Below are 57,007 nucleotides of genomic sequence, written 5' to 3' on the forward strand. Positions count from 1 at the left end.
CGGCCAGGCGCTGTGTGTCATCAGGCGCGGCGCGGCGACGCCCACGACAGCCGCGTACGCCAGCAGGGCGGGGGCCGCGTTCATTCCTTCGCCCGCCGTCCGACATCGCGCAGGGCCTTGCGGAGGGCCTCGATCTCGTCCTCGTCGAGGTTCTCCACGAACTGGGCAAGGGCGGCCGGGCGGTCCTCGCTGGCACCCAGGCCGTCCTCCATGAGCGCCGCCGCGTACGCCTCGCGGGAGGCGGTGGCCCGGTAGTGCCAGACCCGCCCGTCGCGGGTGCGCGTGAGGTGGCCCTTGTGGAAGAGGATGCTCGTGACGGTGGTCACGGTCGTGTAGGCGGCGTCCCGGTGCTCGTTGATGTCGTCGACGACCTCGCGCACGGTCGCGGGGCGATCCCATCTCCAGAAGCGGTCCATGATCTCCGCCTCGAGCTCCCCCAGCCGACGCATGGGCCGTGTCCTCTCCGCCGTTCCCGCACTCGGCTTCATAATAGTCGGGCAGGTCACGGCGGTTTCCGAGCTCACCGCACCGGGCGTCCGCCGCCCGTGCGCGTGCGGGCGTCAGCCGATGCGTACGCCCCACATGAAGGGCATGCCGCTGCGGGCGATCGACTCGTAACGCACCTGCGCGCCCGGCTTGGGTGAGTGGAGGATCTGCCCGTTGCCCGCGTAGAAGCCGACATGGCTCAGGTCGGTGCGCATGATGATCAGGTCGCCGGGCCTGAGCGCGCTCAGGGAGTTGATGCGCGTCCCGACGCCGGCCTGCGCCTGCGACGTACGGGGGATGGACACGTCGGCCTGGCGGAACGCCCACGACGTGAGTCCGGAGCAGTCGAAGGACATCGGCCCGCTCGCGCCCCAGACGTACGGCATGCCGACCCGGCTCTTGGCCGCGGCGAAGGCGGCCGCGGCGCGCTGCGAGGCACTCGCCTCGTTCCCGAGGTCGACCCGCGCGCTCGCCCGGTTCGCTCGCGCCTCTCCTTCCGCGATCCGTGCGCGCTCCTTCGCCGACAGGGTGTTGAGGAGGCGCTGCGCCTCCCGCAGCTTGCCCTGGATCTCGCCCTTGCGCCGGCCCAACTCCCGCTGGACGGAGTCGAGGTCGCCCAGCTTCTCCGCTGCCTCGCCGCGCTGCTGCCGGAGCGCGCGCTGCTGGGACAGGAACTGCTGCAGGGTGGCGGTCTGCCGGTCACCGGCCCGGTCGAGGGCCGAGGCCTTCGCCAGGTAGGTGTCGGGGTCCTCGGAGAGGAAGAGCTGGAGCGCCGGGTCCAGTCCGCCCGAGCGGTACTGGCCGGCCGCCACCGTGCCGATCCGGTCGCGGAGTTCGTTGAGTTCGCCCTGCTTGCGGGCGGCGGAGTCCTGGAGGCTCGCCACCTGCTTCTTGAGCGCGTCGGCCTTCTCCTTGATCCCGTTGTACTTCTCGGTCGCCTGGGTCGCCTGCTCGTAGAGCCGGTCGACCTGCGCCTGCACGCCCTTCTTGGTGGGGTCGGGGAGGGGATCGGCGGAGGCCGACTGGGTGGAGAGGGCGACAGCCGCCGCGGCCGTCGCGGTGAGGACCGCGGTGGAGCGCGGGTTGGTCTGCTTCGGGCGGCGGTGGGAAGCCACGGGGGAGCTCCTTCTTGCTCGACCGCCGACAGGGCTGTGCGCACAGCGGACACGGCGGCGCCTCCGCCGCCGCCCCGGGTGGGCGATCGGCTGTGCGAAGGCTCCGCGAATACTAATCTTCTAAGATGCTTAGTCTCAATGAGGGGGGTCGAGCGCGGCCGGTGCGAACGGCCCGGCGCGGTTCAGTCGGTGGCGGAGAGCGTGCAGCCGTGGGTCTTCGCCGAGCGTTCGGCGAAGGCCGACAGGGCGGTGCGGAGGCCCTGGTGGTCGAGAGCGAGGCCGGAGGTGCGGCCGAGTCCGCCGCCCACGGGCGCGACGACGTACGCGGCCCGGTCCGCCGCGCCGCGGCAGTCGGCCCACAGCACGTAGCGGCCGTCCGGGGCGTCGCCCGCCCGCCGGTCGGCCAGCTCTTCGAGGCGGTTCCGCGCGTTCCATTCCAGCGCGGGGCCGTACGACGCGGTGAACGTGTACAGCGGCGCGCCCCGCAGGCCGCCCAGCGTGCAGCCCTCGACCGGCTTCGGTCCCGGCGCGGTCTCCACGGCCGTCCGAACGCCCCAGCGGGCGGCGGTCCGCGGGTCCACGATGCCGGCGCAGCTGCCCGCCACCGAGGTGAAGGGCTTGTAGTCCCAGGCGTTCACGGAGGTGTCGACCTTCCGCACCGGTTCGCCCTCCGTGACCGTGCACCCCTCCTGCCGGGCGTAGGCGGTCGCCGTGCGGATCAGTACGGCGGTGAGCTCCGTACGGGCCTCCGGGCGACCGAAGTCGGCGCGGTCGATCCTGGCGCGCGCCTCGGCGACCCTTCCGCCGCCCTGTGCGCCGCCGCAGTCGAGCAGCACACCGACGGTCGCCTCGCCCCGGCGCTCCCGGTCCGGATCGAACGCGAAGCCGCCGGTCCAGCCGTGGCCCAGAGGTGCGTCGGTCGCTGCCGCCTCCAGGGCGGCGAAGTGGTCCCGCGCGTCACTCACCGTCACGCGCAGGTCGACCCGGCCGTCCTCCTCGTACTCCTCGTCGGCTTCGCTCACCCGGCACTGCCAGAAGTCCCTGCCCGTCCTCGTCTCCGCCGTCACGTCGGCCCCGCCCACCAACTCCCGTACGGAATCGGCCGCCAGCGTCCCCTCGCACGCCGAGTCCAGGGCGCGGTCGTGGAGCCAGGACTGCAGACCGCCGGACAGCCAGAACAGGCCGCCCGCCAGCACGGTCGCGCCGGCCGTCAGGCCCGCCACGAGCCGGATCCGCCGGCGGCGTCGGAGCCGGTCGAACTCGTGGTCGGCTGTCTCCGCGGGCTCGGTGGCGCCCGTGGTCTCCGCGCTCTTCATGCGCTCCCCGCTCATCCCCACACCTTCCCGAGCACCTTCGTGTCACCGCAGTCGCCCGACGCGTCGAGATAGCGTGCGAGGAGCGAATCGGCGCGGGCGGCGAGCAGTTCGCGATCCGTCCCCTCCAGGCCGAGACGGTGCAGGGTCCGTCCGCCGGCGCAGCGGCCCTCGGCCCAGACGGCGAGTTCGTACGCCTTCTTCGTCGTCCCGGCGGCCGGCTGTCCGCCGCGCCCGGCCAGGGCGAGCTCACGCCCGTACTCGGTGCGCACCTCCGGCAGCGCCTCGCCCCACCAACTCGCGGAGCTGACCACCGCGCCGCCCGCCGCTCCCGGCTTCGTGACGGTCGTGGAACAGGCCCTGGCCCAGGCGTGGGTGGCCCCGTGGGCCGACTGCTCGGCGCCCTTCAGGGCGGAACCGAGCAGCGCCGGGCGGAACCAGGCGCACTCCGCGGGAGGCGAGTCCGGCGAGTCGTCCTGCGGGGCCGGAGTCACCGGTCGTACGTCGGTGTCCCGCACGGGATCACCGCCGCAGCGACCGTCGGCGCGTACGTCCTCGGCGACGGCCGCGACGAGCGTGCCGAGCCATTCGCTCGCCGGGCTGTCCGTCGCGGCGTGCACGCGGAAGGATGTGACCGGGCGGGCGTACCCCGGCAGGCCGTTCGGGCAGGGGACCGTGACGAGCTGGTCCGCCCGCTCGTGCTCCCTGGCCCAGTCGGGCTCGTCCTCGTACGCGGTGCGGCCGATGACGTGCTCCACCCGGACGCCCTTCAGCGGCGCGGCCAGTACCGGCTCCGCCGTCACGGTGAACCACGGGTCACCCTCGCCGTCCCCGCCGACGGTGCACGACACAAGGCCGCGCGGCCCAGGACCGGTCCGCAGGGTCCACCAGGCGTCGTCGGCCAGCAGCTTCGCCGCGTCCGTCTGAGGCAGCGCCCCGCCGCAGGCCCGGGCCAGCGCGTCCTCGTTGTGCCGGTCGCGCTGCTCGGCACGTACGAGCACGAAGCCCGCCGTCAGTGCCACGAGCAGCAGGGTGAGCGTCGCCTGCGAAAGCCACCGGTGCCGTCGGAACCGGGCCCATGCCGAATCGCTCATCCCCGCCCCAGTTCCTGCCCTCGCGTGCGGGCATTGCGCCCGCGAATCCGTCACCGCACGCTATCTCACCGGTCCCACCCGCCCTTTGCTGGACAGCCGTATCGACCCGGCATAGTCTCCGGTGCACCTATTCAATTCATTGAGTAAGCGACTATGTGAGGAGAGGTCATGCACCCGTTCCGCAAGGCGGTGGAGGACCGTGATCCGGACGCCCTGGAAGCGCTGCTCGCCGAGGACGTCGTCTTCACCAGCCCCGTCGCCTTCGCGCCGTACCCCGGCCGTGCGATGACCGCCGCGATCCTCCGCGGCGTGATGCGCGTCTTCGAGGACTTCACGTACGTACGGGAGATCGCGAACCCCGACGGCCGCGACCACGCCCTCGTCTTCACCGCGACGGTCGCCGGGAAGCAGATCCAGGGCTGTGACTTCCTGCACTTCGACGAGGACGGGAAGATCGACGACCTGACCGTCATGGTCCGCCCCCTGTCGGCGGCCCGGGCGCTCTCCGAGGCCATGGGCGCCCAGTTCGACCGGATCGCCCGCGAGGCGGCCGGCGGCTGAGGCGTTCACCGGCGCGCCCTGCCGCGCGGGCGCCTGGGGCCGTCGCCGCCTCCGGGGCTGCCGTCCTCGACTCGCCGCGGAAGGTGCGCCGGTAGGCGAGCGGGGTGACGCCGATGGCGAAAGGGCCGGCCCGGCGCACAGTGCGCCGGGCCGGCCCTTTCGTCGGTGTGAGGTGGGGCGGACGGTCAGTCCGTGCCCATCTCCATCGCCGCGCGGTCCAGCATCTCGTCGTCGCCGGAGACCTCGCCGCGGGAGGCGATCGCCTCGGCGCCGCCCTCCGGCAGCTCCGTCAGGGTGCCGATCAGACCGGTCGCGGCCGCCTGGGCGGCGCCGATGGCGGGGCTGCCCGTGCCGATCAGGCCGAGAGTGGCGTACTGCTCCAGCTTGGCGCGGGAGTCGGCGATGTCGAGGTTCCGCATGGTGAGCTGGCCGATCCGGTCCACCGGGCCGAACGCCGAGTCCTCGGTCCGCTCCATGGAGAGCTTGTCCGGGTGGTAGCTGAAGGCCGGGCCCGTGGTGTCGAGGATCGAGTAGTCCTCGCCGCGCCGCAGCCGCAGGGTCACCTCGCCGGTGACGGCCGCGCCGACCCAGCGCTGGAGCGACTCGCGGACCATCAGGGCCTGCGGGTCCAGCCACCGGCCCTCGTACATGAGACGGCCGAGACGCCGGCCCTCGTTGTGGTACTGGGCGAGGGTGTCCTCGTTGTGGATCGCGTTGACGAGCCGCTCGTAGGCCGCGTGCAGCAGGGCCATGCCGGGCGCCTCGTAGATACCGCGGCTCTTGGCCTCGATGATCCGGTTCTCGATCTGGTCGGACATGCCCATGCCGTGGCGGCCGCCGATGGCGTTGGCCTCCATCACCAGGTCGACGGCGGAGTGGAACTCCTTGCCGTTGATGGTCACGGGGCGGCCCTGGTCGAAGCCGATCGTGACGTCCTCGGTGGCGATCTCGACCGAGGGGTCCCAGAACCGGACGCCCATGATGGGCTCCACCGTCTCCACGCCGGTGTTCAGGTGCTCCAGGGTCTTCGCCTCGTGCGTGGCGCCCCAGATGTTGGCGTCGGTGGAGTACGCCTTCTCCGCGCTGTCCCGGTAGGGGAGGTCGTGGGCGAGGAGCCACTCCGACATCTCCTTGCGGCCGCCGAGCTCGGTCACGAAGTCCGCGTCGAGCCACGGCTTGTAGATCCGCAGGTGCGGGTTGGCCAGCAGGCCGTACCGGTAGAACCGCTCGATGTCGTTGCCCTTGAACGTCGAGCCGTCGCCCCAGATCTGGACGTCGTCCTCGAGCATCGCCCGGACCAGCAGCGTGCCGGTGACGGCGCGGCCGAGCGGCGTGGTGTTGAAGTAGGCACGCCCGCCCGAGCGGATGTGGAACGCGCCGCAGGTGAGCGCGGCCAGGCCTTCCTCGACCAGCGCGGCGCGGCAGTCGACCAGACGGGCGATCTCGGCGCCGTACGTCTTCGCGCGGCCGGGCACCGAGGCGATGTCGGGCTCGTCGTACTGGCCGATGTCGGCGGTGTACGTGCACGGGACGGCGCCCTTGTCGCGCATCCACGCGACCGCGACCGAGGTGTCGAGGCCGCCCGAGAAGGCGATGCCGACGCGCTCGCCGGCGGGGAGGGAGGTGAGGACCTTAGACATAGGAAGAGTATGCATCATCCTGCATGGTCATGCAACGTCGGTCCGTGGGGAGGTCGGTGCCGGGTGGGCTTACCCCTGGTACGGTCCCTCACCGACCGATGCTCCGTCCAGGAGCGACGGCGTCCGGGGAGGGGTGGAGAAGGTGCAGCTCACGAGCGGGGTTCTTCCCGAGGATCTGGCCGAGGCGATACGGGGGACCGCCCGGGACATCGCCGAGATACTCGCTGGCAGTGGTGATGGCGGCGGTAGCGGTCGTGGTGGCGCCGCCGGGCATCGGGGCGGCCTGCCCGTTCCCCGGTCCGTCTGGACCGTCGGCGAGGCCGCGGCGCACCTGGCCCAGGCCAACGCCCTCATGGCCGACCTCGCCGCCGGCCGGGAACGCCCCTACGGCGACGGCACCCCCGGCAGCCTGGCCGAGGCCAACGAGCGCGCCCTCGCCGCATTCGCGGAGCGCGACCCCGCGACCCTCGCCGACATGATCACGGCGCAGGCCGAGGCCTTCCTCGCCGCCGTCGAGCGCCGCGACCTGGCCGAGGTGCTCACCACCCCGCTCGGCACCATGAGCCCGGCCGTCCTCGGCTCGTACCTGCTGACCCACATGCTCGGCCACGGCTACGACCTGGCCCTCGCCCTGGGCCGCCCCCACATGCTCGACGCCCGCAGGGTCGCCCTCACCCTCCCGTTCATGATCACCGCGATGCCGCGGGTCGCCGACCCGGCCGCCGTCGCCGGTCTGACCGCCCGCTTCGCGGTACGGCTCCGGGGCGGCCCGGGCTTCGGTGTCACCGTGACGGACGGCGAGGTCCAGGTCGCGCACGAGCCGCCGGCCCGTCCCGACTGCACGATCCTGACGGAGCCGGTCGCCTTCCTGCTCCTCGCGCTCGGCCGGCTCGACCCGTGGCCCGTGATCGCCCGGGGCAAGGCGCTCGGCTGGGGGCGCAAGCCCTGGCTCGCGCCCCGCTTCCCCACCCTCTTCCGCGCGCCCTGAGGCCCGTGCCGGTGGATCCTTGTAGTAACCGGGCGAACGGCCGCCGGGAGCCACCGAGCGGACGGATCCCGGTAGCGACGTGCGAGGAGGCAGACCATGACACGTACCCAGGAGTGGACGGTCGGCCTGGAACTGGTCGAGGACAGCGGCAGGACCGAGGCCGAGGCGCGGCTGAGCACCGGCACCTCGACCATCACGGGCCACGGAACCGCTCGCTGCAACCCGTCGGACGTGGACGTCCCGGCGATCGGCGACGAGCTCGCCGCGAGCCGGGCGATGAAGGACCTGGCCGGCAAGCTGATGCGGGAGGCCAACCGGGAGATGGAGGCGGTGGGAGCGGGGACCGTACCCAAGCACACCGGACCCGGATACGGCTGGCCGGAGGCGGTCTCCTGACCCTCGGGGTCTTGTGACCCTCGGGGTCTCCCGACCCTCGGGGTCTTCTGACCCTCGGATCGTCCTGAGCCTCGGGACCTCCTGAGCCTCGGAGTCGTCCGGGCTTCGCGATCTCCTGAGCCTTGGGGGCTTCCGGGGGAGCCGCCACCCGCCCCCAGGGGCCCGGCCCGGCGTCATCGCCCGGCCGGACCCCTCCCGCACCGATGCTCCGCCTACGCGGTGCCGTCCGCGTCGCTGTCCCCGTGCGCGAGCCGGTCCACGACCTCCACCACCCCGTCCACCGTCTCGCACAGCCGGACCAGGACCGGCCTGACGCCCGGGTCGGGCAGGTCGCCGCTGAGCGTCACCACACCCTCGTCGACGTCGATGTGCACGGCGGCGGGGGAGAGGCGCAGGATGCGGACGACGACGTCCTCCCGGATCTCCTCCTGGATCGACCGGTCCCGCCGCAGGAACAGCTGGAGGAGGTCGCTCCGGCTCAGCACGCCGATGAGCCGGCCGTCCGAGTCCACCACCGGCAGTCGCTTCACTCGGTGCCGCTCCATCAGCCGGGCCGCCTCGACCGCCGTCCACGAAGGGCGGGCCGTCACGACCGGGCTCGACATCATGGCCTCGGCGGTGCTCGGGCCGTCCTTCGTGGTGTGCCGTCGCAGGAGGTCCGCCTCGGAGACGACGCCCACGGGCCGGTTCTCGTCGTCGACGACGGGGACAGCTGTGATGCCGTACTCGTCGAGGAGCCGCGCGATCTCCTTGAATGACGTCCCCCGCTGCACCGCGACCGCGGCCGGCGTCATCAGGTCCGCGACACTGCGGTTCCTCATCGTCCGTTCCGTCCCTTCTGCGTTCCGGACTCCATGGTCCCGCACCGGAGGTAGTCCCGGTGTGAGGGGGTGGCGAACGTGGGTGCGACGAGGGCTTGCCGGATATGACATGTACATGGTTACTTCGGGTAAGTCGCGGTTCCGAGACGGAAGAAGGACCTCTCATGTCATCCCCTCGCACCCTCCACCGCCGCCGTTTCGGCGGCGCTCTCGCGCTGGCCCTCGCGATGCTCGCGACGACCGGTGCCACCGGAACGGCCGCCCCGGGAAGGGCCGCTCCGGAGGCGGCCGCCCCGGGAGCGGCCGCTGCCGGACCGGTCGCGGACGGCGTCCGCTCCGGGCTGCGGGAGGTGATGTTCGTCGGCAACAACTGGGACGGCACGGCCGACGTCATCGAGTCCCGGGGCGACTTCCGCCGCATCGCGCGCCTGAACGTCGTCCCCGACAAGGAGGAGCGGCTGCGGGAGATCTATCTGAACCCCGTCAAGCTCGCCTTCTTCCTCGGCGTCCGCAGCGGGCCGGGCGAGGGGCACGACCAGTTCGTCGACGACATGTACGCGACCCCCGACGGTTCGGCCATGGTCGTCTCCCGCCCCAGCTTCGCGGACGTCGTCTCCCTCGACCTGCGCACCGGCCGTATCAACTGGCGCTTCCCGGTGGCCGGTTACCGCGCCGACCACATGGCCGTCTCGCCCGACGGCACGCGGGTCGCGGTCTCCGCCTCCACGGCGAACACGGTGCACGTCCTCGACATCGCCACCGGCCGTCAACTCGGCTCGTTCAAGACCGGCGACAAGCCGCACGAGAACGTCTTCACCTCCGACGGCCGCCTGTGGAACATGTCCATCGGCGAGGTGACCACCGCCCTCGACGCGCCCTGGCTCGACTGGACCAAGGGAGACCGTCGCATCACCGTCGTCGACGCCCGCACCTTCGAGACCGTCCGGGTGATCGACATGCGCGACCGCCTCGACGCCTTCGGTCGCGACGACCTCTCCGACGCCGTACGGCCGCTCGTCTTCACCCCGGACGAGAAGACCCTGTACTTCCAGGTCTCGTTCCTCAGCGGCTTCCTGGAGTACGACCTCGCCACCGACCGGATCACCCGGGCCAAGTACCTCCCCGGCAGTCCGTCCACCGATCCCGACCGTACGAAGTGGGTCAACGACTCGCGTCACCACGGCCTTTCGATCAGCCTCGACGGCGCCAAGCTGTGCGTCGCCGGAACGATGGACGACTACGCCACCGTCGTCGACCGGGCGACCCTCCGGCAGGGCCCGCTCGTCGAGGTGTCCAAGCCCTACTGGGCGACCGTGAGCGGCGACGGACGGTCCTGCGTCGTCTCGGAGAGCGGCGCCGACCGGGTGACCGCGATCGACTTCGAGACCGGCCGGCGGGTGGCCACCGTCGAGGTCGGCGACCACCCCCAGCGCGTCCGGCTCGCCCGGGTGCCCGCCGACTGGACGGGCACCACAGGGAGTTGATCCGGAACGGCGGCAGGCGTCAGGTGCGGTGCACCGCGACCTCGTGGAGCGAGTAGCCCCACTGGGTCGCGCGCCGCACCCCCTGGATCCGTACGTACCGCGCGGGCTGCGAGTCGAACTCGGCCGTGTCGTAGCCGCCGTCGCCGGCGGTCGTGGACCACGCCGTCCGCCAGTCCGTGCCGTTCTCCGACAGCTCGATGCGGTACTCCTGTGCGTAGGCCCGCTCCCAGTCCAGGGTCACCTTGCCGACCCGGTGCACGGCCCCGAGGTCCATCCGGAGCCACTGGTCGTCCGACCAGTCACTGGCCCAGCGGGTGCCCGCGTCACCGTCGACGGCGCGACCCGGCGCGTAGCTGGTGAACGGGTGCCACTCCGAGGAGCTCGCCGAAGTCGCCGCGCCGGTGGCGAGGTTGATCCCCGGCTCGTGCTTCTCGGTCGACTTCCACGTGGTCAGGTACGACTCCGCCCCGTCGGCCAGCTCGTCCACGACCCCCTGGCCGCCGCTGAGCCGGATCTGCTCGATCCAGTCCGGGACCAGGCCGTTGTGCGCGGCGCCGTCGGTGTTGAGGTCCCAGGTGCGCTCGCCCGTGACCTGGCGGTCGATCATCGCGCCGCCGTCGGCGCTGCGGAAGGGGTACTTGACGGCGTTCGGGGCGTCCGGGCCGACCGGGCCCGGCCAGCCGCCGACGCCGTTCATGTCCGTGCCGTAGCCGAGGCCGACCCCGTACTTCTCGCGGAGGTCCGCCTTCTGGCCCGCCTCGCCGATGAAGCCCTCGGCGCCGTGCATGTACTGGGCGACGAAGCCGCCGAGGCGGTAGAGGCGCTCGGTCCAGTCGAGGTCCATCCAGCTGTGGGTGGACAGGACGCCGGGGTACTCCTCGGCCTCCAGGATGTCGAGCGCCCGCCCGGCGGCCTTGACGCTCATGTGGTCGAGCTCCAGCATCATGCCCCGGTCGATCATGCCCCGCAGGGCGTGCTCGCCCAGCCTGGTGAGGCCCCGGGTGTTGCACTTGGCGTCCGAGGCGTACGAGGGCACGCTGACCCCGGCCGGCAGCTTCGACGCCATCACGGGCGCGGCGGCCAGGCCGATCGGGTTGTCGTGCTGCGGGCCGGTGCACCGCTCGGTCGCCCAGAAGGTGCCGGTGGAGAGGAACTGGCCGATGTTGACGGCCGTGCCGATGGCCCCCTGGTCGAACCGCACCCCGCACAGCGCGTTGTCGAACTTGTGGCACAGGAACATGCTGCGCACGCCGAGCCCGTACAGCTCGTCGAGGCCGCGGTCGATGTCGGCCTTGTCGCACTGGGCGACGTCGAGGATCTGCTTGCAGCCGAACGGCTCGGAGGTCTCGACGCCGAGGACGACCGCGAGCTTGCCCTGCTCGATCACCGAGCGGGCCTGGGCGGAGTCGGTGACGATCCGGAACCAGCCCTTTCCGGGGCCGCCGTACATGCCGTCGACGTAGTCCTGGAGCTCGTACGTCTTCTTGGCCTGGAGGCGGATCGACTCCATCTCGTCACAGCCGCGGTCCCGGGGCAGGATCGAGCAGATCAGGCCGTTCGTCACCAGGTCGTTGACGAGTACGCGCTGACCGCCGCGCCAGGCCCGCTCGACCCAGGCGTAGTAGTTCTGCTGGTGCGTCAGGGAGTTGTTGGCGGGCCAGTCCTTGAACGAGGGCCAGCCGACCGGGTCGTGGGTGCCGTCGGCGCCGCCGGTGATGTTCTCGAACAGCGCGCCCCGGCCGTCCGGGTAGTGCTCGGGGCAGTCCTTGAGCGCGTCGGCGATGCCGGCCGTGGAGAACGTCTTGCCGCAGATGAGCCGGCCGCCGAACCCTTCGTTGGACATCAGGTGGTTGTGCGCGTCGACGAATCCGCGCACCTTCCCCTGGGTGTCGGTCCCGGTGAACGGCGCACCGGTGACGTTGATCCCGGAGTCCGGTGCGGGCCGGGACGCCGGCTCCCACCATGCTCCGGTCGCGGCTCCGGCGGCGGCCGCCGGAACCGGCCCGGAGCCGAAGAGAAGGGCCGCGAGGGCCAGGAACAGCGCGAGGAGGGCGGATCGGCCGCCGCTCCTTCGCGGTGAGGGTCGAGTCGTCATCGGGCGAGGCCTTCGGTCGATGGGGGTGTGCCGGGCGCCCCGAGAATCCCGGTGTCGAGCCAGTGAGTCAAGAGTCCGGGACAAACGACCTGTTGGCGAAGTGACCGACGGGTAGGCTGCTATCCACCGATCAGTACGGCGAGCTGATCGGCCGTCATATCGAGGTGCGCGTCAGCGACTTGCTCGTCCCTCAGGACCAGGTACTGGAGCGTGAGCCCGTCGATCGCCGCGGCCAGGTACCGCGCGAGCACCTCCACCGGCACCCGCGGCTCCACACCGAGGACGGAGCGCACCTGGTCGATCAGGACGGCCGCCGACGCCACGTACTGCGCGTACTGGGCGCGCGCCAGATGCTCGAACCCCGGCTCACGCAGGGCGTACTGGGTGAGGTCGTACGTCAGCATGTGCTCACCGGGGTGTGCAGTGACGTGGTCCCAGTACGTCTGCAGCCCGGCCCGCACGGTCTCGCGCAGCGTGGCCCTCGGCTCGACCGCCGACTTCACGCGGGCGACGTAGTTCCCGGTGATCGTCTCGATCGCGGCTTCGAGCAGCGCCTGCTTCGAGTCGAAGCAGTAGTGGAAGACGCTCAGTGAGACGCCCGCCTCCGCGCAGATCGACCGTGTGGTCGTCCGCGCGACACCGTCCCTGGTCATCGCCCTGATCGCCGCCTCGACGAGCTGCGTGCGTCGTTCGGCCGACGGCATCCGCGCCATGGTTCCTCCTCGCGTCCGGCGACAGGGTAAGGCGAGAGGAGCGCCGCGCGTAACGGCGTTCCACAAGGCCGGTCACCCGCCGTGCACCTCGTCGACCTGCGTTCCGCGTGGCGTGGGGGGAAGCTGAAGGCAGGGGAACGCTCGGAAGGAGCCGCCGCCATGGGAGGAAGTTCGCGTCGCCCTCATGGACTCGTGCGCCTCGCGACCGTCGCTGTCGCGGTGGTCGCGGGCTCGGCCATGTTGTCCCTGGAGGCACCGGCCGCGCCCAGCCCGTCGCCGGACGACGTGCGCACCCTCAGGCAGGGTCAGACGCTGACGGTCGCGATCTCACCCAACGACCTCTTCGACATCCCGGCGAGCTCGGCCGACGTGACCCTCACCGCCGTGAAGCAGGCGGACCGGCTCCCGCAGGGCGAGTCCTTGGACCCTGAGGTCGCCGAGCGGGGTATGACGTTCGTCTGCCTGGAGTTCAAGGTCAAGAACGTGAGTACCGAGGAGTTCGACACCTCGCACCTGACCAAGGCGCGCTGGAGCGGCAAGGACGGGGAGACGAAGAACGTCGGCCAGGTCATCGGCGCGCACTGCGCCGGGCTCGGCCTCGTCAAGGAGAACCTGCTGACCGAACCGGATCCCCGGCCCGGTGAGTACGTGCGAGGCACCAGCGTGTTCGAGGTGCCCGACGGTCAGGCGGGCGCCCTGGAGTTCGCCGACGTCGCGGACCACCCCCTGTTCAAGGTCGAGACGACGGCCTCCCCCTGAGGAGGCGACCGGGTCTCAGCCCCGGTCCAGGTCCAGGATCTCGCGGAGCGCCGCCACCGCGTGGGCGCGGTGTTCGTCGAGCCAGTGGACGGCGGCGTGTTCGTCGCCGTGGAGCAGTGCCGAGAGCACGGCGCGGTGCTCGTGGACGGCCCGCTCGCGGTGCGCGGTCTCCGTGTAGTAGAGCGAGCGGTACGCGTCGGTGGAGTCCCACAGGGTCGCGATGAGACGGACGAGGCGCGGCATCCCGGACGCCTCGATCAGGGTGAAGTGGAAGCGCCTGTTCGCCGCCGCCATCGCCGGCACGTCACCGTCCTCGGCCGCCCGCTCCACCTCGCGCTGGACGGCTTCGAGCGCGTCGACCGTCCCGTCCGGCATGCGCCGCACGGCCATGCGCACGGCCTCCGTCTCAAGCAGCTCGCGGATCCGGTAGATCTCCTCCAGGTCGGCGAGCGAGAGCTCCGCGACGAAGTACCCGCGGTGTATGTGGTGCACGACCAGGCCCTCGGCCTCCAGGGCCTTGAGCGCCTCGCGGAGCGGGACGCGGCTCACGTCGAACCGCGCCGCCAGCGCGTCCTGCCGGATCTGGTCGCCCGGCTTGAGCTCACCGCTGGTGATGGCGCGCCGCAGTTCCTCCAGGACGAACTGCTGGGCGGTCTGCGGCCGCCGCTTCTGCACCGCGCTGCTCATCGCCTGTGACCTTCCGTTTCCCGATGTCGCCCACCGGCCGCTTCCGGAAGCACGGTGACCACCATCTTCCTATGGATCAGGGCTTCCGCGCGGGGCGTCCCAGCGCCGCGAGCAGCACGTCGGTGTGCTCGCCCAGGCGCGGGGGAGCCCCGCGGTACGAGGGCGGGGTGGCGCCGAGCCGGATCGGGTTGGCGACCTGACCCGGACCGGCCGCGGCCTCGGGGACCCGTGGCGCGAGCCCCAGCCGGTCGGCGAGATCGAAGGCGGCGGCCACGTCGTTGATGGGGCCACAGGGCACCCCGGCGGCCGAGAGCTCCTCGAACCAGCCGTCGGCCGTACGCGTGCCGAGCGGCCCGGACAGCTCCTCGACCAGCTCCTCGCGGTGGGCGACCCGGGCCGTGTTCGTCGCGAAGCGCGGGTCGTCGGCCAGCTCTCGCCGGCCGAGCCGCTCGCACAGCGTGCGGAACTGGCGGTCGGTGCCGACCGCGAGGACCAGCGGCCGGTCCCGGGCCTCGAAGACCTCGTACGGCGCGATGCTCGGGTGGCTGTTGCCCATCGCGCGCGGTACGACCCCCGCCCCGAGGTGGGCGGCGGCCTGGTTGGTGAGCGCCGAGAGGAGCGAGGTGAGCAGGGAGACCTCGACGCGCTGGCCCTCGCCGGTGTGCTCGCGGTGCCTGAGGGCGGCGAGCACACCGAGGCCCGCATGGAGGCCCGTGATGACGTCGACAAGGGCCACCCCCGCCTTCGTACCGGGACCGTCCGGTTCGCCCGTCACGCTCATGAGGCCGCCCATGGCCTGGACGAGCAGGTCGTAGCCGGGCAGCCGGGCGCCTTCGGCGGTGCCGAAGCCGTTCACCGAGCAGTAGACGAGCCCGGGGTTGCTCGCGCGCACGTCCTCGTATCCGAGCCCCAGCTTCTCCATGGTGCCGGGGCGGAAGTTCTCCACCAGGACGTCCGCGCGGTCGACGATGGCGCGCGCCGTCGCCAGGTCCTCGGGGTCCGTCAGGTCGAGCGAGACGGAGCGCTTGTTCCGGTTCACCCCGAGGAAGTACGTGGCCTCTCCGCCGGCGAACGGCGGCCCCCACGCGCGGGTGTCGTCGCCCGAACCCGGCCGCTCGATCTTGATGACGTCCGCGCCCAGGTCGGCGAGGAGCATCGTCATGTACGGCCCCGCGAGCACCCGGCCGAAGTCGGCCACGACGATCCCGTCCAGCGCGCCCTTCGGGGACGCGTCCGGTGTGCCCTCTTGGTCTGCGCGCATTCCGCTTCTCCCTCGCCGGCGACGCCGGCCCTCGGACCCCTCGGATGACCGAGACGCTACGGCTCGGCGATCGGATTTTCCATACTGGATCCAATATCCGATCTGGCGCTACGCTTCGGCTCGCCGAGTTGCACAGTCGCCCGTCACAGGAGGCCGTCCGTGAAGTCGCCGTCCACCCCCGTCCACCCCTTCGACCTGCTCGCCATCGACGGCCTGCTCACCGAGGAGGAGCGCGACATCCGCCGGACCGTCCGCGCCGCCGCCGACCGCGAGCTGCGCCCGCACGTCGCCGGCTGGTTCGAGAAGGGCGAGATCCCGGCCCGCGAGCTCGCCCGCACCCTCGGCGGCCTCGGCGTCCTGGGCATGCACCTGGAGGGGTACGGCTGCGCCGGCACCGGCTCCGTCGCCTACGGCCTCGCCTGCCTGGAGCTGGAGGCCGTGGACTCCGGACTGCGTTCGCTCGTCTCCGTACAGGGCTCCCTCGCCATGTACGCGATCTGGAAGTACGGCTCCGAGGAGCAGAAGCAGCGCTGGCTGCCGAAGATGGCGGCGGGCGAGTACATCGGCTGCTTCGGCCTCACCGAGCCCGACGCGGGCTCCGACCCGGGGGCGATGCGGACCAACGCCAAGCGCGACGGCTCGGACTGGGTGCTCAACGGCACCAAGATGTGGATCACCAACGGCTCCGTGGCCGACGTCGCCGTCGTCTGGGCGCGGACCGAGGACGGTGTCCGCGGCTTCCTCGTCCCGGCGGGCACCCCGGGCTTCAGCGCCCCGGAGATCACGATGAAGCTCTCGCTGCGCGCGAGCGTCACGAGCGAACTGGTCCTGGAGGACGTGCGCCTCCCGGCCGACGCGATGCTCCCCGAGGCCCGCGGCCTCTCCGGCCCGCTCGGCTGTCTCAACGAGGCCCGCTTCGGCATCGTCTTCGGAGCCCTCGGCGCCGCCCGCGACTGCCTGGAGACCGCGATCTCCTACGCCCGCGACCGGACCGTCTTCGCCCGCTCGCTCGCCTCCTACCAGCTGACCCAGCAGAAGCTCGCCGACATGGCCGTCGAGCTCGGCAAGGGCATGCTGCTCGCCCTCCACCTCGGCCGCCTCAAGGACGCGGGCCGGATCACGGCCGAACAGATCAGCGTGGGCAAGCTCAACAACGTCCGGGAGGCCATCGCGATCGCCCGCGAGTGCCGCACGATCCTCGGCGCCAACGGCATCACGCTGGAGTACCCGGTGCTGCGCCACGCCAACAACCTGGAGTCGGTGCTCACTTACGAGGGCACCAGCGAGGTCCACTCCCTGGTCATCGGCAAGGCGCTCACCGGCGAGCAGGCCTTCCGCTGAGTCCCGGTCCCCGGGTGACGGTCAGTCGGCCGTCACCCGGTCGACGAACGCGTCCAGGTTGCCCGTCAGGCGGGCCACCTGCTCGTCGACCGTGAGGGACTCCTCGTGGCGTCCGGCGCGCAGCTTCGGCAGCCGCCTGCCCCGGACGTAGAGGGAGCAGGCGAGGTCGGCGCAGAGATAGATGCCGACCGTGTTCCCCTCCCGGCCGCGGCTCCCGGCGAGCGGTGCCACGAGGAGCGCGACACCGGAGGAGGCGTGCCCGGTCAGGCAGACCTGGCACATGCTGGACTTCACGGCACTGGTCCGACCGGCGGCCGGGACCCGGAGGGTCACCCCGAGCGGTCCGTCCTCACGAGGCAGGACCAGGTGCGCGCGCAGCGGCGCGCCCGGGTCGACCCAGCCGAGGAAGTCCAGGTCCTCCCAGGGGAGTTCGGCGAAGTCGAGCGGCAGCTTGAGGCGCGCTGCCTCGCCCTTGGTGCAGTTCACGAAGGACGAGCGGATCTGTTTGTCGGTCAATGGTTCCACTCGGTGGACCGTACATGGACCGGCGGGGGGCGGGCATCCGAATATGGCCCGCCCCGGCCTGTCGCTCCGGGTCTGTCGCTCCGGGTCTGTCGACCCAAGGGTTGTCGCCCCCGGCCCGCCGTCTCAGGCCACCCAGTCCGGCAGGGCCGGGTCGACGTACCGCCCCGGAGCCCCGTCAAGGGCAGCCGCGAGCCGCTCGGCCGCCGGCTCGTACACGTCCTCCGGCAGCGTGTAGGGGATGCGCAGCCGGTGCTCGTGCGTGCCCGGGTCCACCCCGAACCGCGCGCCGCCCTCCACCCGCACGCCGTGCCGCAGGGCGTGGGCCGAGACGGCGGAGGCGACCGGGCGGCCCAGGTCGATCCACAGGCACATCCCGCCGGGCGGCACCGTCCAGCGCCACTCGGGCACGTGCCGGGCCAGCGCCGTCGTCAGCGCGTCCCGCCGGCGCCGCAGCTCCTCGACGCGCCGCGGCACGATCGTGTCGAGCCGCTCCATCAGCGCGACCGCGACCAGCTGGTCCAGGACGGACCCCGACAGGTCGGCGGTGATGCGGACCCGGGCCAGTTCGGTCACGACCCGGGACGCGGCCCGGACCCAGCCGACCCGCAGCCCGCCCCAGCAGCTCTTGCTGAGCGAGCCGACGGAGACGATCTGCTCGCCGTCGCCCCCACCGGCCGCCGCGGCGAAGGGCGGCGGCGCGGTCACGTCCAGCGCGATGTCGGCGAGCGTCTCGTCCGCGACGAGCCACGTCCCCGTGGCGCGCGCGGACCGCGCCAGCTCCCGGCGCTGCTCCTGCGGCATGAGATGCCCGGTCGGATTGTGGAAGTCGGGGATCAGATAGGCCAGACGGGGCGCGGTCTGCCGCAGCGCGGCATCGACGAGGCCGGTGTCCCAGCCGGTCTCCGTCACCGGCACGGGGGTGATGCGGAGCATACGGCCGCGCATCGCGTCGAGGGCGTTCGTGTACGAGGGGTTCTCGGCGAGCACCCGGTCACCGGCCCGGCCGAGCAGCGTCAGGACCAGCGACAGCGCCTGCTGCGCGCCCGTCGTGACGAGGATCTGCTCGGGCCGTGTCGGCAGGCCGCGGGCCGTGTACCGCTCCGCGATCGCGGAGCGCAGCACGGGCAGCCCGTACGGGTGGTAGCCCTGCGAGCCGGCGTAGCGGGGGAGCTCGGCGGCGGCCGATGCCAGCGCCTCGGCGAGCTCTTCCGGGGCCTGCGGCGCGGCCAGGGCGAGGTCGATGGTGGCCCCGGCGTCGTCCTGGAAGGCGCCGAGCGGGGTCGGTGCCTGGCCGTCCGGCAGCGCGGTCCAGGTGCCGGCGCCGCGGCGGCTGTGCGCGTAACCGCTCTCCCGCAGCAGGTCGTACGCCCCGGTCACCGTCGTCCGGCTCACCGCGAGCACCGTCGCGAGCTCGCGCTCGGCCGGCAGTCGCAGGCGCAGCGCCACCCGCCCGTCGAGCAGCGCCTCGCGGACCGCCCGCGCGAGCTCCCGGTAGCCGAACCGGCCCTCGGGCGGCGGGGTGAGGAGGGACGCGAGCTGGCGGCCCGTCAGGGTCCGGTCCGCTGTGTGGACCACGCGGGCCACTGCCATGCCAATCACTCCTTATTGGCTCTGCTGTCCAGGCCAATAAGACTACAGACTCCTGTCCAGTGGCCTGGTGGGCCATCACCCCACGGGAAAGGAGACGACCGATGTCCGGACACTTCACCGACCGCGACGAGCGGATGTGGCAACAGCGCGCCGAGGAGCGCGCGACCCGGCCCCTGGCGATCGGAGCCTGGCTCCGTGGCCTGCGCGCGGCGATACGCGGCGGCTCGTCGTGAGCGACGCGTCGCACCCGGACGCCGTCGACCGGGCAGCCGTCGACCCGGCCGCTGCCGAGGCCCTGGCCGAGGGGACCGTGCGGCGGGTCGTCGTCGGCGTGAGCGGATCGCTCGCCTCGCTCGCGGCCCTGCGGTACGCGACCGCCCTCGCCCGCCGCGAGTCCGTGCCGCTCCTCGCGGTGCTGGCCTGGGAGCCGCCGGAGGGAGAGGGGCTGTACGCCCGCAGGCCCGACCGGGAGTGGGCGCGCCTGTGGGGGGAGGACGCCCGGGACCGGTTGCGGAGTGCCTTCGCCGACGCCCTCGGGGCGGCTCCCGCGGACCTAGGCCCTGTGGAGCGGCGGATCGTCAGGGACGCCCCGGCGGCGGCCCTCCGCGCGGCGGCCGACCGTCCCGGTGACCTCCTGGTCGTCGGGGCCGCGAGGCGCCGGGGCGTCCTCGCACGGCTGCGCCGGCGCCGGGTCCTGCGCGCGGTCCAGGACCACGCGGACTGCCCGGTGCTGACCGTGCCGGGGCCGGTGCTGCGCCCGGGCGAGGCCCGCGTCCTGCGCAGGAACGCGCGCGTCCCTCCCGTGCTCGCCGGTACGCCGACCCGCCCGTCACGTATCGCGACGGGCGGGTCGGCGGGCGCGTGACGCCCGGATCGGGCGGCGTCAGACGAAGACCGCCGTCTCCGGACCGGGTGTCGGTACGGAGGGCGAGTCCGAGGCCGGCGCCGGAACGGAAGGCGAATCCGGCTGCGACTGGGACTGCGACTGCGGCTGGCCCTGGGACTGGCTCTGCGGGGACACCGGAGAGGCGGGGGAGACCGCCGACTGGCTCGTCGCCGCCGAGGTGTCGTCCGTGACGGGCGCGGACTCGACGCTCGGGGGCTGCTCCGACGGGGGTAGGTCGGTCGACGGCGACTCCTCGGTCGGGCCCGTGTCCGTCGGGCTCGTCGTGTCGGACGGCTCGGACGTCGACGGAGCGGGCGAGAGCGACGAGGGGCACGGCGGCGGGGTGACACCGTCGACCGGCTCCGGCGTCTCGTCACCCGTCACCGTCACACAGGCCAGCGGCGAGGACGGGGTGACCGGCGGGGAGGAGGTCGAGGTGGACGGCGATGTGGGCGGGGACGTCGAGTGCGAAGGCGGCGGAGGCGGCGGCGGGGTGGGCTTGTCCTGCTTGCCGGTGTCGCCGTGCTTCCGCGCGAACCACTGGTCGTCATCGGAGTCGTAGACGACGAAGACGTTCACGACCGTCACAGAGGGGGCCACGATGACGACCTGGGAGGGGTTGTACCCCTGCCACGGTGTGCCCGTCGTCCGCGGTGCCTTCTGCGCGACCGGTTCGGTCAGCGGATTGCCGCACGCGCAGCGCACGCGCGGAACGCCCCGGTTGTCGACCAGGACCGCGGTCCCGCTCTGGAGCGTCGCCTGGTACGTGGTGACGGCGCCGTTCTTGTAGCCGTGGTTCGTCACACGGGTGTCGGCGCGCAGCTGAAGCGGGGTCAGGGAGCGGAGATAGGAGGGAACCTCGTTCTTCTCGATCCCGAGGACCGAGGCGAAGGCCGCGTTCTTCGCGGGTTCGGCGGAGAGGTAGCGCACCTGCTGCTCGACGTCGCAGCTCGCGACCGACTGCGTCCCGCCGTAGAGGCCGGGCGTGGAGCCCGAGTACTTCGGCGTGCCGGTCTCGGCCGAGGCGGTACGGGGTGGCAGCGAGGCCGGCGAGGCGGAAGCGCCGCTGGGGCGGGACGTCGACTGGGTGAACGGGTCGGGGCCGGACGAGCCGGCGTTCTGGGCGAAGACCTCGCCTCCGCCGGAGGCGCTCGTGTCGCCGCCGTCGTCGGACTGGTTGGTCAGGACGACGGCGAGGGCCACGCCCGCCACGATGACGGCGGTGATCGACGCGACCTTCGGGACGGAGCGCCACCACGGGCCGCCGCCCTTGCCGCCGTCATCGCCGGGCGTACCGCCTCCGGGCGCACCGCCTCCGGGTGAACCTCCGCCGGACGAGCCGCCGCCGTAGGCGCCGCCCGAGGGCGGTCCGGGAGGCGGTGGGGTTCCGGCGCCCCCCGAGCTGCTGCCCGGCCCCGCGAGAGGACCGGAGGGCGGGCCCGACGGGGGGACCGACGGAGGGCCGGACGGAGGGTCTGGCGGCGGGTAGGAATTCACTATCATCCCTTTCTTCCGTTTCCGGCCTATTGTGTGCGCGAAGCGCCGCCCACCCGCAAGCGGAGGGAGGCCCACCCCGAGCGGTGGGAAACCCCGTCCACAAGCGGGCGGCCGACACCGGTACTAGCGTGGACAGCGTGAGCAGTCGGCTCTCCACCTCAACGAGCCCCGCGACCTCGACCGGGCTCTTCGTACGCGTCGGTGTCCAGGTCCTGGCGGCGGTGTTCGCCGGGTACGTGGCCATGGGCGTCTTCGCAGGTCTCGGCCTCTGGGCCGCGGGCGCGGCCGATCTGCCGGGCGGCTTCACCGCCGTCCTCGCCGCGGTCGTCGTCATGGCGGTGGGCGGCAAGGTCGAGCTCTCCGGCGACGCCGGATCCCTGGCGGGAGCCCAGGCCGAACTGACCGCGATGCCCCTCACCGTCACCTTGGTGGGCGCACTCGTCACCGGCTACTGCTTCCTGCGTCCCCTGCGCCACCACGCGGTCGCGGACGCCCGCGAACTCCTGCTCCGCGCCTTCGGCACCGTCGTCCTCTGGCTGGCCGCCCTCGCGGGCCTCTCCGCCCTCGCGCGGCACGACTTCCCGCTCACGATCGGCGGAGACACCTCGGGGACCGGCGACGACCCGCTCGGGGAAGTCTTCGGGGAACTCATGGACGCCGCCGATCCCACCGTCGGCTTCCGCACGGACGTCGGCCCCACCCTCTTCTACGGGCTCCTGTGGATCCTCGGCGTGCTCGCCGTCGCCCTCCTGGTCTCCCGCAGGACCCCGCTGCCGCCCCGCCTCGTCCGCTACCACGAGCCCGTCCGGCCCGCTGCCCACGCGATGCTCATGCTGCTCCTCGCGTACGTGGCCGTGGGCCTGGTCATCGGGATCGTCGTCGCGGTGACCAAGGGCCACGCCGTGGAGACCCTCGCCGTCCTCCTGCTCGGCCTGCCCAACGTGTCCTGGCTCGCGCTCGGCGTGGGCATCGGCGGCTCCTGGGAGGGCAGGGTCGAGGGCCCCTTCGGCCTCCCCATGCCGCAGATCCTCGACGCCGTCCTCCGCGAGGACGGCGACAGCACGCAACTGTCCACCGTCGACCTCTCCTCGCTCGCCGCGGAGGACGGGAGGGCCTGGTGGCTGCTGCCCATCGCCGCCGTCCTCGTGCTCGCCGCGGCCTTCGCGGCGGCGGTTCGCTCCCCGGCCAGGACACGGCTCTGGCAGCACTCCCTGCACCTGGGCGTCGCCTTCGCCCTGACGATGCTGGTCGTCGCCCCCCTCACCCTGGTCGAGGCCCGGTTCGGTCTCTCGATCCTCGGCATCGGCGAACTCGAAGCGCTGGGCGGCGAGGTCGTGCTGCGCCCGGACGTCTGGAAGATCGTCGGCTTCGCCCTCCTCTGGGGCCTGGTCTTCGGCCTTCTCGGAGGCCTCCTCGCCTCACGGGTCCACCGCAAGGGTGAGGTCGAAGCCGAGCCGACCGACAAGAAGTAGCCCGAAGAAGCCAAGTAGCCCGAAGCCGAATCAGAGTTCCCGGAAGACCGGCCGCGCCCAGGCCGGCGGCGCCGGCGGCGGTCCCGGTGGGCGGGTGCCCGTCGTCAGCACCTCGCCACCCGTGCCCGTTCCCGTACCCGGCTCCGCCAGCGCCGACCGCAGCGCCGCGACGAACTCCAGACACGTCCCGTACCGCTCCTCGGGGCTCTTCGACAGCGCCCTGGCGAAGACCGCGTCCGCCGCCTCCGGCAGGCCCGGGCGCACCTCGGAGAGCGGCGGCGGCGGATCGTACTGCTGTGCCCACAGCACCGCCCAGTCCGTCTCGCGGTGGAAGGGCGGCGCGCCGACCAGCGTCTCGAACACCACGCACGCGAGGCTGTAGACGTCGCAGCGGCCGTCGACCGGCTTGCCGGAGATCTGCTCCGGTGCCACGTAGTCCAGGGTGCCGACGAACTCGCCCACCGTCGTGAACCCGGTCAGCGACAGCGACTTCTTCGTCAGCCCGAAGTCCGTGAGGTAGACGTGCTCGGGGTGGTCGCGGTCGGTGCCCTCGGCGACCAGGATGTTGCCGGGCTTCACGTCCCGGTGCACCAGGTCGTGCGCGTGCGCCGCGTCCAGGGCGGAGGCCACCTGGGCGGCGATCCGCCCCGCCGTCGCGGGCGGCAGCGGCCCCTCGCGGCTGAGCAGCGCCACCAGGTCCTGCCCGGCCACGTACCGCATCGCGATGTACAGGATCCCCTCCGTCTCACCGGCGTCGAAGACCGGCACGATGTGGGGGTGGTCGATGGAGGCGGCGACCCGCGACTCGTGTGCGAAGCGTTTGCGGAAGGTGTCGTTGCGGGCCAGCTCGGGCGCGAGGAGCTTCAGGGCCACCGTCCGGTCCAGGCGCAGGTCCCGCGCCCGGTACACGACGGCCATGCCGCCGCGTCCGATCTCGCTCTCCAGGAGGTAGCCCGCGATCTCCTTGCCGATGAGCCCCGAGGGGCGGCCCGCCGGAAGGCTCGCCGGTCGGTCCGCCGGAAGGTCCGGGTCCCGCTCGCCGCCGGCCATCAGTCCTCACCCGCCGACCCGGGCGGCCGCTCCACGAACTGCGTCGGTGGCGGCCCGGCCGCCACCACCGGGTCGACCTGGGGCACCACCTGCGTCGGCTCGTGCGCCGGGGGCCCCGCCGCCCGGTCGCCGGCGGGCCCGGCGGAGTCCGGGACCTCGCCCGACCGGGGCGCGGCCGAGTCGGGGGCCGGTGCGGCGGCGGACGGCGCCGCGGACGCCACGTACGTACTGAGTCCGAGCCCGTCGCAGAACACCCAGCGCTCGTGCTCCGCGTCGTACAGCCACACCGACTCGCCGTCGACGACCATCCCCACCCGCAGGCCACGGGTCCGCAGCCGGAAGGCCTCGCCGTCCAGACGGCCCGCGCCCAGCGCCTCGGCCGCCCGCCGGTACCGGCCCAGCGAGTCCTCGGCGCGGGCGAGCAGCGGGCGCGGATCGGCCGTCCTCGTGAGCGGCCGGCCCGCCGCCGGAGGATCGTCCGGCACCGTGACGAGCAGCCGCGCGTCGACCCACGCCGACCAGCCGTTCGAGCACAGCACCCGCCCCCAGTCCCCGGCCCGCTCCTCGAGCCGCACCGGCAGGAACGCGTCGAGCGACACCGTCGGCAGCCCCGGATCCGGGGCCTCCCAGGCGGGGAGACCGGCGCGGGGCACGACATGGGTGGGCCGGAAGTCCGGCACACCTTCGGGTACGGGGAAGCTCACGTTTCTCTCTCCCTACCTGCGCATCACGACGGGCTCATGGCGGCGGAGCAACCGCGCCACGACGACGCCGAGGGCGAGACAGATGACGACCAGCATGCCCATGTCGAACAGCCAGGCCTCCACGGTGTGGTGCATCAGTGGATCGTCCGTCTTGTCGCTCGGCGCGACCGTCCCGATGTCGATCGTCGCGCCCATCGCCGCGAACGCCCAGCGCGAGGGCACCAGCCAGGCCAGCTGCTCCAGGCCGGGCGTACCGCGCACCGTGAGGAGCGCGCCGCAGAACACCACCTGCACGATGGCGAGGAGGACGAGCAGCGGCATCGTCACCTCCTCCTTGCGGACCACGGCCGACACGAGGAGGCCGAGCATCATCGCGGTGAAGGAGAGGAGTGCGACGGCGAGTGTGATCTCGACGAGCGGCGGCAGCAGGACGCCCTTGCCGCCGGGCACGTTCAGCGGGACGCCGACCAGGGCCACCAGAGTCAGGACCACCGCCTGGACGACCGTGATCAGGCCGAGGACCACCACCTTCGAGGCGAGGTACGCCGAGCGGGACAGGCCGACGGCTCTCTCGCGCCGGTAGATCGAGCGCTCCTTGACCAGCTCGCGCACGGCGTTCGCCGCGCCTGTGAGGACCCCGCCCACACAGAGGATGAGCAGGACGTTCAGAGTCGACTCCGGGTTGAACCGGCCCTCGGACAGGGCACGGGCCATCGCGCCCATCACGAACGGCAGCGCGATCATGATCACGAGGAAGGTGCGGTCGGCGGCGAGCGCGGTGGCGTACCGCCGGACCAGGGTCCGCAGCTGGGAGCCCCAGCTCTGCGCCTTCGGCGGCGCACCGAGCTCCGGGACGCCCCGCCCGGCCTGCCCGGCCGGGACTCCGCCCGCCCCGGCCGCGCCGGCTTCACCGGCGGGCAGGAACGGTCGGGCCGTCGCGTCCGCGACGTACCGGCGGTGGAAGCGGGAGGCCCGGTACTGCCCGGCCCAGTCGCGGTCCCGGTCGTTCTCGAAGGCCTCGAAGGCCTCCGGCCACTGCGTGTAGCCGAAGAAGTCGAGGGTGTCGGCGGGCGGCCCGTAGTACGCCACCCGGCCGCCGGGGGCGAGAACGAGGAGCCGGTCGCAGACGTCCAGGCTGAGCACGCTGTGCGTCACGACGACGACCGTGCGCCCGTCGTCGGCGAGTCCGCGCAGCATGTGCATCACGGACCGGTCCATCCCCGGGTCGAGGCCGGACGTCGGCTCGTCGAGGAAGAGCAGCGAGGGCTTGGTGAGCAGTTCGAGGGCGACGCTCACCCGCTTGCGCTGGCCGCCGGAGAGGCTGTGGATCGGCTGCTCCGCCCGCTCCGTGAGACCGAGCTCCCGGATCACCTCGTCGACCCGGGCCCGCCGCTCGGCGGGCGCGGTGTCCTCGGGGAAGCGCAGCTCGGCGGCGTAGCCGAGGGCCCGGCGGACGGTGAGCTGGAGGTGCAGGATGTCGTCCTGCGGGACGAGCCCGATGCGCTGGCGCAGCTCGGCGTAGTCCCGGTACAGGTCACGGCCGTCGTAGAGCACCGCGCCCCGGTCGGCGGGCCGCTGGCCGGTCAGCGCGTTCAGGAGCGTCGACTTCCCGGCGCCGGACGGTCCGACGACCGCGAGCAGGCTCTTCTCGCCCACGGGGAAGGACACCTCGTCGAGGAGGGTCTTGCGGCCGTGGTCGACGGTGACGGCCAGCTCCTGGACGTCGAGGGAGATCTCGCCGTCGTCGGTGAACTCGACGAGCTGCCCGCCGATCAGGCAGAACGCGCAGTGACCGATGCCGACGATGTCGTCCGCCGTCACGCGCGCGTCGTCGACGCGGCGGCCGTTGAGGAAGGTGCCGTTGTGACTGCCGAGGTCGTGGATCCAGTACGTGCCGTCGGGCCGGGCGCGCAGTTCGGCGTGCCGGCGGGAGACGACGAGGTCGGCGACGACGACGTCGTTGTCGGGTGCCCGGCCGATCCGGATGCTGTGGGCAGGCAGCGGCCGCACGGACGTCGGTGCCCGGAAGGTGCCGGTGGCGGCGGGGTACGAGACGGAGGGCGGGCGGAGCGCCGCGGCGGCGGGGGACTCCGGGACGGGCCGTGCGGGGACGGCCGCCGGTGCGGGGGCGGACGCTCGGGGTGCGGAGGGCACGGGGGGCGGGGGCGTGGGCGCCGGCGGTTCGTGGATCGAGGGTGCGGGGGCGGGCGGCTCGGCGACAGGGGGCTCCAGGACCGGCTGCGTCAGGGCAGGCGGCTCGGGGAGTGGCAAGGGCGGGACCGGAGGTTCCGGCCGCGGAGGCTCGGGCGGCGGAGGTGCCGACGGGCGGGCCCGGGGGGCGGTCGAGAGCACGGCGCGCGGGCCGTCCTCCGGATGCCCGAACCGTACGACCGTCCCGGGGCCGACCTCACGTGCCCCGGCCACCCGCAGCCCGTTCGTGAAGGTGCCGTTCGTACTGCCCTCGTCCGTCAGCTCCCAGTGGCCGCCGACGGCGCGGAGCAGAGCCTGGTGCCAGGACGCCCGGGCGTCCGAGAGCACGATGTCGCTGGTGGGGTCGCGCCCGATGCGATAGACGCGGCTCGGGTTCATGAGGGTCGCGTCCCCGTCGATCTCGAGGACCAGGGCGGGCGCGACGGGCGCGACGGGTCGCTCTCCCATGCGTGAATCCTAACCGTCGGCGCTGATCCCTGCCCGGGATGAGGGCGCCGGTAGGGTGGGCGCTTCCGCCGCCGGACGCGGCCCGACGAAGGAGACCCACCCGTGCCGAAAGGTGTCACCAGGCGACGGCCCCGCACGCGCGCGGCGCTACTGAAAGCAGCCCTGGAGGCCTTCGCCGAGCACGGTTTCCACGCGACGACGATCGAGCAGGTCTGTGAGCGCGCGGGCTACACCCGGGGCGCGTACTACTCGAACTTCGCCAGCAAGGAAGAGCTCTTCCTCGCACTCTTCGACGAGCACAGCGACCGGACCGTACGACGGCTCGCCGACGCGATCGACGCGCTGACCGCCGAGGAGTACACGCTGCAGCGGCTGGCCGAGCTCGCCGCCCGGATCGAGCCGGACGAGCGGGACTGGTACCTGGTCACCACGGAGTTCACGCTGCACGCCATCCGCGACCGGCAGGCCGCCTGGGTGCTCGCGCGCCACGACGAGCGGCTGCGCGCCGAGATCGCCCGCGGCCTCACCCTCGTCCTGCGCCGGGCGGGGCGTGAACTGACCGTGGACGCGGACCGGTTCGCCCGGCTGATCGTCGCCCTGCGCGAGGGCGGACTCGCGCAGAGCTACGTCGAACCGGCGGCCCTGCCGCCCGGCAGCCTGGAGCGCGAGTTCCTCGCGCCGCTCCTGGAGGTGTCGACCCGGGAACTCCCCGCCCCCGGAGATCACCCGAACAGGTCCGGGTCCGACGCGGTGATCTGATCCCACAGGGGGCGCGCCTGGAACCAGCCCGCGAGGTGGCCGCCCACCTGGCCACGGGTGAGAAGCGCCGTCTCCCGGTCGATCAGCTGCGGAGTGCCCGCAGCCATCGCGAGGAGCTGCGCCTGACAGGACCGCTCCATGGTCACGAACCACCACACGGCCTCGGCGACGGAGTGGCCGACCGTGAGGAGTCCGTGGTTCTTGAGGATGACGGCCTTGTGCTCGCCCAGGGCCTTCGCGACCCGCTCGCCCTCCTCGGTCTCGTTCACCACGCCCCGGTAGTCGTCGTAGATCCCGTGGTCCTCGAAGAAGGCGCACGCGTCCTGGGTGATCGGGTCCAGCGGGATGCCCAGGCTGGAGAACGCCTTGCCGTGCAGGGAGTGCGAGTGCGCGGCGGCGACGGCGTCGGGCCGGGCGGCGTGGACGCGCGAGTGGATGACGAACGCGGCCCGGTTCACGGGCCTGCGCCCTTCGAGGACGGTCCCCTCGTGGTCGACCAGGATCAGGTCGGAGGCCTTGATCTGGCTGAAGCTCATCCCGAAGGGGTTGACCCAGAAGGCGTTCGGGTCGCCGGGGTCGCGGACGGTGATGTGCCCGGCGACCCCCTCGGAGAACCCGAACCGGCCGAAGATCCGGAAGCCGGCGGCGAGCTGTTCCTTCCGGTGGCGGCGCTCCTCCTCGACGGTGTCGAAGGTGGGCGGCAGGGGCAGGACGACCCCGTCGGGCAGCGGCCCGACGGCGGCGGCGAGCGCGGGCGGCACGGTGCTCATGACGGCTCCTCGGTGAGGGGGTGGGGCACGGCGCGCCAAAAGATACAGAGATGTATCCGATACGACAACGGATCGGCGGACCCGCTCAGGCGGTCGGCGCCCCGAAGCGGGCCAGGTAGTGCCACACCTTCTTCACGTCCTGGGGGTCGTGGTCCCCGGAACCGGCCGCCTCCTGCACGATCCGCGGGTCCAGGACCCCGTCGACGGCGAGCCGGGCGCCCAGCTCGACGTACTCCTGCCCCCGGAACCCGGGATGGCGTCGCAGCTCCTCGACGGACAGCCGGAACCCGCCGTGCCACTCGACGGCGCACGGCAGGAGCCCGGCCGCCGCCTCGACCTCCGTACCCCGGTGGCTCGGGTCCAGGACCAGTGCCTCCACATCGCGTCCGATCACGACGGGCCCGTGGATCTGCGCCTCGACGTAGTCGTCGAGCGGATCCCTCCCGTCGGCCTCGGCGAGGGCGACCAGCCGCATCCGGGAGGCGACGCCGAAGTCCGTGGGCTCCAGGAAGCTGTCCGGATAGCAGAAGGTCGACCGTTCCACGGCCGACGCCGTCAGCCGCAGATGGGCGGAGCCGAAGCGGGGAGCGGCGCCGAAGGGGCGGTTGCGGAAGTCCAGAGCCCCGTACACCGGCCGCGTGTGCGCGGGGGCCGCGTCGTACGCCCCGCCGAAGATCCGGCTCTCCCAGCGCCACCGGTCGCCGCCGGGCCGGGCGGTCAGGCCGCCGTTGCTCGTGCCGGTGGTGAACTGGGAGCGGTAGACCCCGTCGTCGGCGAGCCGGTCGAGGAAGTGCGGGTGGAAGTTGAGCGTGACCCGCAGGGCCGGGTCGAGCGGATCGCCCGTGGAGCGGCCGGCGACATGGGCGAGCGCTCGACGTGCGTGATCGTGGAGGGGCGACATCGCGGCAGTCTGCACGAGCGACGGGGCTTGCGGCGAGCGGATTGAGCTGGCTACGGTCGGGGTGGAGAGCGCAGAAAGCGCTTTCTGTTCGAGCGCAGGGAGTCCACCGCGTGGCCACCGTCGACGTGCTGATCTACACCCGCACCGCCGGGTACCGCCACGACTCGATTCCCGCCGGCGCCGCCGCCCTCGCCGGGATCGCCCACGAGCAGCGGTGGGAGACCGAGGTCACCGAGGACCCGGAGGCCTTCACCCCCGAGCGGCTCGCCCGATGCACCGCCGTCGTGCTGCTCTCCACCACCGGCACCGTCCTGACGCCCGAGGGTCGCACCGCCTTCGAGACGTACCTCCGGGGCGGCGGCGCGCTCCTCGTCGTCCACGCCGCGGCCAACGCCGAGCCGGACTGGCCCTTCTACGGAGAACTCCTCGGCACCCGCTTCGACGGTCATCCGGAGATCCAGCCCGGCACCGTGCTCGTCGAGGACCCGGACCATCCGGCGACGGCGCCGCTCCCGGGCCGCTGGGCCTGGACCGACGAGTGGTACAACTTCACGGCCAACCCGCGCGGGGCGGGTGTACGGGTCCTGGCGCGGGCCGACGAGACCTCGTACAGCGGCGGCACGCTCGGCGACGACCATCCCCTGGTGTGGTGCCGGGAGGTCGACCGGGGGCGCGTCTTCTTCACCGCGCTCGGGCACTCCTCGGAGGCGTACGACGATCCGGCCTTCCGCGCGCACCTCTCCGGCGCGCTGGCGTGGCTCACCGGATGAGGGTGCGGGGACCCGCCCGCGACCCGTGAGATGCCACCCCACCGCCTCGCCCCGGTTGCGCCGCCGCGCCCGGCGCGGGAGGTTGCCGGTGGGGGCCGATGGCAGGAGGAGAGACGTCATGGGCATCGCCACGGTGAACCCCGCGACGGGCGAGACGCTGCGCACCTACGAGGCCCACGGGCCCGAGGAGGTCGAACGGCGCATCGCCGCCGCGCACGAGGCGTTCCGCCAGTACCGCACCACGCCCTTCGCCGAGCGCGCCCGTCTGATGCGGGCCGCCGCCACCCTCCTCGACGAGGACGGCGACGACATCGCCCGGACCATGACGGTCGAGATGGGCAAGCCGATCGCCGCCTCGCGCGCGGAGGCCGCCAAGTGCGCCAAGGCCATGCGCTGGTACGCCCACAACGCCGAACGGCTGCTCGCCGACGAGCATCCGGCCGAGAGCGACGTCCAGGACTCCGGCGCGGACCTGGCCCGCGTCCACTACCGGCCCCTCGGGCCCGTGCTCGCCGTCATGCCGTGGAACTTCCCGCTCTGGCAGGTGATCCGCTTCGCCGCGCCCGCCCTCATGGCGGGCAACACCGGCCTCCTCAAGCACGCCTCCAACGTGCCGAGGACCGCCCTCTACCTCGGCGACCTGTTCCGCCGCGCCGGATATCCGGACGGCTGCTTCCAGACGCTCCTCATCGGCTCCCGCGACGTCGAGGCCGTCCTCCGGGACCCCCGGGTCGTCGCCGCCACCCTCACCGGCAGCGAGAACGCGGGCCGGGCCGTCGCCGCCGTCGCGGGCGACGAGGTCAAGAAGACCGTCCTGGAGCTGGGCGGCAGCGACCCGTACATCGTCATGCCCTCCGCCGACATCGTGCGGGCGGTGAAGACCGCCGTCACCGCGCGCGTGCAGAACAACGGGCAGTCCTGCATCGCCGCCAAGCGGTTCATCGTCCACCACGACGTCTACGACGACTTCGCCGAACGCTTCACCGCCGCCATGAACGCCCTCACCGTCGGCGACCCCCTCGACGAGTCCACCGACGTCGGCCCCCTCGCCACCGAGCAGGGCCGCGCCGACCTGGAGGAGCTCGTCGACGACGCCGTCCGCCGGGGCGCGACCGTCCTGTGCGGCGGCGGCCGCCCGGAGGGCGAGGGGCTGCGGCGCGGCTGGTACTACCGGCCGACCGTCCTCACGGGGATCACGCCCGCGATGCGGATCCACCAGGAGGAGACGTTCGGTCCCGTCGCCACCGTCTACCCCGTGCGGGACATCGAGGAGGCCGTGACCGTCGCCAACGACTCGCCCTTCGGCCTCAGTTCGAACGTCTGGACCCGCAAGGAGGAGGACATCGCCTTCTTCGTCCGCGACCTGGAGGCCGGTGGCGTGTTCGTCAACGGCATGACGGCCTCCCACCCGGCGCTCCCCTTCGGCGGGATCAAGCGCTCCGGCTACGGCCGCGAACTGTCCGGCCACGGCATCCGCGAGTTCTGCAACGCGACCACGGTCTGGCAGCGCGCCTGAGCGGTTCGGACGTGCACCGGATCGGAAGGCCGGCAGTGCGGCTGAACCGACCGCCGGCGCGCGGGGTCACGCCCGCGTCCACTCCAGAAGCCGTTCCGCCGGCCACGTGTTGATCACCCGGTCCTCCGGTACGCCGCACTCCTCGGCCCGTGCGCAGCCGAGGATCTGCCACTCCAGCTGACCCGGCGCGTGGGCGTCCGTGTCGATGGCGACGTACGCCCCCGCGTCGACGGCGAGGCGCAGCAGCTCGCGCGGGGGATCGAGACGCTCCGGGCGGCTGTTGACCTCCACCGCCGTCCCCGCCTCGGCGCAGGCCGCGAAGACCCGCTCCGCGTCGAACTCCGAGGCGGGCCGCAGCCGGCCGCCCGCCACGAGCCGTCCCGTGCAATGGCCGAGGACGTCCACGAAGGGGTCGCGGACGGCCCGCTCCAGACGGCGGGTCATCGCCCGCGCGTCCATCCGCAGCTTCGAGTGCACCGAGGCGACCACCACGTCGAGCCGTTCGAGCAGCTCAGGCTCCTGGTCGAGCGAGCCGTCGTCGAGGATGTCGCACTCGATGCCGGTGAGCAGCCGGAAGGGCGCCCACTCCTCGTTCAGCCGTGCCACCACGTCCAGTTGCTCCCGCAGCCGCTCCGGCGAAAGGCCCCGTGCGACCGTGAGCCTCGGCGAGTGATCCGTCAGCACCGCCCACTCGTGCCCCAGGCCCGCCGCCGTCCGGCCCATGGACTCGATCGTCGCGCCGCCGTCGGACCAGTCGGAGTGCAGGTGGCAGTCGCCGCGCAGCGCCTCCCGCAGAGCCGCACCGGCGCCGTCGACCGAAGCCGGGGAAAGCAGGCTCTCCTCCAGCTCCGCTTCGAGCCGCGCCAGGTACTCCGGCACCCGACCCTCCAGCGCCTCGCGCACCACCGCCGCCGTCTTGGGCCCGAGCCCCTTCACCGACTCCAGGGTGCCCGCCGTCGCGCGCGCTGCCGCCTCGCCCGCCGGCAGGGCGTCGACCGCGGCTCCCGCCGTACGGAACGCCCGGGCCCGATAGCCGGGCGCCTGGGCACGCTCCAGCAGGAACGCGATCCGGTTCAGCGCGGCCACGGGATCCACGGCGTCCTCCTCACCCACCGCCCGGGCCGGCGCCCGCGGCGAGCGGAGCCGGCTCGATCTCGCACCACACCGCCTTGCCCTCGCCGCGCGGCTCGACCCCCCACCGGGAGGCGAGCGCGTCGAGCAGGAGCAGTCCCCGCCCCGACGTGGCGGCCTCGCCAGGGGTACGCCGCCGGGGCCAGGCGCTCGACCGGTCCTGCACCGAGAGCCGTACCCGCCGCACCGGCTCCGGCAGCACCTCCAGGGTGAGGACCGCGCCGCCCTCGGTGTGCAGCAGGACGTTGACGAGCAGCTCGCCCGTCAACAGCTCGGCGTCGTCGGCCAGTTCCGGCAGACCCCAGTCGCGCAGCGCCTCACCCACGGCCGCCCGCGCGTCCGAGAGCCCCTGCGGGTCGGCCTGGTGGATGTACTGGTGGATCCGCGGCGCCCGGGGCGTACCGGGGTCGGGGCTGCGCCGCAGGACGAGGAGCGCGACGTCGTCGCCGGAACCCCACCGCTCCCACAGCCGCTCCGAGAGGTGGTCGGCGAGCGCCTCCGCCTGCGGCGGACCGCTGCCGATGGCCTCGGAGAGCGCTGCCAGGCCCGTTTCGATGTCGCTGTCCGGCTGTTCCACGAGCCCGTCCGTGCAGAGCACGAGCGTCTCCCCGGGCACCAGGTCGAGCCGCGTCTCCGGGAACTCCTCGTCGCCGAAGACGGTCGCGAGCCCCAGTGGCAGCCCGCCGCGCAGGTTGGGCTGTCCGACGCGGCCGTCGGTGTGCCGGATCAGCGGACCGAGGTGCCCGGCCCGTACGGCGCGCAGGGTGCCGCTCGCCAGGTCGACCTGCGCGTAGGTGCAGGTCGCGAAGCGGTTGGTGTCCAGTTCCGCGAGGAAGCGCGAGGCCCGGGCGAGGACCGTCGACGGGGCGTGGCCCTCACCCGCGTACGCCCGCAGCGCGATCCGCAACTGCCCCATGATGGCGGCGGCGTGTGTGTCGTGGCCCTGCACGTCGCCGACGACGATGCCGACCCGGCCGCGGGGCAGCGAGATCACGTCGTACCAGTCGCCGCCGACCTGCCGTCCGCTCCACGCCGCGTGGTAGCGCACGGCGATCTCGCCGCCGGTGATCTCCGGGATCCGGCGCGGCAGCATCGTCGCCTGGAGCCCCGTCGCGAGTTCCCGCTCCTCGTCGAAGAGGATCGCCCGCTGGAGCGACTGCGCGACGATCGCCGCGAGACCGAGCGCGAGGTTCCGCTCGTCGGGGTTGAAGGCCGAACGGCCCCGGTAGAACAGCGCCATGCCGCCCAGCGAACGGGCCTGCGCCACCAGGGGCAGGTAGCAGGCGGACCGGAACTGGAGCCGCGACAGGTACGGCGCCAGCTCGGGGAAGTCCCGCCCGAGCGACTGGAACGAGGAGACGAACCGCGGCCGGCCGCTGAGCACCGCCTCGGCCAGTGGAAGCCCCCGGTCGAGCCGCCGGGTGCGGAAGTCGTTCAGGGCGTCGAGGGACTCGCCGCTGAGCGCGATCACGTTGAGCGAACCGTTCTCGACGAGCCCGAGCGCGAGACCCTCGGCGCCGAGCCGGGCGAGCCCGCCCGGACCGGTCAGGGCGGCGGTCACGTCGTCCACCGTCACCGCGCGCGACAGCGCGTTCGTCGTCCGCTCGACGATGCTCGTCTGCACCTCGCGCCGCTTCTCCAGCTCCAGCACGAAAGCGGTGTGCGAGACCTCGGCGGTCGTGTCCCGCACGACTCCGACGATCCGCTGGGCCCGGCCGTCCGGCTTGCGCAGGATCCGTGCCTGCACGTGCGTCCAATGGGGTGCGCCCTCGGCCTGCGGGATCGGGAAGTGCGCGTTGTACGACACCGAGCCGCCCTTCACCGCCTCCCGGACGATGCCCTCGAGCCGGGTCCGCTCCTCGGGCGCCAGGCGCCCGACCAGCGTCGCCGGGCGTCCGTCGTAGGTGTCCTGGGACAGCCCGAAGACCAGCAGCCCGGACTCGTCGACATCGATCGTGCCCGTGTCGAGATCCCAGTCGAAGCTGCCGGTCCGGTTCATGGCGAGCCGCTCGGCGGGCCCGATCTCGCCACTGCGCGTACGCCGGTCGTCATCGGTCATCCCCCCCATTGTCGAACCCGTACCCCGTGGACGCCATGGCGGTGACACGGCGTGGCGCAAGTTCGCCTCGAAGGTCCGGGCGCCGGGGGCCCGTCGGCGGCGGGGCAGAATGGGCCGGTGCAGCCGTCCTACCGTGTTCTCGGTCCCTGTCAGGCGCTCCGTTCCGACGACGGGACGGAGGCCACGCTGAACGGTGCCAGGCTCCGGGCACTGCTGACCGCGCTCGCCGCCGGCGCCGCGGACACCCCGGGCGGGGCCGGCGATACGGGTGGGGCGGGAGCCGGGCGGGCGATGAGCGCCGGCGCGCTGATCGCCCAGGTGTGGGCCGACGACGACCCGGCCGCCTTTCTGGACCGGACCGCCGCGCTCCAGGCCCTGGTGGGCCGTCTGCGCCGGGCCGTCGGGCACGAGGCCGTCGTCTCCACACCCGGCGGCTACCGCCTGTCCGTCGAACCGGACGCCGTCGACCTGCACCGCTTCGAACGGCTCGCCGCCGAAGGCTCCGCCGCCCTCGCCGACGGCGACGCCGCACGGGCCGCCGCGCTCCTCGACGAGGCGCTCGGCCTGTGGCGCGGCCCCGCCCTCGCGGACCTGCCCGGCCGGGATGCCGACCCCCTCGTCGTACGGCTCGAACAGCGGCACGCGCGGGCGCGCCGCGACCGGTACGCCGCCGATCTGGCCCTGGGGCGGGCCCCGGACGTCCTCGCGCCGCTCGCGGCCCTCGCGGCCGGGCATCCGCTCGACGAGCCCGTCCAGGCCCTGCGGATCCGGGCCCTGCGGGCCGCCGGACGGCCCGCCGAGGCCCTCGCGGCGTACGAGGAGGTACGCGCAGGACTGGCCGACCGGCTGGGGACGGACCCGGGACCCGAACTGCGCGCCCTCCACGCCGAGCTCCTCGGCGCCACCCCGACCGCGCCCGCACACGGCCCCGCGCCCGGCCTCCCTTCGGACCGGGGCGTGCGCCTGCCCGCCCGGCTGACCTCGTTCATCGGCCGGGACGGTGAGCTCGGCGCACTCGCCGCGGGGTGGGCCGACCGGCGGCTCGTCACGCTCACGGGACCGGGCGGCGTCGGCAAGACCCGGCTCGCCCTGGAGGCGGCCGAGACCTTCGACGGCGGACCGGTCTACGTCGCCGAACTCGCCTCCGTACGGGAGGAGTCCTCGGTCGCGGCGGCCGTCCTCAGCGCGCTGGGGGCCCGGGAGACCCAGCTCTGGAACGGTCCGGCCGTCGCCGAGGCCGCCGGGCCGAAGGGGGCGCTCGCCCACCTGGTCGAGTACTGCTCCGGGCGCCGGATGCTCCTCGTCCTCGACAACTGCGAGCACGTCATCGCCGCCGCGGCGGAGCTCGCGGAGACCCTCCTCACCCGGTGCCCCGGCGTCACGGTCCTGGCGACGAGCCGCGAGCCGTTGGGGGTGCCGGGGGAGGCGCTGAGCCCGTTGGGGCCCTTGCCGGTGGAGATGGCGCTGCGGCTGCTCGGCGAGCGGGGCGCGGCGGCGCGGCCGGGTTTCCGGGTCGCGGACGACGCGGGGGCCGCCGAGGAGGTGTGCCGCCGCCTCGACGGGTTGCCGCTGGCGATCGAGCTGGCGGCGGCGCGGCTGCGGATGCTGTCGGTGCGGCAGATCGCGGACCGGCTGGACGACCGTTTCCGGCTGCTGACGTCGGGGGCGCGGACGGTGTTGCCGCGTCAGCAGACGCTGCGGGCGGTGGTGGACTGGTCGTGGGAGCTGCTCGACGGGTCGGAGCGGGCGGTGCTGCGGCGGCTTGCGGTGTTCACGGGCGGGTGCGACCTGGCGGCGGCGGAGACGGTCTGCGCCGAGGACGGCGCGGGGCCGGGCGCGCTGGGGGTCCCGGATGTTCTGGACGTCCTGGGTGATCTTGTCGACAAGTCGCTCGTCGTCGCGGGACCCGGTCCCGACGGGGAAGGGACGCGGTTCCGGCTCCTGGAGACGGTGGCGGAGTACGCGGATGAGCGTCTTGACGAGGCGGGGGAGCGGGCCGCGACGGAGCGGCGCCACCTCACGTACTACCGCGAGCTGGCCCGCCGTACCGACCCCGAGCTCCGCGGCCCGGGACAGGTCGCCGCCTTCTCCCGGCTGGAGCGCGAGCACGGCAATCTGCGGGCCGCCCTGCGGACCGCCGTGGCCATCGGCGACGAGCAGGAGGCGCTCTGCCTCGTCCACTCCCTGAGCTGGTTCTGGCAGCTGCGGAACCACCAGACCGACGCCCGGACGTGGGCGGCGACGGCCGCCCTGCTCGGACCCGACCCCTTCCAGGAACCCGTCCGCCCCGCCGAGCCCTTCGAGGGCCGCTGCGTCGACGTGCCGCCGCCGTGGACCGGCGAGCGGCTCCGTGAGGCCCGCCGTGGAGGCCGGCTCTACGCGCTCGCGACCGAGGGCGGCCACGGCGCCACCTCCCTCGAACGGCCCGAGACGCGCGCCCGCCTCACCGCCCTCGTCGCCGCGTACCGCCCCGGCCTCCCGCAGACCTGCCGCCAGCCGGGGGCGATGTGGTTCTTCGCCCGTCTGATGACGGGAGAGCTCACCGGCCTCGACGAAGCGCTGACGCTGACCGTCGAGGCCTGCCGTGACCACGGGACCGGCTGGGATCTCGGCTTCGCCCTCCTCATGAGGGGAAAGCTCCTCGGCCACGGCCCCGAGGACGCCGACGAGGCACTCGCCCTCTTCGAGGCCGCCGAGGACGCCTGGGGCATCGCGGAGTCCCTCTCGGCGCGGGGCGAGGCCTACGAGCGTGCCGGCCGGCTCTCCGAGGCCGCCGCCGACTTCGAGCGGGCCGCCCACACCGCCGCCCTCGTCGGCGCCCGCTCCCAGGTGCCGCTCTTCACGGCGCGCCTCGCCGCCGTACGCCTCCGGCTCCGCCCGGAGGGGAACGAGGCGGCCGAACGGCTCCTGGCCGAAGCCGCCGACGAGGCGGGCGAGTGGGGGACCGAGGCCGCCGGCACCGGCCGCATGCTCCTCGCCCAGCACTACGGCCACACCGGGCGCACGGCCCTGGCCCGCGCGCAGCTCACCCGACTGGAGGAGGAGTTCGGCGAGCACACCCCGTCGCTCTTCTGGGGCCTGGCCGGCGGGATGTGGGCCTGGCTCGACTGCCTGGACGGCGCCCACGAACGGGCCCTGGACCGCCTGGCCCGTGCCGTCGTCGACCTGGAGACCCTCGCCCACCTGGTCGCGCCCTACCTCGTCGTCGCCCAGTTCGCGACGGCCGCCTGGGCCCGCGCCGGCCGGGGCGCCCCGGGCGACGCCGAGACCGGAGCCGCGCTCCTCGGCGCGTACGACACCCACATCGGCCCACCGACCGGAGGCGGCTTCCGCCCCTTCGCCCCCCAGACGGAGACCGCGATCCGCACCCGCGCCGAGCAGGCGCTCCGCACGCGCCTCACCCCCGAGGCGTACACCCGCCACTACGAGGAGGGCACGAAGCTCGCCCTCGACACCGCCACGGCCCTCGTCCGGCGGCCGAAGGAGACAGGTTCCGACGCCTGAAGGTCACGCTCACGCTCCATGGCCCGCTCAGCCGGCCGCCAGGCGCTCCCGGGCCTCCGCGAGGTCCTCGGGGGTCGGGGCGTCGTCCTGCGAGAGGCGCCGGCGCCAGTAGCCGGTGAAGTGGACGGCGCCGCGGTCGACACCGCGCTCCGCCACGAGGTGCCGGCGCAGCCCGCGTACCGCCGAGGCCTCGCCCGCGAGCCACGCGGAGGGGCTGCCGGGCGGCAGCGTCCCGGCGCGGACGGCATCGGCCGGCGACACGCCGTGGGGCAGCAGCTGCACGGTGAGGTCCCCGGGCGTCTCCAGTGGCTGTACGTCCGCCGGGTCGTCGACCTGGACGTACGCGAGGGCCCGCCGGCCCGCCGGGAGCGCGGCGACGACCGTGGCGAGGGCGGGCACCGCACAGGCGTCGGCGTACAGGAGCGTCCAGTCGCCCACGCCGGGATCGAAAGGCATCGCGAACGCGGCGGACGGCCCGAACACGCCCAGCGGGTCACCGGGGCGCGCACCCCGGGCCCACCGGGTCGCCGGGCCCTCGTCGCCCGCCGGACCGCCCTCCCCGTGCAGGTGGAAGTCGATGTCGACCGTCTCCGCCACCGGGGCGTGCGCCCGGACGGTGTAGCTCCGCATCCAGGGCCTCTCCGCCTCCGGGATCGCCGCGTAGGCCGCGTACCACCGCATCACGTCACCGTCCGCCCCGACGGCGGGCAGGACGGGCTCCGTGCCGTGCGTCCGGGGGAAGAACAGCTTGACCTGCTGGTCGGGGCCGGCGAGCGTGAACCCGGCCAGGGAGGGGCCGCCGAGGGTGACGCGGAGCGTACGCGGGGTGATCCGGCGGACGGCGGTCACGCGTAGGCGCCGCAGGGGGAGGGCAGGGGGCTGGGACATCGCTGACTCCTGGGGTCGATGGGCTCGCCGACGGGGCCCGGAGGACGGGCTCACCCACCCTCTTGGGCCCCGCCGACACGCCACCGACACCCGTCCGACACGGGTGGGCGGGCCGCCGCCCCGGATGCGCTCGCGTCGGCCGGACACGAGAATGGCGAGTGCCGGAAGAACACGTAGGAGGCGGCATGAACGCTGAGCCCGACAAGACGTCCATGGGGGATCGTCCGACGCCCGACCGGCTGCTCCACGCCGGTTCGGAGGGCGAGTTCACGGCGGAGGACCTGGTCCTCGCCTCCGGCCGTGACGTGAATCCGAAGAGCCTCGCCTGGGCCGAACGCCGAATGGCGGAGAAGGGGCGCGCCTCCATGGACGAGCTCCTGCCCTAGGGCGCCACTGCCCGTTCGTCTCTCCCGTCCCCTCGGCCCCGGATCGGCTCGCCCGAACCGGGGCCGTGGCCTTCCACATTTGTGAAACACGTTCTACCGTGGCCGCCGTCGCACGACGCACGGCGACGCGTCGCGCGTCGCAACGCACGACGCAACGCGCGACGCAACGCACGACGCATCGCACCGAGGACGCCACAGGACGCCGTAGGGCGCGCCGCCACGGGAGGCCCCGCATGCACCTCGAGTACACGCCCGCCCAGAACAGCCTGCGCGCCGAGCTGCGTGCGTACTTCTCCGAGCTCGTCCCGGACGACTTCCACACCCGGTACGCGGACCCGGCCGCACAGAAGCGGTTCTACCGGGAGACCGTGCGCAGGCTCGGTGCGGACCGCTGGCTCGGGGTGGGCTGGCCCGCCGAGTACGGGGGCCGCGGACTCTCCCCGATGGAACAGTTCATCTTCTTCGACGAGGCCGCCCAGGCCGGCGTACCCCTGCCGCTCATGGCCCTGAACACCGTCGGGCCGACGATCATGCGGTACGGCACCGACGAGCAGAAGGCGTACTTCCTGCCCCGGATCCTCTCCGGCGAGATCGACTTCGCCATCGGCTACAGCGAGCCGGACGCGGGCACCGACCTGGCCGCGCTGAAGACGCGCGCGGTACGGGAGGGGGACACGTACGTCGTCAACGGCCAGAAGATCTGGACGACGAACGGCGACACCGCCGACTGGGTCTGGCTCGCCGTCCGCACCGATCCCGACGCCCCGCCCCACAAGGGCATCACCATGCTCCTGGTCCCGACGAGCGACCCGGGCTACTCCTGCACGATCATCAACACCCTCGCCTCGCACGACACGACCGCGAGCTACTACGACAACATCCGCGTCCCGGCGTCGCGCCGCGTCGGCGAGGAGAACAAGGGCTGGCGCCTCATCACGAACCAGCTCAACCACGAGCGCGTGACGCTCGCGGCCCACGGGACCATGGCGATCCGCGCCCTCCACGACGTACAGCGCTGGGCCGCCGACACACGGCTCACCGACGGCCGACGCGTCCTGGACCTCCCGTGGGTCCGCCGCACCCTCGCCCGCACCCACGCCCGGCTCGACGCGATGAAGCTCCTCAACTGGCAGATGGTCAACGCCGTCCAGCACGGCACCCTCACCCCCCAGGACGCCTCCGCCGTCAAGGTCTACGGCTCCGAGGCCCGCCGCGACGCGTACGCGGCCCTCATGGAGGTCGTCGGCTCGGCGGGCGCCCTCAAGGAGGGCTCGGCGGGCGCGGTCCTCCACGGCGAACTGGAGCGCGGCTACCGCTCGGCCGTCATCTTCACCTTCGGCGGCGGCAACAACGAGATCCAGCGCGAGATCATCTCCTGGATCGGCCTGGGCATGCCCCGCGTCCGCCGCTGAGCGCGCTCGCAACTGTCCGTGATCCGCGGCGCGTTTCAGCGTGACCTATGAGGTGGTCAGACGGGCGGCATCAGATCGCTCTCGCTGATGGTGTACGTCAACGGGGGGTAGGTGAAATCCGTTTCGTTGTTCTCGCGGCGCCGCAGCCGGTAGAACTCGTGCCTCTGTTCGTCGTCGGCCGACATGAGGCGCGTGCCCTCCGGAAGGTAGGCGTCTCCGTCGCTGTACCGAACGAGGGTCTTCGACGTTCGGAAGGTCACGCCCAGCCATTCGTTGTCCGTCGTCCGGTCGGGCGTGTCCAGGACGATTTTGTGCTTGAGTCGCCGATTCGAGTCGACGGAGAACGCGACGACACCGTTGTGGGCGAGGGGGATCTCGAACTTCTCGCCGTCGGTCCCCTTCGCTTCGAAGATCAGTTTCCTCGGCGGGCTCGCTTCGGGGTGTCGGTAGCAGGAGAAGACGGCGATGTGCGACCCGTCGGCCAGGTCGAGGGCTTGGTCGGAATGGCTGCCCATGGTGGTGTAGGCGTTCGTGTAGCTCTCGATGAGAGCGTTGTTGAAGCCGACCGGTAGTCCCGCACGTTCTTGAATCCGTCGTGCCAGCCGTTCGTGCACGGCCCGGAACCGCTGCGGCGGGCTGCCGTATCGCGTGGTCGTCCGTACGAGGGGCACCCCACCCGCCTCGTCGATCCTGGCCAGCACGGCGCCTCGCCGGCCTTTTCCCGTGGCTTCCCAGAGAGTCGAAGCGGACAGCTCCGCAAAGGGATTGCCGTCGATCGGCAGAGCGCACCGGAGGATCTCGTCCGAGATCCTAGGTTCGGGGGGCAAGGTAGTCTCCCGTGTTCATGCTGAAAAGAAATTCGTCGCCGTAGTCGATGAAGGACGAGGTTCTGTTCTCCTCGGCGTACAGCTTTCGCAGCTCGTCCATGCCTTCCTGTGTGGCCGGCTCCAGCTTCACCAGGTCTCCGGCCACGTCGAGAAACGTGTGGCCGTTCTTGTGGACGGCTTCGGCGTTCGAGCAGCGCACCACGTAGCCCAGGCGGGTCGGGAGCGACTCGGCGTCCAAGGACGAGGGCCGGATCTCGTGTGTGTACAGGCGGTTGGTGGACAACGGCATGAGGAACACGGAGCCCGGATGGAGAGTCAGGGTGAACTGCGAGGGGAGCGCGACCCCGTCGCGTGCGGCGGTCGGATCCTTGAGGCGGAAGTGGAGTCTGGTCAGCCCGCTGGCACCCTTCACGCCGTAGTCGAAGGCGTCTTCGGGTAGAGGCTTCAGCTTGTCGAGCCCGTCATAGAAGGTGCAGAAGGCCATGATGCCGTTGGCGGGCATGTCCTTGGTCTTGTCGGCATGGGCCGAGATCTTGGCCTTGGACTGCTTGCGCTCGGCCGTGGCAAGGGTGTTGTGGTAGATCTGCGCGAGCACGTGATTGAGCGGTGCGTGGTCCCGGAAGGCGGAGGCGGCCTCACGGTTCAGACTCTCCACGATGTACGTGTCGGTCGGGCGAAAGCCCTCGGTCGGCCCCGAGAGATTCGTGGAGCACCGGAGCAGACGGAAATGCAGGTCGTCACCGCTTCGCGTGACGGGCGTCAGATAGATTCCGCTGCGATGGGCTGTGCCGGGCTTGGTGGACTCCGTCAGGGACTGGAACGCGTGCTCCGCACGGATCCGTTCGAAGAGATCGGAGCCGAGTCCGAAGAAGCGGCGGTAGTACACGCCGACGCCGTACACGCGGAGGGGAACTCGGCCGAGGTCGACGAGGGTCCAGGACGGGTCGACGTCCTCGCGGTATCCGTGCGACAGCTCCCGGATGACGAACACTCGCGCAGCCGCGTGCAGTTGGCGTCCGCTGACCCCGGATACATCGCCGCACAGGTAGACCGTCTTCCGCGCGAGGTCGGGCGAACCGGAAGCAAGCTCCTCCGGCGTGATGACGGACCCGAAGAAGTCCCTGATCGCGTCATCGTCCTGCAACGACGAAGGCGCAACCAAGAGGTTGTCCGCATCCTCGATGCGGGCTTCCGTCAGCTCTGTCGTGTCCATCAAGCGGTACCTGTCGTCAGTGGATCTTCGCGGGCGGCTGCACCGGTCACGGGAAGTACAGGGAGGCCTTCTCCAGTACATGGCCCGTGAACATGCCGCCCCAGACGACCCGACCCCGGTACATCGTGGTCCGTGCGGCGCCCGGGGCGGTCTCGATCGTGAGCGGGCGGCTGATCAGCGTCGTGTCGAGGATCCGGGCGTCCTGAGCGGCCCACTGGGCCGCCTCGGGCCGGACGTGCGCGCTCACCAGGGCGGGGAGCACCAGCGCCGCGTTCCGGGCGCCGGGTATGCCGCCGCGCAGGCTCTTGGCGTAGCGCATGGCCCAGGCGGTGAACTCGCCGAGGGTGGCCACGTCGATCTCGGGGACGGCGGCGGCGAAGACGAACAGCTCGGCCTTCGTCCCGAACCAGCGGGCCTTGCGGTCGGCGCGGCTGCCGGTCACCACCCGGCGGTCGTCCCACTGGGGCGAGGTGACCGTGCAGCCGTCGGCCGCCAGCCGTCCGTGGAGCGCTTCGAGGTACGCGGCCGCCGCGTCGGCGGTCGGTTCGGTCGCATTCGGGTTCATGCGTGGATCTTCCAACACCCTTGGCACGTAAGGGAAGAGGGGCAGGGTGGGTCAACGAGAGGGCGCCCGAGCGGTCTCGCCGATGCGCCGAGGCGGCCTCAACTCCGCAGGTGCGAGGCTCCGTTGAGGTCGAGGATCGTGCCCGACGACCACTCGGCGGCGGGGGAGGCGAGCCACAGCACCGCCGCCGCGATCTCCTCGGCCGAGCCCACCCGGCCGAACGGGCTCTGCGCCCGGATCGCGTCGCCCTCGGGCCCCTCCACGCGCGGCGCGACCCGCTCCGTCGCGAAGAACCCGGGGGCGACCGAGGCGACGGCGATCCCGTGCGGCGCGAGCGAGACCGCGAGCGACTGGCCCAGGGCATGCACGGCGGCCTTCGTCGCCCCGTACGCCGGATGATCCGGCTCGCCCCGGAAGGCGCCGCGGGAGCCGATGTTCACGATCCGGCCGCCCCCGCCCTGGTCGATCATCCGGCGCGCCGCGAGATGGCTCAGGTTGGCCGTGGCGAGCAGGTTCACGGCCACGTGCTGCTGCCACACCGCGACCCACTCCTCGTACGGGGTCTCCGCCAGCGGGTGCCGGATGTTCACCGCCGCGTTGTTCACCAGGACGTCGATCCCGCCCAGCGCCTCCGCCGCCGCGTCCACCACGGCCACCGCCCCCGACGGGTCCGCGAGGTCGCCGCCGACCAGGGCGTGGCCCTCGCCGGCCAGGGAGGCGAGGGTCGTACGGGCCTCCTCCTCGCGCGAGCCGAAGTGGACGGCCACACGGTCACCGTTGGCCGCGAACGCCCGGGCCACCGCGCGGCCGAGCCCTCGTGACGCGCCGCTGACGAGCACGCGCCGGCCGGATGCGGGTACGTTCATGGCAGTTTCTCCCTGTGATCGGGGGCAGGCGCAGTGCGGATGATCATCCGCACTGCGGTGACGATACGTCCCCCGCCACCCGTATCGCTCCACCCGTCTCGTTCCACCCGTCCGGGCGAACGGCGGAGGCGGCGCACGGCCGCGCTCCGATTGCGGACGCAGGGGCAGCGGGTTTGGGTGTGTGACGAGGACCCTCCCCCTTGCGCATCTGGAGCTCGGCATGTCGATGGCGTTCGGTTCACCCTTCGGTTCCTCCGAGGACCCGTTCAGCGAGATGCTGAGCCGGTTCTTCGGGATGTCGCCCGCATCGTCGCCCCCGGCCGTGCAGCGCGTACCGATCGGGCGACTGCTCACGGAGTCGTCGCACGAGCTCCTCAACCTGGCCGCGCGCAAGGCGGCCGAGGACGGCACGTCCGACCTCGACACGGAACACCTCCTGTGGGCCACCACCCAGGTCGACCCCTCGCGGCGGCTCCTCGCCCGGGCCGGGGTGGACACCGATACGCTCGCGGCGGAGATCGAGACGGTGCTTCCCGGGGAGTCGGCGGAACCGTCCGCCGAGCCCGGCCTCACCCCCGCCGCCAAGCGCACCCTCGCCCTCGCCCACGCCACGTCGCAGGCGTCCGGGGTCTCGTACATCGGTCCCGAGCACATCCTCAGCGCCCTCCTCAACGACGCCGACTCGGGCGCCGGCCGGTTCCTGCGCGCGGAGGACGTCGACGTACGGAGGGTGCGCGGCCTCGCGGACCAGGCGGCCCGCGGGGACGGCTCTCCCACGACCGGGGCGGGTGCCGGGGCCGGGACGGGGGCAGGAGCCGGGGCCGGCAGGCAGAGCAGCAGGGCGGGCGCGCAGGCACAGCAGCCCGCCACGACCCTCGACGAGTTCGGCCGGGACCTGACGGAGGAGGCGAAGGCGGGCAGGCTCGACCCCGTCGTCGGCCGGGCCGAGGAGATCGAGCAGACCGTCGAGATCCTCTCGCGGCGCTCCAAGAACAACCCCGTCCTGATCGGCGAACCCGGCGTCGGCAAGACCGCCATCGTCGAGGGACTGGCCCAGCGCATCGTGGCGGGCGAGGTGCCCGACACCCTCAAGGACAAGCGGGTCGTCTCCCTCGACATGTCCGGCCTGGTCGCGGGCGCGCAGTACCGCGGCCAGTTCGAGGAGCGGCTGAAGAAGGTCATCGAGGAGGTCCAGGAGGCGAGCGGCGACGTCATCCTCTTCATCGACGAGCTGCACACCGTCGTCGGTGCCGGCGCCGGCGGAGAGAGCTCGATGGACGCGGGCAACATGCTCAAGCCCGCCCTCGCACGCGGTGAGCTCCACGTCGTCGGAGCGACGACGATCGACGAGTACCGCAAGTACGTCGAGAAGGACGCCGCCCTCGAACGCCGCTTCCAGCCCGTCCTCATCCCCGAGCCCACCGTCGAGGAGACGGTGCAGATCCTCGAAGGACTGCGGGACGCGTACGAGGCCCACCACCAGGTCCGGTTCGCCGACGGCGCCCTGGCGGCGGCGGCCGAACTCTCCGACCGCTACATCAGCGACCGCTTCCTGCCCGACAAGGCCATCGACCTCATGGACCAGGCCGGCGCCCGGGTACGGCTGCGCAGCGCCGGCCGCTCGACCGAGGTCGTCAGCCGCGAGGACCGCCTCGCGAAACTGCGGCGCGAGAAGGACCAGGCCGTCGCGGGCGAGGAGTTCGAGAGGGCCTCGGAGCTGAAGACGCAGATGGCCGAGATCGAGGGCGAGCTCGCGGGCATCGAGGAGCGGCGCGAGGGCGTCGTCTCGGTCACCGCCTCCGACATCGCCGACATCGTCTCCCGCCGCACGGGTATCCCGGTCGCCCAACTCACCGCCAGCGAGAAGGACAAGCTCCTCAAGCTGGAGGAGCAGATGCACGCGAGGATCGTCGGCCAGGACGAGGCGGTCACCGCCGTCTCCGAAGCCGTACGCCGCAACCGGGCGGGCATGGGCGACCCGAACCGCCCCGTCGGCTCGTTCCTCTTCCTCGGGCCCACCGGCGTCGGCAAGACCGAACTCGCCAAGACGCTCGCCGAGCTGCTCTTCGGCGACGAGAGCCGCATGATCCGCTTCGACATGAGCGAGTTCCAGGAGAAGCACACGGTGGCCCGGCTCGTCGGCGCCCCTCCCGGATACGTCGGCTACGAGGAGGCCGGCCAGCTCACCGAGAAGGTCCGCCGCCACCCGTACAGCGTCGTCCTGTTCGACGAGGTGGAGAAGGGGCACCCCGACGTCTTCAACACGCTGCTCCAGATCCTCGACGACGGCCGGCTCACCGACGGACAGGGCCGCACCGTCGACTTCCGCCACTGCGTCGTCATCATGACGTCCAACATCGGCGCCCAGCGCATCCTCGCCCACGAGGGCGACGCGGCCGAGCTCAAGGACGAGCTGATGCAGGACCTGCGGGGGAAGTTCCTGCCCGAGTTCCTCAACCGCATCGACGACATCATCGTCTTCCACAGCCTCACCGAGAAAGACCTGTCGGAGATCCTCGAACACCTCCTCGACCGCAGCAAGCACCGCGTCCACGCCCAGGGCATGACCCTGGAGGTCACCGAAGCGGCGAAGAAGCTCCTCGTCGCCCACGGCTACCAGCCGGCGTTCGGCGCCCGTCCGCTGCGCCGCACGATCCAGACGGAACTCGACAACCGCCTCGCCTCCTTGCTGCTCGGCGGAGAGGCCGGTCCCGGCGACACGATCGTCGCCGACATCGTCGACGACTCGCTCCACTGCAGGATCCGCAAGAGCGAGCCGGCGGCGGAGGACGCTCAGGGAGCCTGAAAACCCGCTGGCGGGTCCGTCCAGCGCAGGCCTACGATCATCGCGATGACGACGACTCACTCCCTTCACAGATTGGGGGACCCGTCCGCGCAAGGTGAGTGCTGATGCTCACTTCCACCGCGAACGGGACCTCCCGCCTCTCCCTCTGGCTGCGCGTGCGCGAGTTCGCCGTGCCGCCCTCCATGATCGAGACCGCTTCCACACGCCGCCTGCGCGGTGACTGGGCGGGGGCCTGCGCCGCCGCCAGGATCGACGTCGATCTCGACCTCCGCGCCCTGGCGCGCGACCACGGCAGGGAACTCGCCCGCCGCGTCCGGGACGATCTGCGCCACCTGGCGCCCGACCTGCTGCGCTGGCACATGCCACGGATCGCCCCGGACGGACTGCTGCGACCCGGTCTGACGGTCGCGCTGGCCCGGTACGGGCAGAGCGGTCCGGACGGCGTGGGGCCGGCGCCGCATCTCGTGGCGCGGACTCCGCCCGCCTGGGCGGATGCCGGTCAGCGCATCAGCCTCGCGTGGTGGGACGGTCACCCGACGGGCCCCGGGGCAGGCGCCGCAGCCCGGCATCCACATCCCCGCCCCAGCCGGCTGTTCCGCTTCGACCTGCACCGTCACCTGTGGGACGCCCGCAGGGCCGACGAGCTCCGGGCACGGTCGGGGGACGGGCGCACGCCTGCCTCGGCCCCCGGCCTCCCGGAACCTTCGGGGGAAGCCCTGTCGCCAGGGCTCCGCTGCGCCGTCGACCGGTGGGTGGCCGAGGCGCAGCTCCTGAACCGCGCGGAGGGCCGACCCGAGGGCGGCGCCGTCGTCGTGCGGCTCGGCTCCGGACGGCGGATGCTCCTCGAACCCCTCCTCGACGGTGGAGCGGCGGTCACTCCGGCGCCCCCGGAGAGCCTCGCCGCCACCTTGCCCGTCCTGCCCGACGCGGCCACCTGGGTCCTGCCCGACCTCGAACTGCTCCGCGCCGGACTCGTCGAGGGCGACCGTCTGCACCCGCTCGTCGCCGCGGCACTCGTACCGGACCATCGGCCGACGCGCCCGCTCCGGCCCCCGGACGAGGCGGGGCAGCCCCGCCTCGTGGAGTGCCGGGGCGCCCGGCACCGGATCGGCCTGGTCGACGGCGTACTGACGCCGCTTGACCACGACCCGGCCGAGGTCCGGCGGGAGGAACTCCTCGTCGCGTTGACCGGCACACCACTGCCCTGCCTGCGGGCGATCGACGAGGCGCACCGCCGCCCCGACTGCCTCACCGGAGTCCGTGAGCGCCTCGACCACGGCGACACCGCCGGCGCGCTGGCCGTCGTCGAGGGCCTCCTCGGCCCCGACGCGGTGCTGCGCGGCGGCGCCCTGCGCGACGAACTGGAAGCCGCCGCGCACCGGCGGATCACCTACGGCCTGTACCGGGCGGGCCTCGTGGGTCCCGCACCCGACCGCCTCCTCCCCGGCGTCCGCCGTCCCCGTGACCGGCGCTCGCACCCCCGCGACGTGACCCGCCGCTGACCGGCCGACCTCCATCCCACTTCTTCTTTCCGCCCTCGCCGAAACGGCCCTCCCGAACCTCCAGGTGATCACCCATGCCGACGAACACTCCGTACGCCCCCGCCGCCCCCACCTCCACCCCCGTACACACCGACCAGCTCGACATCGCCGGTGAGCTCCTCGCCCTGCTGCGCGACGCACGCACCGAACCCCGCCCCGACCCCCAGCTGGAGGCGCTGACCCTGGCCGTCGCCGCCGACCTGCCCGTACTGCTGTGGGGCGAACCGGGCATCGGCAAGACCGCGGCCCTGACCCAACTGGCCGCGTCCCTCGACCTGCCGCTGACCACGGTGATCGCCAGCGTCCACGAGCCGTCGGACTTCTCGGGACTGCCCGTGGTCGGCGACGACCCCGCGGAGCAGGGCATCCCGATGGCGCCGCCGGACTGGGCCGTGCGGCTGGTCCGGGCCGGTCGGGGGCTGCTGTTCCTCGACGAACTGTCCACCGCGACACCGGCCGTGCAGGCCGCCCTCCTGCGCCTCGTGCTCGAACGGCGCGTGGGAGCCCTGCGCCTGCCGCCCGGCGTACGGATCGTGGCCGCCGCCAACCCGCGCGCCTCGGCGGCCGACGGCTGGGAGCTGAGCCCGCCGCTCGCCAACCGGTTCGTGCACCTCCGGTGGACCCACGACCACGAGGTGGTCGTCCGCGGACTCGGCGGGACCTGGCCGCGGGCGACCCTGCCGCGGCTCGACCCGGCGAAGCTGCCCGGGGCCGTGGACTTCGCCCGCCGCGCCGTCTGCGGGCTCCTCGCCGCCCGTCCCGCCCTCGTCCACCGGCTGCCGAGCGGAGAGACGCAACGGGGCGGCGCGTGGCCGTCACCCCGGAGCTGGGAGATGACCCTCCAGCTGATCGCCTTCGCGACCGCGGCGGGCTCCGCGCGCGACGTCCTGTCCCTGCTCGTCCGAGGCACCGTCGGGGACGGTCCTGGCCTCGAACTCCTCGCCGCCCTGGACCGGATGGACCTGCCGGACCCCGAGGCGCTGCTCGCCGACCCCGACGACGCCGACCTGCCCGAGCGGGGGGACCTGCGCCAGGCCGCGCTGGACGGCGTCGTCGCCGCGGTCCGCGCCCGCCCGGCCAAGTCCCGCTGGGACGCGGCCTGGACCCTCCTGGTCCGGGCGATGGAGACCGGAGCCCCCGACCTGGTCGTCGTCCCCGCCACGGCCCTCGCCGCCCTGCGGGAGGAGGAGTGGGACGTGCCCGCGTCGATCGAGCGGCTCGCCGGAGCGGTGTCCCTGTCCCGACGGGTGGACCGGGCGGCGGCCCGGGTCGCGGTCTCGGAGGAGGCGACCCGATGACCCGGCGTACACCGGGCGAGTCGACCGCGGCCCGCGCGACGGCGACACTCGACCGCGACAAACTCTTCGCCGCCAGGCTGCAGGCCGTCCGCGCCCGGCCCTATCTGGCCACGGCCCTCTTCGCCCTCCACGTCGTGGAGTCGCGGCAGGTGCCCACGATGGCCGTCGACCGGTACTGGCGCTGCTACGTCTCCCCGGGCTTCGTCGACCGGATGCCGGTGGAGGAGCTGGCCGGGGTGTGGGTGCACGAGGTGTCGCACCTGCTCCGCGACCACCACGGCCGCGGTGACCGGGTCGCGCGCCAACGCGGCCTCACGGGCCCGGGCGAGCGGCTGCGGATCAACATCGCGGCGGACTGCGAGATCAACGACGATGTGTTCGGCGACGGCCTGGCCCGGCCCGAAGGGGCCGTCGATCCGCAGTCCCTGGGGCTCCCGGAAGGGGAGCTCATGGAGGACTACCTGCGACAGTTCCGGCTCGGTACCCACCTGGAGAGAGCCGCCTGGCTGGACTGCGGCAGCGGCGCCGACGGCCTGGAGCGCCCCTGGGACCTGGGGCCGGACGGCGCGCACGGCCTCAGCGAACAGGAGCAGGACGCCGTCCGGTTCCGGGTGGCCCAGGGCATCACCGGCAGGCCGGGTGACGCCCCACGGGGCTGGCGGCGTTGGGCGGAGGAGGCCTTCCACACCCCGCAGCCGTGGCGGGAGCTGCTCGGAGCGGCGGTGCGCTCGGCGGCCACCGGCCCGGGAGCAGGCGAGGACCACACGTACGGAAGGCCCTCGCGGCGCTCGGCGGCCGTGCCCGGAGCCGTCCTGCCGAGCCTGCGGCGCAGACCGCCCCGCGTCTCCGTGATCATCGACACCTCGGGCTCGGTGAGCGACGCCGAACTGGGCAGCGCCCTCCTCGAAGTCTCCGCGATCTCACGGTCCGTGGGCGGTCGGCGCGACCTGGTGACCGTGGTGCCGTGCGACGCGGCCGCCCGGATCGCGCACCCCCTGTGCCGTGCCGAGGGCATCCCGCTGATCGGCGGTGGTGGCACGGACCTGCGGACCGGCTTCGCCGCGGCGCTCGGCGCGCGGCCCCGGCCGGACGTCGTCGTGGTGCTCACCGACGGCCAGACGCCGTGGCCGGAGAGACGGCCGCCGTGCCGGACGGTGGTGGGGGTTTTCTCCCGTGGGCACAGGCCCAGGACCTGGGACGAGGACGACCCCGACTACGTACCGGACGCGCCGCCGGACTGGGCTCGCGTGGTGGACATCGGTTAGCCCGTGAGCCGGCCGTCGGGGCGAAAGGATGGGGCCTAGACGAATCCAGGCTGCCCGGACTCGACGAAACGGTGGACCGACCGGCGCAGGAGGTCGAGGAACTCGGCGAGGTCGTTCGTGATCCGGACGAACTCGCTGTCCGTGGAAGCACGGCGAGAACGCCAGACCGCACCGTCCCCGGCGACCGCGTAGTGGATGCCCCCGCCGTCGGAGCCGATCAGCACGGCGGGGACGGTTCCGCCCGCCTCGGGCAGATCGAGGCGTTCGTCGAGCGCCTCGGCCCCGGAGCGCAGGAAGTAGGCGTTGCCGATGTCGCCCATGTTCACGGCGCCGATCTCGCCGTAGTACACGGCGAGATCGGCGAAGCCCGGCGACTCCTCGGCCAGCCGCTCCGCAGCGGCCCGGTCGTCCTCCTCCGGCGGGTGGATCGCGTTCTCCCCGGGGCCGTAGCCGTACTTCTCCTCGAAGCCGCGGGTCACGGCGGCGAGGGCCGCCGAGACCTCCTCGCGCCAGGCGGCGAGGGAGGCTGCGGTGAGAGGGACGGCGTCGTACGAATCGCTCATGGCCTCATCCTCACAGCCCGCCCGACCGATCCTCCGCAGGTCCGGTTCAGGTGCCGAGCGCCCGGGCGAGGAGCGCGCGGCGGTGGCGCGTACCCGTCTTCGTGAAGATCGACTTGAGGTGGTCCTGGACCGTGAGCGCGGACAGGGACATGGTCTGCGCCACCGCGCCGGTGTCGGCGCCGTCCGCGAGGTGACCGAGCAGTTCCGTCTCGCGGCCCGTCAGGCCGTGGGCCCGGCAGAAGACGTCCAGACGGTCGGCCGGGGTGGTCTCCTCGATGGTCACCGCGATCTCCCGGCCGGACGGCGGTGGGACCTCTGCACCCGGTCCGTGCTCGATACGGGCCGCGCGCAGCGTCAGCCACAGCCCGTCGGCGAGGTGCACGCGCGCGCGTGGCGGGTTCGGGTCGACGCCCGCCTCGCGGGCGAGCAGCTGCGCGGCCACGTTGTACGCGGCCGCCGGGATTGGCGCCCGGCCCTCCTCCGGAGGGATCAGGCCCGCCAGATAGGCCGGGGCCTCGGGCGTCTGGCCGCGCACCCGCAGGTCCGGGGAGAGCAGCAGCACCAGCGGGCCCGGCCGGTCGGTGCCCGGCGGGCGGGCCGGGAAGGCCGCGGCCTGGGCACGCCGCAGGGCCTCCGTGACCGGCCCGGCCACCGCGTCCAGGTACGCCAGGTCCGCCGCGCCGAACTCCGCCCCGTACCGCCACAGATCGAGGAAGCCCCAGCAGCCGAACCGGTCGCGGAAGACGGCCGAGGCCACGTCCCGCACCCCGGCCGGCCGCAGCAGCTCCTCCCACAGCGGCCCCCGCTCGCCCTCCGGCAGGCCGCTCAGCGCGGCGGCACCCGTCAGGGACGTCCAGCGGTCCGCGCGTGTCAGGTACTTGAGCCGGATCAGCCGGGGCAGCTCCGGCAGGACGGGGACCCGGGCCACCGGCGCGCACCCCACCGAGGTCACCGGATCCGTCAGCAGGAACGCGAAGGCGTCGGCGCCGAGCAGCGCCCGGAACTCCCGGAGCAGCCGGACCCGCAGCGCGTGGGCGTCCCCGCCGGCCGCGCAGATCCGCAGGACGCGCTCGCGGGAGCGGACGTGGTCATGGGTGTGGGCGTGGCCGGCCGAGGGAGCCATGGGCGGAGCGTACGGGCCGGTACCCCAGAGATCTGGGATGTACGCGACGCGGGGCCGCCGTCCACGCTGGAACCGTCCCCCCGGTCGGACTCCGAGAGGAGGAGCCGTGATCACCCTGCACATCGAGCATCCGATCACCGACTACACCGTGTGGAAGACGGCGTTCGACCGCTTCGCCGACGCCCGAAGGGACGCCGGCGTCCTCCGGCACCAGGTGCGCCGACCCGTCGACGACCCCGCCTATGTCGTCGTCGACCTGTCCTTCGCGGCCACCGAGCAGGCCGAGGGCTTCCTGGATTTCCTCCGCACGCGCGTGTGGGCGAACCCCGAACGGGCCCCGGCGCTGGTCGGCACACCCGCCACCCGCGTCCTCGTCACGGAGGAGGAGTCACGGGGGGCGGTGGAGGAAGCGGAGGGCGCCTGACCGCTTTCCCGGGGTCCGGGAATCCCGGGCCGCTTCCCGCGTAGCCTGAGCGCCATGAGGCAGGACGCCGACCCCGGGCTCTTCGGGCCCCGCTCCGTCACCTGGCAGATGCACGGCGACCCCGTGATGTGGATCGCGGGTGTCCGGGCCCTCTGGCTCCAGGCGCTGCACCCCGTCGCCGTCCGCGGCGTCATGATCAACAGCAGCTTCCGGGAGGACCCCTGGGGGCGGCTCATGCGGACCGCGAACTTCGTCGGGACGCTGAGCTACGGGACCGCCGAGGCGGCGGAGGCGGCCGGCGCCCGCGTCCGCCGGATCCACCGGCTCCTCGGCGTGGACGACCCCGAACTCCTGCTCTGGGTCCACTGCGCCGAGGTCGACTCGTACCTCTCGGTCGCGCGCCGATCCGGCATCCCGCTCACCGACGCCGAGGCCGACCGCTATCTCGACGAGCACCGCGTCTCCGCCCGTCTCGTCGGCCTCGACCCGGAGACCGTCCCCGGCTCCGCCGCCGCACTCGCCGACTACTTCGCGTCGATACGGCCCCGGCTCGAAGCCGGACCGGACGCGCGGACCGTCGAGGACTTCCTGCGCCGACCGCCGGTGAAACCCGTCCTGGTACCGGCGCGCGAAGTGATCTGGCGGCGCGTGACGGCACTCGCGTACGACACGCTGCCCCCGTACGCCCACGCGCTCTACGGCACCCCCGCCCCGGCCGACGGGACCGTCACCCGGCGGCTCACCGCGACGGCCAATCTCCTCCGGTGCATCCCCGACCGCCTGCGCTGGCGGCTGCCGCCCCGGCACATCCTCCGGGCCATGGACCGCCTCGGCCAGGACACCCGCCCCGCCCCCTTCGCCCGCCTCGGCGCACAGGGCCGGCCGGGTGCCGGGACACGCTCCGATCCCTGACACGCGCCCTACCCGTACCCACTGTCAGAGGCTGCGGCCATACTGGACATGTCGGGGAGGGTGCACGGAAGCGACGGGGGCGACACCACACGATGGGGGACAGCGGGCTGATCCAGGGCCGGTACCGGCTGCACGAGGTCATCGGGCGCGGCGGCATGGGCGAGGTCTGGCGTGCCACCGACGAGGCACTCGGGCGCGGCGTCGCCGTGAAATGCCTCAAGCCGCTCGGTCCGCAGCACGACCCCCACTTCCTGTCGGTGGTGCGCGAGCGCTTCCGCCGCGAGGCCCGCGTCGCCGCCGCCCTCCAGCACCGCGGCATCACCGTCGTGCACGACTTCGGCGAGTACGACGGTGTGCTCTTCCTCGTCATGGAGCTCCTGGAGGGACGCAACCTCAGCCAGCTCCTCGCGGCCAACGCCAAACACCCGCTGCCCGTCCAGGACCTCGTCGAGATCGCCGACCAGGTCGCCGACGCCCTCGCGTACACGCACCGCCAGGGGATCGTCCACCGCGACCTGAAGCCCGCGAACATCATGCGGCTCGCGGACGGGACGGTGAAGATCTGCGACTTCGGGATAGCGCGGCTCGGCGACACCGGCTTCACCTCCAAGCTCACCGGCACCGGCATCGCCATGGGCACGCCCCACTACATGTCCCCGGAGCAGATCGGCGGCGGCGAGGTCGACCACCGCAGCGACCTCTACTCGCTGGGCTGCGTGCTGTACGAACTGGCCACCGGTGTCCCGCCCTTCGACCTGGACGACTCCTGGGCGATCCTCATCGGGCACCGCGACACCGTGCCGAGTCCGCCGCGCTCGCACCGCGCCGAGATCCCCCCGTACTTCGACCGGATCGTCGTCGACCTGCTCGCCAAGGTCCCCGAGGAGCGGCCGGCCGACGCGGGCGATCTGCGCCGCCGGATCGTCTCGGGGCGCATCGCCGTGTCCGCGCCCGTAGGCGTGCCCGTGCAGCCCCAGGTTCCGGGACCGGGCCGCCCGGGACCGGAGCTCGTGGAGACCGCGCCCTACCCGGCGCCGGGACCCGGCCCCCGCCCCGGCGCGCACGCGCCCGCGTGGGCCCGGGGCATCGGCGGCGGACACCGGCCCGGGACCGCGGGCGCCCCGGCGGTCGGCTCCGCCACGACGCCGCGGCCGGTCGCCCACGACCCCGCCGCGGCCGTGCTCACCACCGAGTGGACCACCGCCACGCGCGCGTCGGACGCGAGCTCGCTCGCCGACGAGACGGCCGCCAGGGCCGTCCCGACGACCCAGGCCCCCGGGCCCACCGCGGAGCTGCTCGCCGTGCTCGCCGGCCGCTACCGCGCCGGGATCGGCCTCGGCAGACTCGACCGCTGGGACGAGGCCGAGGCGGTGCACCGGTCCGTCGCCGAGCACCGCGCCCGCGTCCTCGGCGACGACCATCCCGACACCCTGACCAGCCGTTACGAGGTCGGCTTCGCGCTCGCCCGGCTCGACAGGCCCGCCGACGCCCTGGACGTCTTCGACCGGGTCGCCGACGGCCGCGCCCGGGCCCTCGGCGACGACCACCCCGACACCCTGGCCGCGCGTCAGGAGCGGGCGTACGCCCTGGGCCGCCTCGGGCGGCATCCCGAGGCGTACGAGCTGTACGTCGCGGTGCTCGCCGCCCGCGAGCGCACCGTGGGCCCCGACCACCCCGACACCCTGCGCTGCCGCCACAACCTCGCCTTCACGCTCGGACGCCTCGGCCGGCTGGAGGAGTCGTACCGCACGGCGAACGAGGTCGTGGAGGCACGGGCCCGGCTGCTCGGCGAGGACCACCCCGACACGCTGGTGACCCGCCACGAAGTCGCGTACACCCTGGGGCGGCTGGGGCGTGGGCAGGAGGCGCTCGCCCAGTACCGCGCCGTCGCCGACGCGCGCGCCGCGGCCCTCGGCGACGAGCACCCGGACACCCTCACCGCCCGCTACGAGACCGGGGTCTGCCTCGGCCGCATCGGGCAGGCCGCGGACGCCCTGGACGTCTGCCGTGACGTCGTCGCGGCCCGCACGCGCGTGCAGGGTTCCGACGGGCCCGAGACCCTGCGCGCCCGCCACGCCCTCGCGGTCAACCTCGGCCGCCTCGGGCGGTGGGCGGAGGCGCTCGACGAGTCCGAGAGCGTCCGCTCCGCCCGGGAGCGGGTCCTGGGTGCCGACCATCACGAGACCCTCCTGAGCCACCGTGAGACGGCCGTCGCCCTCGGGCGGCTCGGCCGCTGGGAGGAGGCCCTGACGGCACACCGGGCGATCGCCGCGGCGCGCACCCGGACCCTGGGCCCCGACCACCCGGACACCCTCGCCGTCCGCGACGACGAGGCCCTCTGCCTGGAGCACCTGGGCCGCCCGACCGAGGCC

Annotated in this window: 49 protein-coding genes and 1 pseudogene (2 of these 50 only partly in view); 22 read left to right on the forward strand and 28 right to left on the reverse strand. The window is 73.2% G+C overall.

The annotated features are described in order from the left end of the window. From SGA01_RS00210 to SGA01_RS00230, 5 genes are all read right to left on the reverse strand, one after another. On the reverse strand, positions 1–84 hold the beginning of the coding sequence (locus tag SGA01_RS00210) for a M56 family metallopeptidase (protein WP_141292265.1). It extends 825 nt beyond the left edge of the window; only the first 84 of its 909 coding nucleotides appear in the window; its start codon is at positions 82–84; its stop codon lies beyond the left edge, outside the window. Beyond that, positions 81–449: a BlaI/MecI/CopY family transcriptional regulator gene (locus SGA01_RS00215; RefSeq protein ID WP_141292266.1), complete on the reverse strand. Its 369-nt coding sequence runs from the start codon at positions 447–449 to the stop codon at positions 81–83. Before SGA01_RS00215 ends, SGA01_RS00210 begins: the two co-directional genes overlap by 4 nt. 111 nt (positions 450–560) lie before the next feature. Next, positions 561–1,601, reverse strand: coding sequence for a C40 family peptidase (locus SGA01_RS00220; protein WP_141292267.1), 1,041 nt, complete (start codon positions 1,599–1,601; stop codon positions 561–563). Between the two features lie 182 nt (positions 1,602–1,783). Beyond that, positions 1,784–2,932 carry a hypothetical protein gene (locus SGA01_RS00225; protein ID WP_141292268.1) on the reverse strand — a complete coding sequence of 383 codons (1,149 nt, stop codon included), beginning with the start codon at positions 2,930–2,932 and terminating at the stop codon, positions 1,784–1,786. Then, positions 2,929–4,008 carry a hypothetical protein gene (locus tag SGA01_RS00230; protein WP_141292269.1) on the reverse strand — a complete coding sequence of 360 codons (1,080 nt, stop codon included), beginning with the start codon at positions 4,006–4,008 and terminating at the stop codon, positions 2,929–2,931. The genes SGA01_RS00225 and SGA01_RS00230 overlap by 4 nt, the downstream gene beginning before the upstream one ends. Positions 4,009–4,176: 168 nt before the next feature. Here SGA01_RS00230 and SGA01_RS00235 point away from each other — a divergent pair, with 168 nt between their 5' ends. Then, a complete protein-coding gene (locus SGA01_RS00235; RefSeq protein WP_141292270.1) occupies positions 4,177–4,569 on the forward strand; it encodes a nuclear transport factor 2 family protein in 393 nt (130 codons plus the stop codon). A gap of 185 nt (positions 4,570–4,754) precedes the next feature. Here the strand turns inward: SGA01_RS00235 and argG are convergent, their stop codons facing one another. Then, the gene (argG, locus tag SGA01_RS00240) at positions 4,755–6,209 is read right to left on the reverse strand and encodes an argininosuccinate synthase (RefSeq protein ID WP_055645107.1); all 1,455 of its coding nucleotides are present in this window, start codon (positions 6,207–6,209) and stop codon (positions 4,755–4,757) included. Between the two features lie 133 nt (positions 6,210–6,342). On the opposite strand from argG, the gene SGA01_RS00245 reads away from it, so the two are divergent. Next, positions 6,343–7,197 carry a maleylpyruvate isomerase family mycothiol-dependent enzyme gene (locus SGA01_RS00245; RefSeq protein ID WP_141292271.1) on the forward strand — a complete coding sequence of 285 codons (855 nt, stop codon included), beginning with the start codon at positions 6,343–6,345 and terminating at the stop codon, positions 7,195–7,197. Between the two features lie 96 nt (positions 7,198–7,293). Next, positions 7,294–7,593: a DUF1876 domain-containing protein gene (locus SGA01_RS00250; protein WP_055645109.1), complete on the forward strand. Its 300-nt coding sequence runs from the start codon at positions 7,294–7,296 to the stop codon at positions 7,591–7,593. Positions 7,594–7,805: 212 nt separating this feature from the next. Here SGA01_RS00250 and SGA01_RS00255 read toward each other — a convergent pair whose 3' ends face one another. Further along, a complete protein-coding gene (locus tag SGA01_RS00255) occupies positions 7,806–8,414 on the reverse strand; it encodes a CBS domain-containing protein (RefSeq protein WP_141292272.1) in 609 nt (202 codons plus the stop codon). A gap of 164 nt (positions 8,415–8,578) precedes the next feature. Between SGA01_RS00255 and SGA01_RS00260 the strand changes: the two genes are divergently transcribed. Next, positions 8,579–9,898 (forward strand): YncE family protein, encoded by a 1,320-nt coding sequence (locus SGA01_RS00260; RefSeq protein ID WP_141292273.1) that lies wholly within the window; start codon positions 8,579–8,581, stop codon positions 9,896–9,898. Positions 9,899–9,917: 19 nt separating this feature from the next. On the opposite strand, the gene SGA01_RS00265 is transcribed toward SGA01_RS00260, so the two are convergent. Both SGA01_RS00265 and SGA01_RS00270 read right to left on the reverse strand, forming a co-directional pair. Then, positions 9,918–11,993: a galactose-binding domain-containing protein gene (locus tag SGA01_RS00265; protein WP_141292274.1), complete on the reverse strand. Its 2,076-nt coding sequence runs from the start codon at positions 11,991–11,993 to the stop codon at positions 9,918–9,920. A 119-nt stretch (positions 11,994–12,112) separates the two neighbouring features. Then, the gene (locus SGA01_RS00270; protein ID WP_141292275.1) at positions 12,113–12,706 is read right to left on the reverse strand and encodes a TetR/AcrR family transcriptional regulator; all 594 of its coding nucleotides are present in this window, start codon (positions 12,704–12,706) and stop codon (positions 12,113–12,115) included. A gap of 192 nt (positions 12,707–12,898) precedes the next feature. Between SGA01_RS00270 and SGA01_RS00275 the strand changes: the two genes are divergently transcribed. Beyond that, positions 12,899–13,465, forward strand: a complete 567-nt coding sequence (locus tag SGA01_RS00275; RefSeq protein WP_229917667.1) for a hypothetical protein — start codon at positions 12,899–12,901, stop codon at positions 13,463–13,465. A 15-nt stretch (positions 13,466–13,480) separates the two neighbouring features. On the opposite strand, the gene SGA01_RS00280 is transcribed toward SGA01_RS00275, so the two are convergent. After that, positions 13,481–14,152, reverse strand: a complete 672-nt coding sequence (locus SGA01_RS00280) for a GntR family transcriptional regulator (protein ID WP_141292276.1) — start codon at positions 14,150–14,152, stop codon at positions 13,481–13,483. 76 nt (positions 14,153–14,228) lie between these two features. Then, positions 14,229–15,413, reverse strand: a complete 1,185-nt coding sequence (locus tag SGA01_RS00285) for a CaiB/BaiF CoA transferase family protein (protein ID WP_141292277.1) — start codon at positions 15,411–15,413, stop codon at positions 14,229–14,231. A 159-nt stretch (positions 15,414–15,572) separates the two neighbouring features. Here SGA01_RS00285 and SGA01_RS00290 point away from each other — a divergent pair, with 159 nt between their 5' ends. Further along, positions 15,573–16,754, forward strand: coding sequence for an acyl-CoA dehydrogenase family protein (locus SGA01_RS00290; protein ID WP_141292278.1), 1,182 nt, complete (start codon positions 15,573–15,575; stop codon positions 16,752–16,754). Positions 16,755–16,775: 21 nt separating this feature from the next. Here SGA01_RS00290 and SGA01_RS00295 read toward each other — a convergent pair whose 3' ends face one another. Continuing rightward, positions 16,776–17,279, reverse strand: a complete 504-nt coding sequence (locus tag SGA01_RS00295) for an FBP domain-containing protein (protein ID WP_141292279.1) — start codon at positions 17,277–17,279, stop codon at positions 16,776–16,778. Positions 17,280–17,402: 123 nt separating this feature from the next. Continuing rightward, positions 17,403–18,869, reverse strand: a complete 1,467-nt coding sequence (gene yczR, locus SGA01_RS00300) for a MocR-like transcription factor YczR (RefSeq protein ID WP_141292280.1) — start codon at positions 18,867–18,869, stop codon at positions 17,403–17,405. A gap of 101 nt (positions 18,870–18,970) precedes the next feature. Here yczR and SGA01_RS41650 point away from each other — a divergent pair, with 101 nt between their 5' ends. Continuing rightward, a complete protein-coding gene (locus SGA01_RS41650) occupies positions 18,971–19,102 on the forward strand; it encodes a hypothetical protein (RefSeq protein WP_255325124.1) in 132 nt (43 codons plus the stop codon). Then, complete coding sequence (locus tag SGA01_RS00305; RefSeq protein WP_167533961.1) at positions 19,099–19,734, forward strand: universal stress protein; 636 nt, start codon at positions 19,099–19,101, stop codon at positions 19,732–19,734. Before SGA01_RS41650 ends, SGA01_RS00305 begins: the two co-directional genes overlap by 4 nt. Before the next feature lie 150 nt (positions 19,735–19,884). Here SGA01_RS00305 and SGA01_RS40810 read toward each other — a convergent pair. Further along, positions 19,885–21,258 (reverse strand): annotated as a pseudogene (locus tag SGA01_RS40810) (DUF6777 domain-containing protein); the annotation flags it as partial. Between the two features lie 131 nt (positions 21,259–21,389). Between SGA01_RS40810 and SGA01_RS00315 the strand changes: the two are divergent. Then, entirely contained in the window at positions 21,390–22,724 is a 1,335-nt protein-coding gene (locus tag SGA01_RS00315; RefSeq protein WP_371865950.1) for a streptophobe family protein, read from the forward strand. Positions 22,725–22,754: 30 nt separating this feature from the next. Here SGA01_RS00315 and SGA01_RS00320 read toward each other — a convergent pair whose 3' ends face one another. The 3 genes from SGA01_RS00320 to SGA01_RS00330 are packed head-to-tail and all read right to left on the reverse strand — an operon-like array spanning position 22,755 to position 27,136. Beyond that, complete coding sequence (locus SGA01_RS00320) at positions 22,755–23,774, reverse strand: serine/threonine-protein kinase (RefSeq protein ID WP_141292283.1); 1,020 nt, start codon at positions 23,772–23,774, stop codon at positions 22,755–22,757. Continuing rightward, the gene (locus SGA01_RS00325; protein WP_141292284.1) at positions 23,774–24,478 is read right to left on the reverse strand and encodes a hypothetical protein; all 705 of its coding nucleotides are present in this window, start codon (positions 24,476–24,478) and stop codon (positions 23,774–23,776) included. The genes SGA01_RS00320 and SGA01_RS00325 overlap by 1 nt, the downstream gene beginning before the upstream one ends. Positions 24,479–24,490: 12 nt before the next feature. After that, a complete protein-coding gene (locus SGA01_RS00330) occupies positions 24,491–27,136 on the reverse strand; it encodes an FHA domain-containing protein (protein WP_141292285.1) in 2,646 nt (881 codons plus the stop codon). 102 nt (positions 27,137–27,238) lie between these two features. Between SGA01_RS00330 and SGA01_RS00335 the strand changes: the two genes are divergently transcribed. Then, positions 27,239–27,895 carry a TetR/AcrR family transcriptional regulator gene (locus tag SGA01_RS00335; protein WP_141292286.1) on the forward strand — a complete coding sequence of 219 codons (657 nt, stop codon included), beginning with the start codon at positions 27,239–27,241 and terminating at the stop codon, positions 27,893–27,895. Here the strand turns inward: SGA01_RS00335 and SGA01_RS00340 are convergent. Both SGA01_RS00340 and SGA01_RS00345 read right to left on the reverse strand, forming a co-directional pair. Next, positions 27,859–28,665, reverse strand: a complete 807-nt coding sequence (locus SGA01_RS00340) for a class II aldolase/adducin family protein (RefSeq protein ID WP_141292287.1) — start codon at positions 28,663–28,665, stop codon at positions 27,859–27,861. The two genes, SGA01_RS00335 and SGA01_RS00340, sit on opposite strands and share 37 nt — an antisense overlap. Positions 28,666–28,750: 85 nt before the next feature. Then, positions 28,751–29,566, reverse strand: coding sequence for a DUF3626 domain-containing protein (locus SGA01_RS00345; RefSeq protein ID WP_141292288.1), 816 nt, complete (start codon positions 29,564–29,566; stop codon positions 28,751–28,753). A 110-nt stretch (positions 29,567–29,676) separates the two neighbouring features. On the opposite strand from SGA01_RS00345, the gene SGA01_RS00350 reads away from it, so the two are divergent. Continuing rightward, entirely contained in the window at positions 29,677–30,336 is a 660-nt protein-coding gene (locus tag SGA01_RS00350) for a ThuA domain-containing protein (RefSeq protein ID WP_141292289.1), read from the forward strand. 118 nt (positions 30,337–30,454) lie between these two features. Then, a complete protein-coding gene (locus SGA01_RS00355; RefSeq protein WP_141292290.1) occupies positions 30,455–31,852 on the forward strand; it encodes an NADP-dependent succinic semialdehyde dehydrogenase in 1,398 nt (465 codons plus the stop codon). A gap of 66 nt (positions 31,853–31,918) precedes the next feature. Here the strand turns inward: SGA01_RS00355 and SGA01_RS00360 are convergent, their stop codons facing one another. Continuing rightward, a complete protein-coding gene (locus SGA01_RS00360) occupies positions 31,919–32,947 on the reverse strand; it encodes a PHP domain-containing protein (protein WP_141292291.1) in 1,029 nt (342 codons plus the stop codon). 10 nt (positions 32,948–32,957) lie between these two features. Beyond that, positions 32,958–35,042, reverse strand: a complete 2,085-nt coding sequence (locus SGA01_RS00365; RefSeq protein WP_141292292.1) for a SpoIIE family protein phosphatase — start codon at positions 35,040–35,042, stop codon at positions 32,958–32,960. Positions 35,043–35,159: 117 nt separating this feature from the next. On the opposite strand from SGA01_RS00365, the gene SGA01_RS00370 reads away from it, so the two are divergent. Further along, positions 35,160–38,546: an ATP-binding protein gene (locus tag SGA01_RS00370; protein WP_141292293.1), complete on the forward strand. Its 3,387-nt coding sequence runs from the start codon at positions 35,160–35,162 to the stop codon at positions 38,544–38,546. A gap of 27 nt (positions 38,547–38,573) precedes the next feature. Here the strand turns inward: SGA01_RS00370 and SGA01_RS00375 are convergent, their stop codons facing one another. Beyond that, on the reverse strand, positions 38,574–39,434 hold the full coding sequence (locus SGA01_RS00375) for a siderophore-interacting protein (protein WP_141292294.1): 861 nt from the start codon (positions 39,432–39,434) through the stop codon (positions 38,574–38,576). Between the two features lie 185 nt (positions 39,435–39,619). Between SGA01_RS00375 and SGA01_RS00380 the strand changes: the two genes are divergently transcribed. Both SGA01_RS00380 and SGA01_RS00385 read left to right on the forward strand, forming a co-directional pair. Then, entirely contained in the window at positions 39,620–39,820 is a 201-nt protein-coding gene (locus SGA01_RS00380; protein ID WP_141292295.1) for a hypothetical protein, read from the forward strand. A 233-nt stretch (positions 39,821–40,053) separates the two neighbouring features. Further along, positions 40,054–41,232: an acyl-CoA dehydrogenase family protein gene (locus SGA01_RS00385; RefSeq protein ID WP_141292296.1), complete on the forward strand. Its 1,179-nt coding sequence runs from the start codon at positions 40,054–40,056 to the stop codon at positions 41,230–41,232. 56 nt (positions 41,233–41,288) lie between these two features. Here SGA01_RS00385 and SGA01_RS00390 read toward each other — a convergent pair whose 3' ends face one another. From SGA01_RS00390 to SGA01_RS00405, 4 genes are all read right to left on the reverse strand, one after another. Further along, positions 41,289–42,059 carry a hypothetical protein gene (locus SGA01_RS00390; RefSeq protein ID WP_141292297.1) on the reverse strand — a complete coding sequence of 257 codons (771 nt, stop codon included), beginning with the start codon at positions 42,057–42,059 and terminating at the stop codon, positions 41,289–41,291. Then, positions 42,043–43,272: a hypothetical protein gene (locus SGA01_RS00395; RefSeq protein ID WP_141292298.1), complete on the reverse strand. Its 1,230-nt coding sequence runs from the start codon at positions 43,270–43,272 to the stop codon at positions 42,043–42,045. Before SGA01_RS00395 ends, SGA01_RS00390 begins: the two co-directional genes overlap by 17 nt. Before the next feature lie 46 nt (positions 43,273–43,318). After that, positions 43,319–43,837, reverse strand: a complete 519-nt coding sequence (locus SGA01_RS00400; protein ID WP_141292299.1) for a hypothetical protein — start codon at positions 43,835–43,837, stop codon at positions 43,319–43,321. Between the two features lie 98 nt (positions 43,838–43,935). Then, positions 43,936–44,703: an SDR family NAD(P)-dependent oxidoreductase gene (locus tag SGA01_RS00405; RefSeq protein ID WP_141292300.1), complete on the reverse strand. Its 768-nt coding sequence runs from the start codon at positions 44,701–44,703 to the stop codon at positions 43,936–43,938. Between the two features lie 220 nt (positions 44,704–44,923). Here SGA01_RS00405 and SGA01_RS00410 point away from each other — a divergent pair, with 220 nt between their 5' ends. From SGA01_RS00410 to SGA01_RS00425, 4 genes are all read left to right on the forward strand, one after another. After that, positions 44,924–47,509 carry an ATP-dependent Clp protease ATP-binding subunit gene (locus tag SGA01_RS00410; RefSeq protein WP_141292349.1) on the forward strand — a complete coding sequence of 862 codons (2,586 nt, stop codon included), beginning with the start codon at positions 44,924–44,926 and terminating at the stop codon, positions 47,507–47,509. Between the two features lie 104 nt (positions 47,510–47,613). After that, positions 47,614–49,011 carry an amino acid adenylation domain-containing protein gene (locus SGA01_RS00415; RefSeq protein ID WP_141292301.1) on the forward strand — a complete coding sequence of 466 codons (1,398 nt, stop codon included), beginning with the start codon at positions 47,614–47,616 and terminating at the stop codon, positions 49,009–49,011. A gap of 74 nt (positions 49,012–49,085) precedes the next feature. Beyond that, positions 49,086–50,348 (forward strand): AAA family ATPase, encoded by a 1,263-nt coding sequence (locus SGA01_RS00420; protein ID WP_141292302.1) that lies wholly within the window; start codon positions 49,086–49,088, stop codon positions 50,346–50,348. Further along, a complete protein-coding gene (locus SGA01_RS00425; protein ID WP_141292303.1) occupies positions 50,345–51,613 on the forward strand; it encodes a vWA domain-containing protein in 1,269 nt (422 codons plus the stop codon). Before SGA01_RS00420 ends, SGA01_RS00425 begins: the two co-directional genes overlap by 4 nt. 35 nt (positions 51,614–51,648) lie before the next feature. On the opposite strand, the gene SGA01_RS00430 is transcribed toward SGA01_RS00425, so the two are convergent. Both SGA01_RS00430 and SGA01_RS00435 read right to left on the reverse strand, forming a co-directional pair. Then, on the reverse strand, positions 51,649–52,176 hold the full coding sequence (locus tag SGA01_RS00430) for an SMI1/KNR4 family protein (protein ID WP_141292304.1): 528 nt from the start codon (positions 52,174–52,176) through the stop codon (positions 51,649–51,651). Positions 52,177–52,222: 46 nt separating this feature from the next. Next, positions 52,223–53,299 (reverse strand): helix-turn-helix transcriptional regulator, encoded by a 1,077-nt coding sequence (locus SGA01_RS00435; protein ID WP_141292305.1) that lies wholly within the window; start codon positions 53,297–53,299, stop codon positions 52,223–52,225. A gap of 106 nt (positions 53,300–53,405) precedes the next feature. Here SGA01_RS00435 and SGA01_RS00440 point away from each other — a divergent pair, with 106 nt between their 5' ends. The 3 genes from SGA01_RS00440 to SGA01_RS00450 form a co-directional block, all read left to right on the forward strand. Next, positions 53,406–53,723 carry a hypothetical protein gene (locus SGA01_RS00440; RefSeq protein ID WP_141292306.1) on the forward strand — a complete coding sequence of 106 codons (318 nt, stop codon included), beginning with the start codon at positions 53,406–53,408 and terminating at the stop codon, positions 53,721–53,723. Positions 53,724–53,777: 54 nt separating this feature from the next. After that, positions 53,778–54,635, forward strand: coding sequence for an oxygenase MpaB family protein (locus SGA01_RS00445; RefSeq protein WP_141292307.1), 858 nt, complete (start codon positions 53,778–53,780; stop codon positions 54,633–54,635). A 92-nt stretch (positions 54,636–54,727) separates the two neighbouring features. Further along, a protein-coding gene (locus tag SGA01_RS00450) for a serine/threonine-protein kinase (RefSeq protein ID WP_141292308.1) crosses the window boundary here: on the forward strand, positions 54,728–57,007 show its 5' portion. The gene runs 51 nt beyond the window's last position; 2,280 of the gene's 2,331 nt are visible here — the first part of the coding sequence; the start codon lies at positions 54,728–54,730; the stop codon falls past the right edge of the window.

The sequence above is a fragment of the Streptomyces gardneri genome (assembly GCF_006539185.1).
Lineage (GTDB): Bacteria > Actinomycetota > Actinomycetes > Streptomycetales > Streptomycetaceae > Streptomyces > Streptomyces gardneri.

Bases quoted from the DNA above. Each gene is read 5' to 3' on its own strand.
- SGA01_RS00215 (WP_141292266.1), bottom strand. From the start codon at position 449: ATGCGTCGGCTGGGGGAGCTCGAGGCGGAGATCATGGACCGCTTCTGG.
- SGA01_RS00225 (WP_141292268.1), bottom strand. From the start codon at position 2,932: ATGAGCGGGGAGCGCATGAAGAGCGCGGAGACCACGGGCGCCACCGAG.
- SGA01_RS00230 (WP_141292269.1), bottom strand. From the start codon at position 4,008: ATGAGCGATTCGGCATGGGCCCGGTTCCGACGGCACCGGTGGCTTTCG.
- SGA01_RS00235 (WP_141292270.1), top strand. From the start codon at position 4,177: ATGCACCCGTTCCGCAAGGCGGTGGAGGACCGTGATCCGGACGCCCTG.
- argG (WP_055645107.1), bottom strand. From the start codon at position 6,209: ATGTCTAAGGTCCTCACCTCCCTCCCCGCCGGCGAGCGCGTCGGCATC.
- SGA01_RS00250 (WP_055645109.1), top strand. From the start codon at position 7,294: ATGACACGTACCCAGGAGTGGACGGTCGGCCTGGAACTGGTCGAGGAC.
- SGA01_RS00255 (WP_141292272.1), bottom strand. From the start codon at position 8,414: ATGAGGAACCGCAGTGTCGCGGACCTGATGACGCCGGCCGCGGTCGCG.
- SGA01_RS00260 (WP_141292273.1), top strand. From the start codon at position 8,579: ATGTCATCCCCTCGCACCCTCCACCGCCGCCGTTTCGGCGGCGCTCTC.
- SGA01_RS00265 (WP_141292274.1), bottom strand. From the start codon at position 11,993: ATGACGACTCGACCCTCACCGCGAAGGAGCGGCGGCCGATCCGCCCTC.
- SGA01_RS00270 (WP_141292275.1), bottom strand. From the start codon at position 12,706: ATGGCGCGGATGCCGTCGGCCGAACGACGCACGCAGCTCGTCGAGGCG.
- SGA01_RS00280 (WP_141292276.1), bottom strand. From the start codon at position 14,152: ATGAGCAGCGCGGTGCAGAAGCGGCGGCCGCAGACCGCCCAGCAGTTC.
- SGA01_RS00285 (WP_141292277.1), bottom strand. From the start codon at position 15,413: ATGCGCGCAGACCAAGAGGGCACACCGGACGCGTCCCCGAAGGGCGCG.
- yczR (WP_141292280.1), bottom strand. From the start codon at position 18,869: ATGGCAGTGGCCCGCGTGGTCCACACAGCGGACCGGACCCTGACGGGC.
- SGA01_RS41650 (WP_255325124.1), top strand. From the start codon at position 18,971: ATGTCCGGACACTTCACCGACCGCGACGAGCGGATGTGGCAACAGCGC.
- SGA01_RS00320 (WP_141292283.1), bottom strand. From the start codon at position 23,774: ATGGCCGGCGGCGAGCGGGACCCGGACCTTCCGGCGGACCGACCGGCG.
- SGA01_RS00330 (WP_141292285.1), bottom strand. From the start codon at position 27,136: ATGGGAGAGCGACCCGTCGCGCCCGTCGCGCCCGCCCTGGTCCTCGAG.
- SGA01_RS00340 (WP_141292287.1), bottom strand. From the start codon at position 28,665: ATGAGCACCGTGCCGCCCGCGCTCGCCGCCGCCGTCGGGCCGCTGCCC.
- SGA01_RS00345 (WP_141292288.1), bottom strand. From the start codon at position 29,566: ATGTCGCCCCTCCACGATCACGCACGTCGAGCGCTCGCCCATGTCGCC.
- SGA01_RS00355 (WP_141292290.1), top strand. From the start codon at position 30,455: ATGGGCATCGCCACGGTGAACCCCGCGACGGGCGAGACGCTGCGCACC.
- SGA01_RS00365 (WP_141292292.1), bottom strand. From the start codon at position 35,042: ATGACCGATGACGACCGGCGTACGCGCAGTGGCGAGATCGGGCCCGCC.
- SGA01_RS00375 (WP_141292294.1), bottom strand. From the start codon at position 39,434: ATGTCCCAGCCCCCTGCCCTCCCCCTGCGGCGCCTACGCGTGACCGCC.
- SGA01_RS00380 (WP_141292295.1), top strand. From the start codon at position 39,620: ATGAACGCTGAGCCCGACAAGACGTCCATGGGGGATCGTCCGACGCCC.
- SGA01_RS00385 (WP_141292296.1), top strand. From the start codon at position 40,054: ATGCACCTCGAGTACACGCCCGCCCAGAACAGCCTGCGCGCCGAGCTG.
- SGA01_RS00395 (WP_141292298.1), bottom strand. From the start codon at position 43,272: ATGGACACGACAGAGCTGACGGAAGCCCGCATCGAGGATGCGGACAAC.
- SGA01_RS00400 (WP_141292299.1), bottom strand. From the start codon at position 43,837: ATGAACCCGAATGCGACCGAACCGACCGCCGACGCGGCGGCCGCGTAC.
- SGA01_RS00405 (WP_141292300.1), bottom strand. From the start codon at position 44,703: ATGAACGTACCCGCATCCGGCCGGCGCGTGCTCGTCAGCGGCGCGTCA.
- SGA01_RS00410 (WP_141292349.1), top strand. From the start codon at position 44,924: ATGTCGATGGCGTTCGGTTCACCCTTCGGTTCCTCCGAGGACCCGTTC.
- SGA01_RS00415 (WP_141292301.1), top strand. From the start codon at position 47,614: ATGCTCACTTCCACCGCGAACGGGACCTCCCGCCTCTCCCTCTGGCTG.
- SGA01_RS00420 (WP_141292302.1), top strand. From the start codon at position 49,086: ATGCCGACGAACACTCCGTACGCCCCCGCCGCCCCCACCTCCACCCCC.
- SGA01_RS00425 (WP_141292303.1), top strand. From the start codon at position 50,345: ATGACCCGGCGTACACCGGGCGAGTCGACCGCGGCCCGCGCGACGGCG.
- SGA01_RS00430 (WP_141292304.1), bottom strand. From the start codon at position 52,176: ATGAGCGATTCGTACGACGCCGTCCCTCTCACCGCAGCCTCCCTCGCC.
- SGA01_RS00435 (WP_141292305.1), bottom strand. From the start codon at position 53,299: ATGGCTCCCTCGGCCGGCCACGCCCACACCCATGACCACGTCCGCTCC.
- SGA01_RS00445 (WP_141292307.1), top strand. From the start codon at position 53,778: ATGAGGCAGGACGCCGACCCCGGGCTCTTCGGGCCCCGCTCCGTCACC.